The organism is Bacillota bacterium (assembly GCA_013178305.1).
GTDB lineage: Bacteria > Bacillota > Sulfobacillia > JABLXB01 > JABLXB01 > JABLXB01.
Window position 1 is genome coordinate 57,672 of the sequence record JABLXB010000002.1, and the last position, 57,671, is coordinate 115,342.

Below are 57,671 nucleotides of genomic sequence, written 5' to 3' on the forward strand. Positions count from 1 at the left end.
AAGGGCCCGGCATCTGTTGACATAAGAGGACCGAAAAAGCTCCTGGTCAGCCTACTGCCATTGTGCGATAGCGCGGATGGTATTACGCTTAACGGCATGAAATACTCGCTAAAGGGCGAGTCACTGCGGCCAGGAGAGACCAGGGGAATAAGCAATGAGACAATGGATTCCGAAGCCCGAGTCGAAGTGGGAAAAGGTACATTGCTCGTTATGGTTTCAGGATCGACCGGTTGAGGGATGCCTGAAGCAGCCCTAATAGCCCGGAGGCCATCACGGGCACAATACCTTGTAGTCAGCGTTATGTGGTGCTAATCGGAGGCAAAGCCTGCGATAGAACGCCTGGCCAAATCGCTTACAAGGAGTGACCCAATATGACCAAGAGTCTGTACTTCGGAAACCTCAGCTGGGATGTCGGTGAGGCTGAACTGAGCAACGCCGTGTCTCAATATGGTCGGGTTATATCTGCTCGCATAGCTACCGACCGCGATACAGGCCGGTCCCGCGGTTTCGGCTTCGTCGAGGTCGAAGACCAGGATGCCCAGAAGGTCATCGATGCTATGAACGGTGTGGAGTGGTACGGCAGGCAGTTGACAGTCAACGAAGCCAGGGAGCGTCAGGACAGGGGTGGATACAGGGACGGCCGTTCGAACCAGGGCCGGGGCTACGGCAGGTACTAACCGGCATCGCAATGCGGGGACTGCGAGTCAATTTCGCAGTCCCGCAGGTGCGAATTCACAAGCGCCCGTTTCGAGTCAGTCGTCGACGGCCCGCTCGGCCTCCAGTCCGTGACCGCCTGAGATGAAGGTACCGATCTCCTTACCGGCGATGATCTGGTTCAGCGTGTCTTTCTGCGTACCATCCGCTATGACGGTCGGAATCCCATGTTCCAGAGCCAGGTTCGCGGCCCACAGCTTCGTGACCATGCCGCCGGTCCCGTTCTGACCGCCACTGGCCATCTCCAGGACCGCCGGAGTAATGCTCGTGAGCATCGTCACGGGTTCCGCCCCGGGCTGTATCTTCGGGTCGTTCGTACAGAGGCCGGCCGTATCCGTCAAAAGGACCAGGAGGTCCGCGGACATGAGGACTGCCACTCTGGCGGAAAGGGCGTCGTTATCGCCGAGCCTGATTTCATCGACCGCGACAGTGTCGTTCTCGTTTATCACAGGAACCACACCCCTCTCGAGGAGCGTGGAGAGCGTGTTGTGGCAAAGCGTAGAGCGCCTGGGGTGAGAGAAGTCCTCTCCCGTCAGCAAGATCTGAGCCACCGTAACCCCGTGCCTTTCAAACAGAGACTGGTACGCCGCCATCAGAACGCCCTGCCCGACGGCGGCAAGCGCTTGCTTCTCCGTGATCGAGCCGCGCAGTTCGGCCCCGAGTTTGCCGCGACCCGCGACAATGGCCCCGGACGACACCACGATGACCTCGCGACCACCGGCCTTGAGCTCGGCGATCTGGCTCACCAGGTCTGCCAGGACGGATTCGTTGAGCACTCCGTCCTCACCGGCGATGACTATCGAACCCACCTTGATCACGACCCGCCTCGCCCGAGTAAGGGCGTGCCTGCCCGGCAATCCCGACATCTCGTGGGACCTGAACGTGGCCTTTACCATTGCCTCTTCCACCAGCGGCCCGAGCCCCTTCGTCTCCAGGACCTTCAACGCCGCGGCAGTGGTACCCCTTGGGGACGTCACCTGGCGGATGAGGTCGCCGAGGCTGGCGCCACTCTCTTTCAGCAACCGTCCGGCGCCTATCAGCGTCTGCCTGGCCAGCTTGCCTGAGAGTTCCTGGTCCAGACCCATTTGGGTGGCCGCGTTGGCCATTTCCTGCGCGAATTTGTAGATGTACGCAGGGCCACTTCCGGACAGCGCGGTAACGATGTCGAGGTCCGCCTCGTTAACCCAGTATACCTTGCCGGTGACCCCAAGGATGAGTTCCGCCTCGGCCCTTTGCTCCGCAGAGACCGCCTGGCCCGCGGCGAGCGCAGTGGCCCCCTCCCCCACTCTCGCAGGGGTGTTCGGCATGGCTCGTATCACCGCCACTCCAGCGCCGAGCGCTTCCTGGAGGTGTTCGAGCGTTATTCCCGCCGCCACCGAGATGACGAGGTACTCCTTCCGGAGTAGCCCACTCAGCGACTCCAGTACCTCCGTTACCTGGTCAGGCTTGACCGCCAGCACCAGGGTCGAACAACGGGAGGCGATGTCGCGCAGGTCCCGTGCGCGCACAACGCCGCACTCGTTTTCGAGAGCCGCTATTCGCGTGCGGTTCTGCTTGTTAATCACCATGATGTCCCGGCCCTTGATCTCCGACCCCGCCACCAGCGACCGGATCATGGCGGATGCCATGTTCCCCGCCCCAATGAAACCGATCATTCTCTCGCCTATCTCGCTCAATTTCAATTCCCCCTTCAAAACGAAACCCTCCGTCCTGACAAGGACGAAGGGTTGCTTCGCGGTACCACCTTAATTGGACCATATGGCCCCACTCATAGAGTTCGCTCGTCGCAAACTCCCCCTCTGATAACGGACGGGGCGCCCGGCGTGACTCATCGCCAGCGGCTCACGGGTGGGTCGGAGAAATCCTTGCGGCGGAACCTTTCACCGCCGGTTCGCTCTCTGTACGCAGGTGCTTTTCTCCCGGTCCCGATCTCGGCCTTTACCGTGATATCGGTTTCTCTCATTATGCTCGATGTTCAAAGCCGTGTCAACGTGGACAACCCGCCCCACAGGGGGCTGTTGCACGGGCTAACTCACGCAATCTCTCGCTTGCCTCCTCCACGAGGAGCCTCATGATCTCCCTCACGGACAGGATGCTTTTGATCCTGGGGGCGCTCGCTCCCGAGAACACCAGTCCATTCCGGACGTCACCCTGCTGGGCGCGATTGAGGGCATCCAGAATGCAGAACCGGTGAGAACACTGCTTCAAACACCCACGACAATCGGATGATGCCAGATCCTCACCGGCTCGTACCCTCTCCCAGAACGGGTTCCGGATGGCCCTCCCGGGAAGCCCGACCGGACTGTCCACAAGGACGATATCTTCGGGGTCGGTGCCCACGTGCATCATCTTGAACTCGTGAGGTGCGGCGCACTCATCGCTGGCGATGAACCTGGTTGCCAGCTGCACCCCGTCGGCTCCCAGGGCGAACAAGTCGGCGGCTTCACGGCCGTCGGCTATGCCTCCGGCAGCGATTACCGGGAGATCGGTGACTTCCCTGACTTCAGGCAGCACCTCTCTTATGGGCCTGTCGGTCCCCAGGTGCCCGCCGGCCTCGGCGCCCTCAACGACTATCGCGGATGCGCCAAGCCTTTGCCCCAACTTCGCTAGCCCCGCCGAGGAGACAATCGGAAGGATCGGGACGCCGCCCTCTCTCCCCCACGCGTACATGTCGCGGGAAAAGCCCGCGCCGGATACGACGAAATCCACTTTTTCCGCGATCGCGGCGCGGACCAGTTCGGCGAACTGCTTCGCAGCGAACAGCACGTTCACACCAATGATCCCCGTGCTCAAAGCACGCGCCTGCCGTACCTCGTTCCGCAGTTCATCGGGGGTCATGCCCGTCCCCGCAATCGTCCCAACGCCCCCCGCCTCGGCGACGGCCGCGGCGAGCCCGGCGGTTGATATTCGCACGGCCATGCCCCCCTGGACAAATGGGAAGCGCGCCACGCGGTCGCCTATCCTGAGTCTGGGCAATGTCACTTCGATACCCCCGCTTCGCCGGTTGTTTATACCTGGTAATATGAGTTGATCATATCCTGCCGGACGACGATTGGCAAGGTATCAACTCGCTACCGCACATGCCTGCCCCGGTGGTCGGGGGTTCTCCGCGGGGGAGGAATTGAGCAAGGAATCGCTGAACGATTACGACCTCATCGGTTTCGGCTCGGGCATTTACTTCGGCAAGTTTCACGAAAGACTCCTTGATATGGCCGGCAAGGGCCCGGACTCGACTAACCTCCAGAACGCAAGGAAGTTCGCAGAGTCGCTTGCCCATTGAAACCGGAGATGGCCGTGGCTGCAAACCCGGGCAAAATAAGCGGGAGGCGGATGATCGGACAGCGTCTCCAGTGTGAGACCCGCGTTGAAGCAGCGTACAGCGGAAATGACGGCCATCCGGTTTGCGGCCATGGGCGTCGAGCGGGATGACCCGGAGGCCCGGCGGGCCAGTTCCAGGCGCAATTTTGAGTTCTTCGGGGCACCCGTCGTCGCCTATCTTTGTATGGATCGCTCCCTCACTCCCTGGTCAATCTTCGACCTGGGGTCGTTTTGCCAGAGCATGATGCTTGCGGCCCAGGAGTACGGCGTGGGTTCCATACCCGCCGTGATGCTTGCGGCGTACCCGGACCTAGCCCTCGCAGGGCCGTAGAGGACGTAGTGCGGTTCAAGGTTTGAATGAGACAACGCGCGGCGCTGGGGGCGGAAACCGGACGAGGAACAGGCGGCCACGAGCGCGAATAAGCAGTCATTCGCGTCCCCACGAACGGAGGAGAATGGTTGCACAAGATCGCCGTAGTGACCGACAGCACCTCGGACATCAGCCCTCAGACCGCGTCGGCAAACGACATCGTGATAGTCCCGCTATCGGTAATTGTGGAAGGCAAGGCATACCTCGACGGCGTCGAAATCACGCCGTCCCAGTTCTACAGCACGCTTGCGTCCTCCAGGGACCTGCCGAAGACCTCGCAGCCCACTCCCGAGCAGTTCATGGGGGTGTACAAACCGCTACTCGAAGCCGGCCACTCCATAGTATCCGTGCACATATCGGGGGGACTGAGCAGCACAGTTGAGTCCGCCCGCTCCGCCGCGCGGATGCTCGACGCGGCTTGCATCAGGGTGATCGACTCGAAGTCAATCAGCTATGGTATCGCGTTCCTTGCCCTGGAGGCGGCGAAGGCCATCCAGCAGGGGTTGTCGCTCGAAAACATCGTCGCGCGCCTCGAGAAACTGCGCCGTGAGACCGAGGTCCTCTTCACCCTCTGTACCCTGGAGTACCTCCACAAGGGCGGACGGATCGGCAAGGTGTCGGCGCTCCTCGGGAGCCTGCTGGACATCAAGCCGGTGATACGGGTGGAGGATGGGATCTACGTTCCCCTGAGAAAGGTGCGCACTATAAAGCAGGCGCTCGAGGCATTCGTACACTACATGCAATCGAAGGTCGGCAATTCGCCGGTCTACGTCGCCGTAGGCCACGGCAAGGCCTACGAGGCTGCACTCGCGTTGAGAGAGATGGTGTCGAAGGCCGCGAATGTGGTGGGCGACATCCCCGTGTTCGAGGTGGGGCCGGTCATCGGCGCGCACACCGGGCCTGGGACCGTGGGGTTCGCGTTCAGGTCAGCCGCGACGTGAGGCACGTCATCGTGGCCCTACCCTACTTGCTTAAAGAACGCTGCAGTCTACATGAACGCTCGGGAGGACTACCGGACCTGCGACCTCGAATCTGGCCGCAGGCCGTCTACCCGGCTCTGCATCGCAATACCAGTACCAGCGTGGACAGTCCCAGCGAGAGTAGGGTGGGCGGAACGGCATAGTACATCCACCTGATCCACCCCACTTTAACCCCCCGCTGTTCCAGAGAGGTGTAGCCGACCACGTTGGCTGACGCTCCGACCGGAGTCAGGTTCCCTCCGATATCGACACCGAGGGCTATTGCCCACGTCATCAAGGCAAGCCGTGTGGCGAAGTGACCTGCCGCGAGGTCCTTCGCCACGTAGCCCATGGCGAGGGCCAGGGGGACGTTGTCTACGACCCCGCTGGCTATCCCCGAAACCCAATTGAGAGCCACGATCAGGCCTCTCGGGTGCCCCTGCGAAACGACCCCCACGGCGGAGGCGATAGACGAGACCACGCCGGTTTCCTGCAGTCCACCGATGACCATGAAAAGGGAGATAAAGAACAGCAGGTTCTCACCGTCGATCTTCCGGAACACGTCGCGGGCCTCGTCTCCACCGATCACGAGCACTATCAGCGCAGGTAAGAGGCTGGCGATTGCCGGGGAAATCCCCGCGTGGAACCTGGCGTCTATGTAGCCGTGAGTAATCAGGAGGACGATGGCCGCCGCCAGACCGGCCAACCCCAGCCCCACGAGTCGCCTGGAGCCGATGGTGTTGTCCTGCTCGAACGATTCGAACCCGGACTTGAGGTTCGCGATCTCGTCGGGGCTGAACGAACGGTACTCCTTCCAGGTCACGGCGAGGAAGTACCCCACCGTCAACACCAGGCAGCCCAGTGCGATAGCCCCGGTGTTGATGAGGAAATCGGAGAAACCATAACCCAGCAGGGTGCCCAGTATCACGTTTGGGGGATCCCCCACCAGCGTCGCCGAACCCCCTATGTTTGCGGCGCATATCTCCGCCACAGTCAGCGGCACTGGGTCAACACCCAGTATCCTGGTGAGGTCGAGCGACAGCGCGACCAGGAACAGCGTGACCGTGATGCTGTCCATGAAGGCGGACAGGAAGGCTGCCAGAATGGGGAAAACGATCATCACCAGCCGAGGGTTGTATCTGAGCCCACGGGCGACGCGCGCTGCCATGTATCCGAAGAAGCCGGAATCGGCGAGCACCCCGATCAGGATGAACATGCCCAACAGCAGTCCGATCGTATCCCAACTGACGAATTGTACCGCCCTGTCCAGGTTCATGACCCCGGTCGTCACGAGTAGTACGGCGCCGAGCAGGGCGACGATGTGCCTCGGGACGCGCTCGCTGGCAATTCCGGCGTATGTTACGAGGAAGATGACCACCGCCGAGATCGCCCTCACTTCGCGTCACTCCCTGGTTTCGCGTCATGGCCGAAGACATACGCGCCGAGTGCGGGCAGTATTATAACCAGCGCTTTAGTGCCCGGAGGCTTGCCACAGATCCCCTCCACGGCCACGGCCGCCGCCTCGGCCTGCGAGTGGCTCTCTACCAGGGACATTATGACCCGGTGCTTGGGCTTGCTCTCGAGCATCCCGGAAAACTGCCCCCTGATGAACGTCAAGCGTCCCAGGCGATACAGGGTACGCTCACCGTACCCCATTCCGTCGATGACCGTTGCTCCCCTGATCCCGAGCTTGACGAAGGCCTCCAGAATGGGATCGAGCCTCTCACCTTTGTTGAGCACGACCAGCACGAGTTCCATTGACGCACCTTCTCCCGATCAGTGGCCCCGGGGAATCCGGGGCATATGACAGATCTGATGATAGCACTGTGGGACCGGATGGCAACCCCTCGAGGCCGTCCGGGGCACACCCCATAGCCGGGGTCGTGCGGGACCCCACCGTCGTAATAAGGTCGTAATAAGGCGGGAGGGGAAATGCGCCGCCCGTCGAACCGTATTAGCCGGACCACGAAGGTCCCCGGGTTGGCGCGAACGCCAAGTGGACTTCGTGGTCTTTCTCATTTCTGTGCCAGGGGAGCTGATGTGGATGAAAACAAAGACGCGGATGATGACCTCGGTAGCCATGTTCGTGGCGCTGGGGATACTCCTGCCCATGGTGTTCCACGCCGTTGGGCTGGGCAAGGTGTTCCTGCCGATGCACATACCCGTATTTCTGTCGGGCATACTGTGCGGCCCGGTGTCCGGCCTGGTCACCGGCGTGGTGACCCCGATCCTGAGCGCCGTGCTCACCGGCATGCCCGCCCTGGCGCCTCCGGTCGCCCAGGCGATGGTGTTTGAGCTCGGACTGTACGGGCTTCTCTCGGGCGTCTTCGCTCACCGCCTGAACCTCTCAGCGCTGGTGTCGCTCGTGCTGACAATGGCGGCCGGCAGGGTCGTCTACGGCCTCCTTGCGGCGTTCGCGTTACCGGTTCTCGGGTTCAAGCCGGTCCCGGTGTCATATCCCATAACCGCGGCTCTGTTGGCGAGCATGCCGGGCGTCATACTGCAGATCGTGGTCGTACCGGTTGTTGTCACTCTCGCGCGGAGGGCGGTCTCGAAACGAGCGGGAGGTAACGGAGAGAAATAGGCAAGGCACAAGGTATCGCGCGAACAGGGTGGAACTGTCACTCCAACAGGCGATTGCGCAGGAGGGAGAGCATGCACGTCATCGTGATCGGCGGCGGAGGGGCCGGGCTGCTGGCGGCGGTGAGCGCCCGCGAGGCCGGAGCCGGTGTCACACTCGTCTCAAAGGCCCCTGTCGGATTGGCCAACTGTACAGCGCACTCCGGCGGTGGCTTTACGTTTGGCTCCGGAGATGTTGGCGTGGAACAGCACCGCACCGTCACGCTGAAAGCCGGGAAGGGCATAAGCGACGAACGCCTGGTGTCGATCATGACCGGCGAGGCGGCATCGCGGGTTATGGGTCTCAAGCGTTATGGGGTCGCCCTCCGCCTTGGACCAAGGGGCGCGTTCGCCGGCGAGGGTCTGGGCGACCTCATCAGGGGTCAGGGTATCACCAGGCCGCTTATCGAGTACGCCAGGCGCGCCGGCGTCAGGATCCTCGACAGGACGATGGCGACGGACCTTGTACTCTACGATGGCTGCGTGGGTGCGGTAGAACTCCTCGACCTGTCGTCGGGAAAACTGGACGTGGTTCCATGCTCCGCGGTCGTCGTCGCAACCGGCGGGGGTGGGCGAATATACTCGCGAACGGACAACCCCGTCCGCACCACCGGCGACGGGTACTGGCTCCTGGCAAAGGCCGGAGCGACATTCCGCGATATGGAGTTCGTGCAGTTCTACCCGCTGGGGCTGGACGAACCCGGTTTCCCCGTCTGGATGGTGGACCTCGGCCTCATGGATTACTGCCGCCTCACGAACGCGATGGGCGAGCAATTTCTCGAGAAGCGCTTCAGAGAATGGGGGATTTCCTCGGGCCACCAGGCCAACCTCATCGCCCGGGACTCATGCACAATTGAGGTCGCACGACAGGTGCAGGAGACTGGCAAGGTGTTGCTATACCTTAACGAGATCGACCGCTCGAAGCTGACCTCGGCCTGGGACAGGTCCTCTCTGGAGGGGACTCTCCGGATGTACCCGAAGGGTAGGACCCCGGCGAGCGGCCCGATCGGCGTCTCTCCGATACAACACTACTTCTGCGGCGGCGTGGTCACGGACGAAACGTGCTACACCGGAATCCCGGGCGTATACGCCTGCGGGGAAGTTGCCGGCGGCGTAGACGGGGCGAACAGGGTCGGCGGGAACGCCCTCACCAACCTGGCGGTGTTCGGGCCCATAGCAGGCCAGGCGGCCGCGCGGTTTGCACGATCGGCGGACGCTCGCCGTGGCTCGGCAGATCCGGGTGGTCCGGGCGGCAGCAGGTCGGTCCAGGCTATCGAACAGTGGCGCGAACAGGGACGCACCGGGAAGGGCACGCCCCCGGCGCAATTGAAGAAGGAGATAAGCCGCCTCTGCGACAGTCATCTCGGTCCGATACGGACCGCCGGTGGGCTGCAGGTTGCAGTGGGCTCGCTTGACTCCCTCAGGGCTGAACTGCCGAGACTGGCAGCGAGATCCGCGGGCGAACTCGCCGGGGCTTTCGAATGCGAGGCATTACTCAGCACGGCGCAGATGGTGGCGACGTCCGCCCTGCGCCGGCAGGAGAGCAGAGGCGTGCACTACAGGAGTGACTTCCCGGCCGAAGACCCGCGCTTCGCCGCTCCACTGACGCGTTCACCTGCGGAGGGCCGAGACTAATTGGTGCCGCCACCGGGCTTCCCAGCACGCGCAGCCCCGCCGCGGTGAAGTTATCAGGGTGGATCGCAGCGATGCACGCCAGTTCGTCCCCGTCCAGGAAGCCGGGATTAGCCCGGGCGAAGAACTCAACGTGCGGGTCGCGCAGGCGGTGCGGCGGGATTTCGGCGAGGTCCTTACGCAGGGGCGCAGCCTTGGCGAATCGGACGATCCCGGTTCCCGGGTCCCTGTACAAATGGGGAGGCGACAGTCGCGGTAACCACCACAGACTGTCGCCTGTCAGGTGTTTACGTCATTTGTATCGGGGCTCAGGCGCCTTCGGTTCCTTTCCCGGTTCCGTTGACTTCAGAGAACCGGGGCTGGTACAGCGATCCCAACACCCTTACGCGCTCGCACGCTTCCTTGACGTTTTCCTCGGATACGAGCGGCTCATTCACCCGCTCGTACAGTCCTTTCTTGCCCTGCACAGGAACCCACCTGGCCGTGTTCAACCAAGACTCCCGCCTTTCATCACGTTCCTGAGGCACAGTACGTATCCTCTCAGAGCGTCGACAAAACCGTCATCCTTGAATAGCGCTTCGTCGGGGACTATCTTGTCGTCCAGATTCAGGACTCCCTTGACCTGATCGCCGACTTTTATCGGAATGCTGAGAACGGCCTCGATCTCCCGCGTCATCTCGTACTGCTGCTTTGTGATCCCCCACGGCCACCGTCCGTCGTTTGCCTTACACGTTTCTTCCCACGTATCTTTATATGTCGCCCCGATGTCGCCCACCACTGTTCTACCACTATCGAAGGCATGTCCGCAACAACCTTGCCCCGGGGCATATTCTATATCTCTGTCGGGTTCGTCGTCCATTCGATAAGAGGCGACGATCCGGAGTTTGCCGCGCTTGAGCGTCATGACACTGGCCCGCAGCGTCCCCTTACCTACCCTATGCTGAATCTCCTCCGCGTGCGCCACGCAGGCCCTCAGGACGTCCCTGGCCTCGCCCGACGCGATGGTCCTCCTCGCTTTCGCGTCCTTCACGAGGTCCAGCAGCTCACCGGCCACAATCAGGGCGAATGCGGCGATCCCGATTCCCGCTCCCACCCAGTCCACGGGTCGCTTGAGGTACGGTCTCACCGCGAGGGCCAGGGTAACGACAGCCTTCAGCATACGGACGACAGACGAGAACGCCTCTACGCCCGGCATCAGCATCTGCCCCTTCCTGGTTCAACCCGCCGCTTGTCCCACCCCCCTTCCAAATAGTTCTACTTCCATTACCTGCCTCCTGCTTTGAGGGTTCCTACCTCGTGGCGCGGTAATCAGAAAGGGAATCCAAGCGAACAACCGGCTTCGCAGTAGACGACATCTTCGCAGCATCTCGCCAGGCTGGGACGCAGCTCGTGGAGAAGGGGTCGGCCGGAATCACAAGACGTGCGTTGAAAGTGGCGTGGGGTCTTGCCCCACGTCACCTCGTTTTCAGGCTAGGCATGTTTAGTGGGGACTTAGCCTCATTGCCAGGCTCTCGCGCAGGCGCCTCCACTGATCGACGAGACGCGACCAGATTCCGTTTGCCAGGGGGCGCGGTGGCCTGGGCTTAGGGTAGATCGTGAGGCTACCGTTGACAGCGTCCACGTCGGCGGGGACGGCGGACGGATGGGGTTTCACACAATAGAAGACGGTCTCGCCCGGCTCCAGGAGCTGCGCCACACCCCGCAGGATGGGGTCTCCCCCACTGCAGTTCTCGTCTGGGGCGGGGAGTTCCGTGGAGAGGATCTGAATCGGTTCCGGGCCCTTGTTGGTCAAGACGATCTCCACAGCCGTGCCCGGGTCTTCAAATGCAAGGCCCGGCAGCGGGAGGCGGGCTGAACCGTTACGCCCCGAGCCGTCGCCATTGCCAGATCTGCTCTGCACAACGGTCACTATCGTGGTCAAGCAGGGTAGCGCCAACCACATCAGTTGTCCCAGCGTTACGGTGCTCAGGGAAACGTCCATATAACCTCACCACCGCGATCGGCGAGTATCGCCAAAAGGCGCTGTGCGTGGAATTCTTTGACATGATTCCCGCATTTCCTCTTTGCTCCGCCTTTATCGTCTGGCTTCTGCGGCGTGCCCAGGCACGTGATACGTTCCACCATTATGTATTCGTGCGCCGTCGCTTATCTGTGTCGGTCCATCGCAGCATCCGTTGATCCCGCACCCGGCTGGTATTATTATTAGCATATGCAATAGTTAGAAGGTGAAATAAATGTTCGATCCGCGGGATTGCGCCCGGCAGATCATGGAGGTCGTGCCGGCTGCAATGCGGTCGATACGAGCCGAAATGCGCCGGCAGTGCGAGAATCAGCTTTCGGTCCCCCAGTTCCGGACCATGGCTTACCTCCACCGTCAACCGGGAGCCTCGCTCGCCGCCGTGGCGGAGCACATCGGCGTCACGCCCCCTGCAATGTCGAGGATGGTGGATAGGCTGGTAGAGCGCGGGCTGGTCGCCCGGCAGAGCCACCCCGACAGCCGGCGCCAGCTGACGCTGGCGCTCACTCCGCACGGCGCGGCAATGTTCGAGGCCGCCCGCGCCCGAACCCACGACAGGATCGCAGGGATGCTCGGGACGCTGGCAGCCGAAGATCTGGCGTCGATCGAGAGCGCTCTGACACTGCTCGCGCGGGTCTTCGTCAAAGGGGGCTCCTGAATGGACATAGTGGAGGTCGTATCACTTACGCGGAAATACGGTTCGTTCACCGCGGTTAAGGGTCTATCCTTTCAAGTGCGCGAACGGGAAGTGTTCGGGCTGGTGGGCCCCAACGGCGCCGGCAAAACGACCACGATCAGGATGTTGACCACACTTCTGCCGCCATCCGGAGGACGGGCCACGCTCGCAGGCTACGATGTGGTGCGGCAGGCCAGCCAGGTGCGACGTGTGATCGGTTACGTCCCGCAGGTCATATCCGCAGACGGATCCCTCACTGGGTACGAGAACTTGCTGGTCTTCGCGAAGCTCTACGACGTCCCGGGCGCCGATAGAATGCAGCGCGTCGAGGCCGCTCTGGACTTTATGGGGCTGTCCGAAGCCGCCGGTACGCTCGTGCGACACTACTCAGGAGGCATGATCAGGCGACTGGAGATCGCACAGTCGATGATGCACCGGCCGAAGGTTCTGTTCATGGACGAGCCCACGGTGGGCCTTGACCCGGTCGCCCGCAAGGCGGTGTGGGACCACATACGGAAACTCCGGCAGGAATATGGCACCACCATCTTCGCAACAACGCACTACATGGAGGAGGCTGACAACATCTGCGACAGGGTGGCGATCATGCACCACGGTCAGGTAGCGGCGCTGGGCTCGCCTGCCGAACTGAAGTCCGGCATTGGCATACCGGACGCCACGCTCGACGACGTGTTCACGCACTATACTGGCGATACCCTTGAATCGGGAGGAAACTATCGTGAAACGCTCCGAGTTCGAAGGACAGCTCGGCGCCTCGGCTGATGCTCCGGTCGATCCAGCCAGGCGGGACCTGCTGTCAGCCCTGGCTGGCTTCGCCGCCAAGACTCTAGCCATAACGGAGGTAGAACTACGGAAGCTGCTGCACGATCCCTGGGAACTGCTTACCCGTGCCGTACAGCCGGCTCTCTGGCTGCTCGTATTCGGGCAGGTGTTCAACCGGACGCGCGCCATACCGACGGGCTCCCTCAGCTACCTGGAGTTCATGGCCCCCGGGATCCTGGCGCAGAGCGTCCTGTTCGTTGCCATTTTCTACGGGATAATCGTGATCTGGGAGCGTGACCTCGGAATCCTGCACAAGTTCCTCGTGAGTCCCACTCCGCGAGGAGCGCTCGTGCTGGGCAAAGCCCTTTCAGCAGGCGTCAGGGGGGTGTCCCAGGCGGTTATCATCTACACCCTGGCTCTGCTTCTGGGGGTGAAGTTGAACAAGAACGCGTTCGCGCTACTCGGCATGATTATCATGGTGATCCTGGGGTCAGCTTGCTTCTCCACCTTCTCGCTAATCATCGCGTGCCTGGTGAAGACGAGAGAACGCTTCATGGGCATTGGCCAGGTGCTCACAATGCCGCTGTTTTTCGCCAGCAACGCGATATACCCAATTTCGATGATGCCCGGCTGGCTTCAGGTGATTTCTCACGCCAACCCGCTGACCTACGAAGTAGACGCACTGCGGATCCTCATGCTGTCGCCGGGTGCGGGCACGTTTGGCCTGGCCCTGGATTTCGCTGTGGTCACAGCGGTTGCCACCGCGCTCATCGCGATAGCGGCGCGCATCTATCCCACTGTAATCATCTAGAACCCGGGAGGAGCGGGGTCCTCGTGAGCAGGTTCCGCTTGACTCCTCCTTCCAGATGATGTACAATCAGGTTTTGTGAGGATGGGCGAGCGAACTATGTGACACCAAGTCGCCTGTCGAGACTGATCGATACCGTACCGAAGTAACCGTATCGAGGACTATGAGGAGGATACATTGAGGTTTTCTGATTTCGCACTGGACGCGCGGCTGCAGCGGGCCGTTACCGTGGCTGGCTACACCGCACCCACCCCGATCCAGGAGGCGGCCATACCGCTGGGCCTGGAAGGACATGATTTGATCGGCACGGCTCAAACCGGAACCGGCAAGACCGCGGCGTTCGTCTTGCCGGTCCTTCAGTTGTTGCTGACCCGTCCGGTCACCGCCAGGCGCACCCGTGCCCTGGTCGTGACCCCTACTCGCGAACTTGCCGAGCAGATCCACGCCAGCATCCGGATGCTTGCGAGACACACCGGCCTGCGTTCTGCCGTCGTCTACGGCGGCGTCGGCATGCGGCCCCAGGAACAGGCTTTGAGGCAGGGGATTGAGGTGATCGTCGCCTGCCCGGGCCGGCTTCTCGACCACATGGACCGTGGCAACGCGGACCTGAGCGGGGTCGAGGCTCTCGTACTGGACGAGGCCGACAGAATGCTCGACATGGGCTTCCTGCCTTCCGTGAAGCGGATCGTTGCCAAATTGCCGCGAGAACGCCAGACGATGCTGTTTTCGGCAACCTTCGCACCGGAGCTCGAAGAGCTCGCCGCGAAGACCCTTCGAAGCCCCGTGAGGGTAGACATGGGGACAGCCACACCGGCGAAGACGGTGTCACACGCCCTGTACCCGGTGCCACAACACCTGAAGACAGCCCTGCTGCTGAAGCTCCTGGGTGAGACGGATGCCGGCTCCGTGCTGATATTCGCGCGCACGAAGCACAGGGCGGATCGTGTGGCAAGGCAGGTTCGACAGGCAGGCTACACCGCGGCGATCATCCACTCGAACAGGTCGCAGAACCAGCGGCAACAGGCCCTGGACGGTTTCCGTCAAGGGAAGTTCCCGTTGCTCGTTGCCACTGACATTGCGGCACGTGGCCTGGATGTGGTGAGGATCTCCCGCGTTATCAACTACGACATCCCGGACACCGCCGACACGTACATCCACCGCATCGGCCGCACGGGGCGCGCCGAGCGTAATGGCGATGCGCTTACACTGGTCTCGACCGAAGACTCTGCCGTGGTGCGCGACATCGAACGCACCCTGGGGAGACCGATCGAGAAGAAGACCGTAGCCGGTTTCGACTACAGCGCGCCCGTCCCACCGCACGGTGGGCGCAGCCAACCGCCGCAGGCAAGACGCCGGACGAGGCCGTGGAATCGCACAACGGCATGATCGACGTCCGATGTACCCCTGTCTGAGCCAGGCGCGAGCGTACCGGACGGGCACCTCCAATGGGGGTCGGGTCGCAGTATTCGCTGCAATCGTAGCATGGACTGACAGGCACGGCATCGCCCTGCAGACGTGATACGGGGTGTGCATTCCGGCGCAAGTTCCCGTGCAAGCTCCGAGCTCCGGGGCGTTTATCGCTGGCGCAGGAGTGGGACTTCTATCCGGTGATGTGGATGAGCCAGAAAACATGGTCGTCCTCAGACCCCAGGTCCCACGGGACGTGGTAGCGGTCGGCGGTATGGCTGTTGACCACCACCCTTCCGTCGGCATCCCTGCCAGTGACTACGCACACGTGCTTGACTGCGCCGAGCTCTTCGTAGGCTATTATATCGCCGGGTTGAAGCCGCGAGAGGAGCGGCGCGACGGCCGAGTATTTGCCCCGTTTCACCAGTGTGGCGCGGCCGTTATACAACATGTGGCCGACGAACCCGCCCGAGCGTATCCACGCGTCGGTGCCTTCGCCGGCCTCGTAGAACCAGCCGCCGTCCATGGGGAGCCCACCGGCCTCCCGGTCCGCCAACACCTGTGAGGCAAAGTTCGCACAATCGCCCCCGAGGTTGGTGAAATCACGATACCTGGGGTTGTACCTGCCCGTGCTCGTACCCGTTTTCACGCCACAGTACCGGTCCGCGTACTCGACTGCGGCGGTTCTGTTGTACGAGGAACCGCTTGCGGCAACCGGCACCTCATCCGGGTCCGGCGCCGTCGCCGGTTCGATTTCGGCAGGTACTCGCGGTCTTGAGCTGCTCCCTAACGGGTCCCAAAACCAGTCCTTGCGGATCAGCCAGCGCCCGTCCATCCGGACCAGCTCCATCCAATGGACGGTCCGCACACCCATATGGTTGAGAGCCTGACTCTGGCGGCGCCTGTAGGTAAGTACCACATTGTGGCAGATGGATGCCCACGCTTGTTCCCCGCCGGCACCGGCGTCGATGGTCTTGAGCGAGGAATCCACCGACACAACCTCTATTAATCGTTTGGAGAGCCATTCCCGGAAATACCTGACCCTGCCGACTTCGTGTTCGAATGCCCACGTCCCCGAGACTGTTGTGGTATCGTACACGCCTTCCAGGTCCCGGGCGTCACCCGACAAGAGACACCTCAGGCGAATGCCCGCGATCTCGTGCAAGACGGGCTCCAATCCAGGGTGGGGAACGCTGAAAATGGCGGGGGTGTCATGGAAACTGGCGCACAGAGCCACAGCAAGCGTAAGCCCGAACAGGAACCACGCCAGCCTCCGCAACCGCTCCGCCCCCATCAGAACCCATCTGATAGAGATGTCTATTCAGGGCGCGACGGTGAGAAAACCGCACGAGATTTATCCCCGCGGCAGTCCACCTGAACCACCCGATGGGGGCGTCGTAGAAGTACCGGGCGTCTGCCCTCAGCAACGCTGCCAGTTCGAGTAAGCCCGGCGGGGTAGGCCTCGTGCATTTTGCGTTCGAGGTCGGACCTGCAGTCGTGGATCGGGCACAGGTGCTCGCCCTAGAACACCCACTCGAGCTCGACGTCGCCGAGACCCAATCCGCGACTACGACCCAATCAGGCGCCGGGTTGTTGCCGAAGGGCCGGCCCAGCACGAGTTGTTGCGCGGCCGACACCCATGACACCAGCGCCACCAGCACTACGATGACCCACAGCCACCACTGGCGGGGCACCTGCACTTCACGAAAGTCCACCGGCATCTCCGGTATCACCCCCGCCCCAGTTTACACCAATTAGCCTGCCACCGCACAGGGTGAGGTGCTGGGGTCCGGGCTGCGGAATGCCCGCGGCAACATCAGGACCGGGCGACTACTGGCGCCCGGTCTTCTCACTGATGTCCGTCTTGATGTCTTTGTACATTCCGTGCTGGTGAACGCTCTCCAGTTGCGCCTTCTGCGACCTCGCCTCCCTGTTGACAGGCTTGCCCTTGGGCCTGTGCTGGTCTTCCGGCAGGTCATTCGGCCGGATAATCCCGTCGTCCACCCTACCTGTCACGGGGAGACCTCTCTCGCGCGGAACAGATATTGGTGGAAGACATATTCCGCAATCGCGACGAGCACTCCGAACAACACGAGCGACAGGAAGTTGGTCCGGAATGCTGGCAGGAACAGATCGACCAGGTACGCCACCACCGCCGCCAGCACCCCGTCGCCCACGGACGCCACGAGGTTGCCGTACCTGGGCAGGACCATCAGGTCACCGAGAACGTAGTTGACAATAGTCCCCACCACGGCCAGCAGAACGATCTGGTCCAGCGGGTTGAACCCGACCCAGGAGAACGCGATCCAGGCGGCCACGAGCGTCAGCAGGAATCTTACGATGAGGGCCGTCACAGTCCGGCTGAGCTGCACGCGGCATCCCCCCTTTCCTTATACTGTTCGCTAGTCTTTGTACGGGAGATCCGCGATATTCACCGGGCGCGGCGGCGCGCGGCGCGGGTTACAGGCGGTGATCGTACCAGTCAATCATTGACAGTGCCATGGACAGGTTCTCGCGGGGATATCCAACCGGTCGCTCGAAGGAGTTTGCCGGATGCTGCGTGAATCTGGAAAGCGGGAAGGGGTATCCATGCGAAACGGAAAGCATCTGGTCGCCATACTGGTGCGCCACCGGCGGGAGCTCGTTGGCATGATCGCCAGCGGGCTTGAGGACTCGAACCTCACAACCCCCGGCTACAAGAGTTTCCTGGCCAGCAGTAAAGGTAGGCGCAGGCTCAGAAAATATATCGACCTCGTCACCGACGCGTTGCGCGGGAGCCTCGAACCTTTCTGGGACGACCAGAAGGTGATGGGAAAGGCACGGGCGGCCCAGGGCATCGGGCTGGAGGAAGTACACGAGGTCGCGGAGCACGCGAGGATGGCGATATGGGACGTGGTCCTCCGCCGGTATGACGACAGGGGCTCGATCCCCACCGGTGTGATGAAGGAACTTCGTTTCCTCGAATGGCTGCTGGACAGGTCGCGGGCGATTCTCGCCAGGAGCTACATCGAGGCGCGGGAGAACGAGATTATCAAGCAAAGCTCGTACCTCCAGGAAGCATACAGGATGACCCTTTCGGCCTTCTCGTCGATCGAGGTCGCCCCGCTGCTGAAAAGGATAACCCAGACCGTGAGGGACACGTTCCACGCTGTCGACTGCGGCGTCATCTTGACGAAGGGCGCCACCGAACTGTCGGCCGGCGGGAATGCGAGGTTCAAGCCGCTCAGCCACCGCGTCCAGGTCCGGCTGTTGAAGGCGCCCCTGAGCGAGGCCGGCTACGGCAGGGCTCGTGTAATCAGCGCCCAAGCAGGAGCGAGGAAAGCCGAGTCGTGGCTTCTGGTGCCGGTCCGGGCCTACGGAGAAACCCTCGGCCTGCTATACGTAGTGAACCCATCCACCAAGATGGGGATGGATGAGGAGAACTTGCTGAGGGCGTTCGCCTCGGCTCTCGCGGGCGCGGTAGCCAGCGTGAGGCTGTACTCTGAACTCACAGAGAAGCAGAACGTGCTGTCGGCGCTCGCGCGGAACGTGATCCAGGTCCAGGAGGACGAGCGCAAGGTACTCGCCGCCGAATTGCACGATGGGGCAACGCAGGCGCTTGTGGCCGCACTGTATCACCTCGAGGCGTGTAACAATCTCCTGATGCAATCGAAGTCCGGTGAGGCCTCGGGGGAACTGCAGAGGGCGAGGCACCTCGTGACCGGCAGCCTCGAAGAAATGAGGACGATGGTACAGAACCTGAGGCCGCCGGTGATCGACGATCTCGGCCTTCCCGCGGGGATCAGGGCCCTGGCCAAGTCCTTGTTCGATGGGACGGAAACGAAGGTCCGGTTCACTGCTTTCTGCCAGGAGGACCTGCGACTTCCCCCTCACGTCGAGCTCACGCTATACAGGGTCACACAGGAGGCGCTCAACAACGTCAAGCGTCACGCCGTGGCCAGGAACGTGGGTATAGAGCTCCGGGTGGAACCTGGACAGGTCCGCCTCAGCATCCACGACGATGGTGTGGGCTTTGACGCGGGGGAAAGTCCCGGGAGACTGGCGCACTCAAACAGGTTTGGTATGATAGGTATGTCTGAAAGGATCAGGAGGCTCGGCGGGGAGTTCAACATAGCGAGCAGGGTTGGCGCAGGCACCTCGATTTCAGTCGCAGTTCCGCTCATAGATTCGAAGCCGGGGTGAGTACATTGGCGATAAGGGTCGTAATAGTCGATGACCAGGTCATCGTCCGCGAAGGGCTGAGGGCGATGCTCCGGCTCGAGCCAGATATCGAAATAGTGGGGGAGGCTTACGACGGGCCGTCGGCGGTCGAAACGTCCAGGCTGCACAAGCCCGAGGTGGTCCTGTTGGACGTCAAGATGCCGCAGAGCCGCGGGAGCGACTACATAGGCCCGATAAGGGAGGTATCTCCCTCAACGCGGGTGGTCATGCTGACCGCCTACGACGACGAAGAATACGTGCAGCAGGCAATACGCATGGGTGCCGACGGCTACGCCCTGAAGAACCTGTCGGCGGCCGAACTGGTTGACGCGATACGAAGTGTCCACGCGGGGTCCGGTTACATCGACCCCGCGGTCGCGCGCGCGGTTATGGACACGGTGAGTTTCAACACCAACGTTTCGTCCCTGACTGCCCGCGAACAGGAGGTCCTGGCCCTCATCGCCGAGGGCTTAACCAACGTCCAGATCGCGGAGAGACTGTACCTGAGCATCAACACCGTGAAATTCCACGTGGCGCAGATCCTGCGCAAGCTCGGGGTACAGCGGCGAACCGAAGCGGCGGTCGCCGCGCTCAAGCAAGGCTACATCCCAAACAAGACTCAGCCGGATTGACCTGACGGCCGGCGGCATCGGTTGTCCGCACCTCGTGACCGGCCGCGACGAGCATCTCACCCACCCTTACGCACGCGCGGACCGCCACCTCGTCCGCGAGGGAAGCACCCTCCCGGGAGCCATCGAGTATTATCAATCCCAACCTCCCACGCTTAAGGCAACGGTTGGACCACTCGGAACATCTCGGCGTACTCGAGCCCCGACGACTCTCCCGCGGCGTAGTTCTGGTCGACCGCGCCTCGGCCCCCGGTCCGCCCGAACTGGGTGCGGTGAGCGTGTATCGCCGCGAGCTTTCTGTCAACAAGCTGTGTTATATCCACCACCGCGTTTGGCTCAGCGGAACTGAAGAGATAGGCTGTCGCCGGTTTTTCGCGCTTCTCGTGAAGGATGCTCAACACGGCGTGACCCACGGCCTGGTGGTCGGGGTGCACGTACGGGCGCGACGGGGACTCGGCGTCGAACGTCAGCACGATGTCGGGTTTCACCTCGTCCCACACGGCTGCAATGCGTCCCTTCAAGTCGTCCGCGCGGGATACGCCCCTGTCGGGGATCTCAAGGAAAACCGTCCTGGTGTATCCCATGATCCTCGCGGCTTCCTGTTGTTCGCGCCTCCTGATCGCCGCCAGTTCACCCGAGCTCGGCGCGCCCCTGCCGCGTTCGCCGTCGGTTGCCACGATTACGGTGACTTTCGAGCCGGCCGCCACCGTCCTCGCCAGCGTCCCGCCGCAGTACCACTCGGCATCGTCGGGGTGGGCTACCACCGCCAGTACCGACAGTCCGCCGTGTGTGACAGGCTCGCCGAGAGCCCTGGCCAGAGCGGGGTCTTTCGGGGCTGGTCGCCTGCCGGTGAACATGGGCCAGGCAAACCACAGCGCGTAGAGGCACCCGCTCGCGACAGTAACGCTCAGCACGATGGCCAGCGCCCTCCATGCCTGGCGGCCACCCGCCTTGCCCAACCCTCTTATCACCCCGGTGGCAAACCACAGCGACCCCGCCAGGGCCACGCACACGACAGCGACGGCCCCCCATACCATGACCCTCCAGGACACCGGTCGACCCCCTCGGAGCGGTGCATGTTTGCTCCTCACATGATACCATAGGCGTGGCGACAAGACCTTGGGAAAGGGCTGGGGCGGAATGGGTGGTAAACCCCGTGTTGAGGATGTCGTTGCCAGGATCGAGTCCCTTGCGAGGCCGGAGGCGGTCGAGGGCATGGCCCGCTTCGGCACAGCCGGTCGTAAGGTGTACGGGGTTCCCATACCCGACCTGCGTGAGATGGCCCGCGGTCTGAAGCGGGATCACGAGCTTGCCCGGGATCTTTGGGCAGTAGACTCCCGCGAGACGCGCATCCTCGCGGGGATGATCGACGACCCAAAGATGGTTTCTCCAGAGCAGATGGACCAGTGGGTGATGGAGTTCGATAGCGAAGCCGTGCAGTCAAAGCTCCGCGGCAGCCGGTGCGCGGCCAGGCGCCGGACTGAGGCCGAGACGATGGCTTCCGGTTACGCTCTCGCATTCGCGTCGGCTGCTTTCATCGGCCTCAACACGGTGGCGAACAAGGTCATCCTGAGCTCGGGCGTCAGCGACATGGTCGCCGGCGCCTGGACGTACCTGTTTGCCACTTGCCTGTTTATCCCGCTTGCCGCCCGCGCCACTACGCGAGGCGCGCTCGGGTCGCTCCTCAAGAGCGCCGACCGGAGAACGACGCTGCTACTTGCCGCATGGCTCCTCGCGGGTGGCGCCGGCGGACCGATGCTGTACTTCCTCGGCCTCAGCAGGACCAGCGCCATCCACGGCTCGCTGCTCAATAACCTCGAAGCGGCATTCACAGCGCTTCTGGCATTCGGGATGTTTCACGAGGGCATCGGCCCGCGGGGAATCGCGGGGAGCGTCATCGTGCTGGCGGGTTCGGCGTGGCTCTCCTGGCCGGCGGGCGCTGCGGCCGCGGGTGCCGGGGCCGGCGGAGCCACGGTCCTGGGTGACGCCCTGATATCCCTGGGGTTCTTCTGCTGGGCCTTGGAGTGTAACCTGCTGCGCGTAATCGGCCCGCGATTGCCGGTCGTAACCATGCTCGCAGCCAAGACCACGACGGCCATGCTCGTAATGGGCGCCCTCGCCCTGTCTCAAAACGGGTCGCTGGCGATCCCGCGGGGCGTGGTTCCCGTCACCGTGGCGAGTGGCCTCGTCTTCCTCGCACTATCGATACTGTTCGGCTACTCGGCCATCCGCCGGATAGGCGCGGGCCTCACGGGGTTGATCATCACGACCTCCGTCATATTCGGCGTGCTCGGATCGGTCGTATTTCTCGGGGAATCGTTGCACCTGTCGATGCTCGCACCGGGCGCCGCGATAATCCTGGGGCTGGCCGCGCTGGCGACCGACCCGGCGACGGGCGCTAGCCTGCCTCCTCGAACGACCCCTCGCGACGATACTGAGCGATCTTGTTCCTGAGGTTTCTCTCGCTGATGCCGAGGCTCCGCGCCGTGGCGCGCCTGTTCCCGCCGTGCCGTTTCAGTGACTCGATTATGGCTGCGCGCTCGATGTCCGCCAGTCGCTCGTGACGCGTTGTAGCCCTAACGCTGTCGCGCACTTCCGCGTCACCGGACAGCCACTCCGGGAGGTCCGGGGCCGTAATGGTCTGTCCGTCGGCGAGAGCGACCGCCCGCTCGATGATGTTCTCGAGCTCCCGCACGTTGCCAGGGAAACCATAGCGTTCGAGGATCTTGAGCGCCCCACCGTCAATCCCGGTGATCGCTTTGCTAAACCGGTCCCCGTACCGCTTGATAAAGTGCGCTACCAGGAGCGGTATGTCCTCCGCCCTCTCCCTCAGCGCCGGGACGCGTATGTTGATCACATTCAACCTGTAGAACAGGTCCTGCCGGAACCTGCCGGTCTCTACCTCGCGCGACAACTCCTTGTTCGTCGCGGCGATGATGCGGACATCCACCCGCCTCGGCTGCGTGGACCCCAGTGGCGCGAATTCCCTGTTCTGTATCACCCTCAGCAGTTTGGACTGGAGGCCCATGTCCATCTCCCCGATCTCGTCGAGGAATACGGTCCCCCCGTCCGCCATCTCGAAAGACCCCGGTTTTCTCGCGTACGCGCCGGTGAACGCCCCCTTTTCGTGGCCGAACAGCTCGCTCTCGAGGAGGGCGGCGGGTATTGCAGCGCAGTTCACAACCTCGAACCTGGAGCGCGCCCTCCGGCCGCCGAAGTGTAACGCCCGCGCGACGAGTTCCTTCCCCGTCCCGCTCTCGCCGGTGATGAGCACGTTTGCGTCGATATCCCTCACTTTGGTGATCAGACCAAACACCTTCTGCATCGCCTTACTGCTGCCGACAATTCCCGAGGCGTACCTGTCGCTGAGCTCCCCCTCGAGGTACTTTATCCGGCGCTTCATGGCCGCGAACTCCCGGGCCTGTCTGAGCAGGTGCCGCACCTCTTCCATGTCGAGCGGCTTTGTGACGTAATAGTAGGCGCCCGCCCTCATGCATTCCACCGACGAGCGGATGCTACCATAGGCGGTCATGACGATCACCGCGGTGTCCGGGAAATGCGACTTGACTTCGACCAGCACGTCGTAGCCATTTGCCTTGCCCAGTTTGAGGTCGAGCAGGACCAGCCCCACATCGTCCGACTCCATGACGTTAATGGCGCCCGGCTGATCAGAAGCCGTCCTGACGTCGTATTCGTCCTCCAGGGCGAACCTCAAGGACGAGCAAATCGCCTCTTCGTCGTCGATTATCAGCAACACCGGCTGCATATCCGTGCTCCTCTCCGGCGGATACTCACGCAAGTCTCAATCGGACGGTGACCGTCGTGCCGGCGCCCTCAGCGCTCCTGAGCTCGATATCGCCGCCGTTTTCTTTCGTAAGCTCGTACGCTATCCATAACCCGAGGCCGCTGCCCTTCTCCTTCGTTGTGAAGAACGGGTCGAAGACCCTGCCCAGATCCTTCTCGGAAATTCCAGGGCCGTTATCCTCAACCGCTATTACCCCGCGGTTATCGACCGCCGCCCCCGAGACGGCCACACGGCCTCCTCCCTCAGTGGCCTCCACCGCGTTCAACATCAGGTTGATCATTATCTGTTTGAGCTGCCCCTTGTCGGCCCTCACCCGCAGAGTGGGCTGGACGTCCACGCTCACCAACACGCCGGCGCCGTCCGTGCGGGACTTGAACAGCACGAGGATGTCGTCGATGATCTGCCTGACCTCAACGTCCTCCTCAACCGGTCGCCTGGGACGCGAGTACTCGAGAAGGTCCGAGATGATGCGGTTCAACCTGTCGATCTCCGCCGGAACGTGTCTCGTAACCTCGGCCCGGTAGGACTCGTTATCATACTTGGCCGGGAGCATCTCCAGAAACGCCTTGATCGCGGTGAGCGGGTTCCGGATCTCGTGGGCGATCCCCGAAACGAGTTCCCCCAGCGCTTCCATCTTGTCTCGCCGCGCCAGCGTCGCTTGCAGCTGTTTGTTCTCAGTTATGTCGTCGAAGGAAACCAGGGCCCCACCGTGGTTCCCGCCGGCCGCGTACAGTGGCCCGGCGTTGTATCCCAGCACCACTTCCGAGCCGTTTCGTTTCAGCCGGGTCTCCAGGTTCCGGTAGGTCGAGCCCAGGCTCAGGACATCGGCGATCAGGTCCCCGTCGAACATGTGCCGCAAGTAGGTGTCCGTCCACGGCTTCCCCTGGATCTCCGCGCGTTCAACACCCATGAGTTCGAGGGCACGGTTGTTTGTCGCAAGGACCCGGCCATCCTCGGAAATCGCCGCAATGCCCGCGAACGAACTGTTGAGGATCCGGTCCTTCAACGCATCGCTGCGAGCCAGTGCCGCAGTGCGCACGGCCACTTCCTTCCGTAACGTCCTGTTCCACCGGACAACGGCAAGACCTATTACGAGCGCCACCGCGAGCACGCCCTGTAATATCGCAAGAGTACGCTTGAGGCCTGCCGCGGGCGGCTGGATCTCCTCCCCGAACCACTTGGCGTAGATCTTCTCGTACGTGCCCTTCTTCTTGATAGTATCCAGCCCCGCATTGAGCAGGGAGGCCAGTTCGCGGTTGCCTTCTTTGACCGCCACGCAGTAGTCCGCGGGATCGATCGGATTACCGGCGATCTTGAGCTCGGCGGTGCGGCGCCTGCGCTGGGCTACGTACTGGCCGGCGAACCTGTTTCCCACAAAAGCGTCGACAGCCCCCGAAAGGAGAGCGTCCATGGCGGATTCCTGGTTCTCAAACACCACGGTCTCCACCCCGTGGATCTTCTTCACGATCTCGTGCCCGTAATCACCCTCCTGCACCGCCACTTTCAGTCCTGCGAGGCTCTCCAACCCCGAAACCGAGAGGTTGTCAGATTTGACGAATATCCCCTGAGCGCTTCTGAAATAGGGAACACTGAAATCCAGTACCTGATCCCTCTCGCGGCTGTACTTCATCCCCTGAATAGCGTCGACGAAACCCAATTCGAGGGCGTCACGGGCCGAGGCCCACGGCATAGGCACGAGCTCGAGGTCGAGTCCGAGTTCCAGCGCGATGGCCCTCATGATGTCGACGTTGAATCCCTTGTACTCACCGCTTGCCGAGACGAACTCGAACGGCGGGAAGTTGTTGTCCCCGGCCATCCTGACGACACGTGTCCTCGTTTCGACCAGCCGGACCCCCACGACTCCGCCCGTCCCTGTCCCGGGCCCTCCCGGTGAATCGTACTGACCGGGCGCGGCGGCGACAAAGGCTACCGCGTTCAGCCAGAACGTAGCCAGCAGCGCCCCAGCCGGAAGCAGCCGGGAAACGCGTCGCCAGGCAACGGGTCTGGCGTTGGATACCGGCATTGTCCTCACCCCGTGGCATCGACCTTCGATAGAGCGGGGCGGTTCACCTGCCGGGATCCGGCAAAACTTGCCGCCTGTCGTGGTGCGAGCGGCAGGTTTTGCCGCTTGGCCGAATCCTCCGTGAAGACATGGCCTGCTCAGTGCCGATTTCCCCGGGCGTCAGGGGCTGGCATGGAGGTTGCAAGGGTTGTGACCCAGCAAGCCTGGCCGGCCGATAAGCCAGCCGGCACAAGAGCTCGATAAAAGGGGGTTAGCGCTCATGTCAAGGAGGCTCCGACAGGCGGCGTCCGTGCTGGTGGTCGTCGCGGTAGTCCTCTCGTTCTCCGCTTGCTCGGGTCAACAACCTGCGCCAGAGCCCAAGAAGGAGGTGCAACCCGCGCAGCCGGTCCCGCAGCAGCCCCAGCAAGGGGGTAAGAAGTTCATCACGATCGTGACGGGTTCCACCGGCGGAACCTACTACCCTGTTGGGACCATACTCGCCAACCTGTGGAACGAGAAGCTCGGCTCTACCGGGGTTGCTGCGTCCGCGCAGTCATCCGGAGGCACAGTTGAGAACCTCAACATGATCAAGGGCGGCGAAGCCCAGCTCGCCATCGCGATGACGAACCTGTCGCTCTTCAATTTCCAGGGCGCGGAACGATTCCAGGGCAAGGCCAACCCGAAGCTTCGCTTCCTCACAGCGCTCTGGCCCGATGTCACGCAGTTCGTAGTTACCCAGGCATCCGGCATTAACTCGATCAAGGACATCAAGGGCAAGAGGTTCTGCGTCGGCGCGGCTGGAAGCGGCACCGAATACAGCACCAGGATGATCCTGAAGGTGATCGGCGGCCTGACGTTCGACGACATCAGGAAGGAGCACCTCGGCTACTTCGAGTCCTCCCAGGCCATGCAGAACGGCCAGATGGACGGCATGAACGCCGAAGGCGGCGTCCCCACGTCGGCCGTCTCGGAGATATTCGCGTCGGCTACAAGGGTGAAACTCCTGGAGTTTTCCGACGATGACTACAAGAAGCTGTCGAAGGAAGTCCCGTTCTACGTACAGCATGTGATTCCAGCCAACACGTACAAGGGCCAGGACAGGGACGTCAAGACGCTCGGCGTGAAATGCGCCATTGTGGGCAACTCCGACCTCCCCGAGGACCTGGTCTACAACCTGGTCAAGACCATGTATGAGAACCTCGCCTCGACCAAGACCGCTCACAAAGCGCTCGAGTACCTAACGCTGGAGAAGGCGGTCCAGGGGTTACCCCCTGTCCCCCTGCACAAGGGCGCTCTGAAGTACTTCAAGGAGAAGGGGCTCAAGGTCCCGGACGACCTGGTCCCGCCCGAAGCCAAGTAGGCCGCCGGACAGGTTCTTGACGGGGCGCGCGCCAACGCCACGCGCCCCGTTCTCCTCGTGGAGGGGGGTTAACATGAAAACCGGGTGGTTCAGCAGGTTCCAGATGAAGATGGCCGAACCGGCCGTGCAGCGAACTCTCGAAGGCTGGCAACTGAGGTTCGTCGTCGTGCTCGCCGTGGTGGCGTCACTGATCCACATATGGATGAACAGCTTCTCACTGATGATCGCGATAAAGCGGAACGCCATTCACCTGGCATTGATGCTCTCGCTGACCTTTCTGCTCTACCCCGGCGGCAAACGCTCGAGCCTGAAGGGGTTTTCCGCCCTGGACGCGGTGCTTGCCGTCCTGTCTGCCGCGGTCGGCCTGTACCTCTACTTCGTCTACGACTCGGTCGTTGAGAGGGCCCTCGTACTCGATCCCTTCGACTATGTGGTGGCGCTCATCGCGGTCCTGCTCGTCCTCGAGGGCGCGAGGCGGGCGATCGGCGGTATTCTACCCGTGCTGGCAATCGTGTTCCTGCTTTATGCGAAGTACGGCTACCTTCTCAGCGGGCCGTTCGCGCACCGCGGTTTCACCTGGGCACGTATACTCAACCGGATGTATTACACAGACGAGGGCCTGTTCGGCGTGACCCTGATGGTCTCGTCCTCATACGTGTTCATGTTCATCGTGTTCGGGGCGTTCCTCAGCAAGACCGGGACCGCCAAGTTCTTCAACGACTTTGCGCTGTCATTCGCGGGGCGGCTGAGGGGCGGGCCGGCGCAGGTAGCGGTGTTCGCCAGCGCGATAATGGGCACTATCAGCGGGAGCGCGCAAGCCAACGTGGTCACCACGGGGACATTCACGATACCGTTGATGAAGAGCATCGGCTACAAGCCGTACTTCGCCGGCGCCGTCGAGGCGGTCGCCTCCACCGGGGGAATTCTCATGCCGCCGATTATGGGTGCTGCGGCATTCATGATGGCGAGTTTCCTCGGCATACCGTACCTGCGCGTAATGATGGCGGGCTTCATCCCCGCGTTGTTCTACTATTTCGCCGTGTTCCTCATGGTCGACCGGGAGGCTGCCAAATTGGGCCTCAAAGGCCTGCCGCGCGAGCGACTCCCCGAGCTGCGGAAGGTCCTGGCGGAAGGCTGGCACCTGATGCTACCGATCGTCGTCATCGTGGTGCTACTCGTCCGTGGGCTGACGCCGCTCTACGCGGCGTTCTTCGGCCTCATCGCGACTATCGTGGGGAGCTACCTGAAACCCCAGACGAGACTAACACTGCCGAAGCTGATCGAGGCCCTGGACGAGGGGGCGCGCGCCGCGATTGGGGTCGGGACGTCATGCGCGGTAGTCGGTTTCATTGTGGGTGTAGTGGCAATGACAGGGCTCGGGCAGGTCATCGCCCTGAACATCATGCAGCTGGCGATGGGCAGGCTGTGGCTTGCGCTCGTCCTGGTCATGCTGGCATCCATGTGCCTTGGTATGGGTCTCCCGGCGGAGGCGTGCTATATCATAACAGCCAGCGTGGCCGCACCTGCGCTGGTCAGGATGGGAGTACTGCCGCTCGCGGCGCACTTCTTCGTCTTCTACTACGGGACGCTGTCGTGCGTCATCCCACCAGTAGCTCTCACCTCATATACAGCCGCGGGGATCGCGAAGGCCAACCCCACTCAGGTGGCGCTTACCGGCCTAAAGCTGGCGATGGCTGGGCTGATAATCCCGTACCTGTTCGTTTACCAGCCGATCTTGCTGATGGAGTCCGTCGACATCGGCCACCTCGCGTGGGCCGTGGTTTCCGGTACGCTTGGGGTGTTCTGCCTGGCCATAGCCGCGCAGCGATACTTCCACGAACCGGTGACCAGGCTCGAGCAGATGGCCATGTTCGGCGCAGCGATATGCCTGATCGACCCGGGCCTGGTGACCGACGCCATCGGCGCGGTGCTTCTCGTGATCGGCTTCGGCGCGCATTTAATAAGGACGAGAAGGCGCAAGGCGGCGGCATTGCGCTGTGGTACCTGCAGGTAGAACAGTTCTCCAACAGTCAAGTACTGGACCTGGCCATACGCTGATAAGCTCTCGCGGACGCGCACCATCTCCCCGTCCACCGTGTATAGTGCATTGGTACTGGAACGGGGATGGTGAACTCCGTGTGCGGCATCGCGGGCTGTGTCAATTGGGAACGAGACATCTCTCTACAGGCTGATACTATCAGAAGCATGGGCTCGGCGCTCGCGTGCCGGGGGCCGGACGATGAGGGGCTCTGGCTTTCACAGCGCTGCGGATTCGCGCACCGGCGGCTCGTGGTCGTCGATCCGGCGGGCGGAGCCCAGCCCATGTTGCGTCACCGCCCCACCGGCGGCGCGTGCGTCATCGTCTACAATGGCGAACTGTACAACACCCCGGATATCCGCGACGACCTCCGCGCGAAAGGCTGGACGTTCCAGGGGCATTCCGATACCGAGGTGCTGCTCAAGGCCTACATAGAGTGGGGCCCGCCGTGCGTCGAACGGTTCAACGGTATTTTCGCCTTCGCAATCTGGGACGAGGCATCGCAGAGCCTGTTCATGGCCAGGGACCGCCTCGGAGTCAAGCCCCTGTTCTACGCCCAGCGCGGAAGCGCTTTCATCTTCGGCTCGGAACCTAAGGCGCTGCTGAGGAACCCCCTGGTTCAGCCCGAAGTGGATGCCGAAGGGTTGGCCGAGGTCTTCGTCATGGGCCCATCAAGGACCCCCGGACACGGGGTCTATCGTGGGGTATCCGAGCTGAAGCCCGGGCACGCGTTGCGGCACGATGCGACCGGTACCCGGGTGACGCAGTACTGGCGCCTCGAATGCAGGCCGCACGAGCACGACTTCGACACGTCCGTCGCTACCATCCGGGGGCTCCTCGAGGATACAGTGGAGCGGCAGCTCGTGTCCGACGTCCCTGTCTGCACCCTACTCTCCGGCGGCATTGATTCCAGCGCAGTAACGGCATTTGCGGCGATGTCGTTCAGACACGCGGGTCTAGATGCGCTCCACACCTACTCCGTGGATTACGTCGATAACGACAGGCATTTCCGCTCGGACGCATTCCAGCCCGACGCGGACGGGCCGTGGGCGAGGCTGGTCTCGGAGCAGTTCGGCACCCGGCACCACGTGGTCATGGTGGACACCGGTGAGCTTGCGAAGTGCCTTACCAGGGCTGTCCACGCGCGCGACCTGCCTGGCTACGCCGACATCGACACCTCCCTGTACCTCCTCTGCCGCGAAGTGAAAAAGGGAGCTACAGTCGCGCTGTCCGGCGAGTGCGCGGACGAGATATTCGGCGGTTACCCGTGGTTCCGCCGCGAGGACGACCTGCGGGCCGGGACATTCCCCTGGATGAGAAAACTCCAGCAGCGGACGAGACTGTACTCCCCCGCGCTTCTCGATTATGTTCGGCCCGAAGCGTACCTCGAGCGGCGCTATCGTGAGGCGCTGGACGAGGTCCCCCGCCTGCCGGGCGAGGACCCCCACGCCGCACGGATGAGGGAAGTCCTGTACCTGACCCTGACCAGGTTCATGGCTGCCCTGCTGGACCGCAAGGACAGGATGAGCATGGCGGTCGGCCTCGAAGTCCGCGTGCCGTATTGCGATCACAGGCTCGTGGAATACGTCTGGAACATCCCCTGGGCGATGAAAGACTGTGACCAGCGGGGTAAGGGAATCCTCAGGCGCGCGCTCGTGGGGGTGCTGCCCCAGGACGTGCTCGCCAGGAGGAAAAGCCCCTACCCGAAGACCCACGACCCGTCTTACCTCGCCAGGGTTCGCTCGCGGGTACTCGATATCCTCGACGACCCGGCGTCCCCCCTCCTCCCCCTCGTTGACGCGGAGGCCGTCCGGCATTTTGCGAACTCAGACGCCGGGACGTTCAACCTCCCGTGGTACGGCCAGCTCATGACCGGACCGCAGCTCCTGGCATACCTGATACAGGTGGATACCTGGTTGAGGGACTACCGCGTCATGATAAGGTAGCCTGCGCCCGCCTGCGCCGCCCACTCCGAGGCCACCTGCGCCGCTTGCGCCACCCGCGCCGGAACTCCCGCAGCCACGGATACCCAGGAGGGAATCCGGGGACACGACGGTGAACCTAGAGAAGAGGCTCATACTTATTCCGTGGGGTGAGTTCCGGTGGCAATGGCCGCGAAGATCAACGAGTACATAACCTTCGACCCCCTGTCCATGCCCGAATACAGGGACAGGGCGTTCGGCGGGGGTTCCCTCGGCGGCAAGGCGAGGGGGCTGATATTCGCCCAGGAAGTCCTGAAGAAGCACAAGGACGAGATACTGGCGAGGGTCGACATCCCCGAAAGCTTCTTCGTCGGGACCGCCGTCTTCGATCAGTTCATGCGGATGAACGACCTCTGGGACGCGTATCCGAGCCGCCTGCCGTTCGAGGAGATGGAGCGGATGTTCCTGCAATCCCACCTGCCACCTGAATTCGAAGCCCATCTGGTAGGAATTCTGGAGAGGATCCGCTACCCACTGGCGATCAGGTCATCGTCGCTCATCGAGGACAACATCAAGTATTCGTGCGCGGGCAAGTACCTTACCACGTTCATCCCGAACTCCGGCACCGAAAAGCGGCGGTTCAGCCAGCTGAAGACTGCCATCAAACAGGTGTACGCCAGCACTTACGGTCCGAACGCCGTGGCGTACAAGAAAAAGCACGGGCTGAGCGGCGATAAGATGGCGATCATCATCCAGCGCCTCGTCGGGAAGGAGAGGGGCGGCCACTTCTACCCCGAGATCGCCGGCGTCGGGTATTCGAAGATGTACAGGCGCTGGACGGAACGGATCCGCAAGGAGGACGGCGTGGTGCGCATCGTGTTCGGCCTGGGCACGCGCTGCACGGGCCGCGGCTACGCCCGCACGATATCGCTGACGAACCCGCTGCTACGCGCGGAGGGGCACAACCCCTACGAGATCGCGAAATACTCCCAGGAAACGTACGACGCGCTCGAGATGGTGCGGTGCGGATTCAAATCCTACAACATCAACGAGCGGCCCGAGACCATCACGTACCACCCGGGGATCGGGAAGTACATCCAGGTCTACTCCCAGCGCACCAACGAGCTGAGGGCGATGGATGTCACCGGCTCGCTCGGCCCGGGCGAGAGGATGGTGTTCTCGTTTGAGAATGTCGACAGGTACTATCCTCAAATGTTCAAGCGCATGAAGAGGCTGTTCGAGGTGCTCGAGGGAGAGATGGGGATGCCCGTCGATATCGAGTTTGCTTACGAGCCGGAGGAGGACATGTTGAGTCTTGTCCAGGCCAGGCCTCTTTCGAGCCTGGAGGAATACAGCCGCGTGACCATCCCGGCATCGGTGCGCGAGGATGACGTGATCCTCAAGGGCGACAGGATGCTTGTCAACGGCAAATTGGAGGGGGTCACCCGGCTCGCGTGCGTCGACCCCGACGAATACCAGTCAGCTCAGGACAAATACGCGGTGGCCAGGGCGGTGGGGTACGTCAACGACTCCCTGAGGGGCGAGCGCTACATCCTCGTCGGCCCCGGACGCTGGGGTTCGACTAACCCGCAGCTCGGGGTGCCCGTACGATACAGCGAGATAGCAGGCGCCGGCCTGCTCGTCGAGCTCGGCGTCAAGAAGGGCGGCTTCGTGCCCGAACTGTCGTATGGGACTCACTTCTTCGCCGACCTGGAGAGCGACGGCGTACTCTACCTGCCGGTGTTCGACTCGATCGACACCAACATCTTCAACAGCGAGTGGTTCCGGAGCGCCCCGTACGAGGAGACCGATCACCCCGCCGTGCGCGTGTACAGGGGGAAGTTCTCAGCGTTCCTCGACGGCGAGGCCAACGTGGGAGTGATAGTCAAGGAGGCCTGAACCGCCCTTACGGAGAACTTCTTGACGCCGCCACAGGCGAAGGACTCGTACGGAGGCAGGACCGGTGAAGGTACTCGCAGTATTCGGCAGCCCGCGTAAGAACGGGAACACGGCGAGGCTCGTTGAGCGCTGTCTCGACGTTTCACGCTGAGCCATCACGGCGCCATCGCGCCGTTCGCGCGGCCGAGTCTCCGCGCCGGTGGGCGCCTGGTATCAGCCCAGCCTACCCGTAACGTAGTCGTTGGTCCTGGGGTCCTTCGGGTTGGTGAACAGCAGCCTGCTCGGCCCCGACTCCACGAGCTCCCCGTTCAGCATGAACACCGTTTCGTTGGATGCGCGCGCCGCCTGCTGCATGTTGTGGGTCACGATGATTATCGTGTAGTCCTTGGCCATCTGCGCCAGCAGGTCTTCTATCCTCAACGTCGTGAACGGATCCAGCGCCGAACAAGGCTCGTCCAGGAGCACTATCTCGGGCCTCGTCGCAATCGCACGCGCGATGCAAAGCTGCTGCTGTTGTCCCACGGAGAGGTCCAGCGCCGGCCTGCGCAGCCCGTCCTTCAGATCGTCCCAGAGGTTGACCTCCGAGAGAGCCCTGCGGACGATGTCCTCCAACTCAGCCCGGGATGTAATGCCGTGCACGCGCGGCGCCACGGCCACGTTGTCGAACACCGTCAGCGGGAACACGGTGGGGCGCTGGAACACCATTCCCACCCGCCTGCGCAGGTCCATCACGTCGCAGTCGGCAGCGTAGATGTCGCGGTCATCGACGAGTACCTTGCCCTCCACGCGAGCACCGGGCACCCGGTCGTTCATCCTGTTGATGCACCTCAGCAGGCTGGACTTCCCGCAACCCGACGGGCCGATAATGGCGGTGACAGACTTCTCGCGAAAGCCTACCGTCACGCCCTCGAGGGCGAGGTGCTTACCATAGTACAGCCTGAGATTTTCGACCTTCGCCTTGAACTGTGTCTCCATCAGCCCAACCTACCGCTGACGAAATCCTCCGTCAGCCTGTTCTTGGGATTGGTGAACACCTCTTTCGCGGGGGCTACTTCGAGAAGCTCCCCCTCGAAGAGGAAACCCACGCGCGAACCCACGCGCGCCGCCTGGTGAGGGTTGTGGGTCGCAAGGATCAGGGTGTACTTGCCGGTGAGTTCCCTGAGCAGGTCCTCGATCTTCAATGTGGATATGGGGTCGAGCCCCGACGTCGGCTCGTCGAGGAGTATTATCTCCGGGTCGAGGGCGAGCAGCCTGGCCAGGGCGAGGCGCTGCTGCTGACCGCCCGAAAGCCTCTCGGCGCGGTCGTCGAGCCTGTCCTTCACCTCATCCCACAGCGTCGACGCTACCAGCGCGCGCTCGACCTTCTCCCCTATGGTCGCGCGGGACGTCACACCGGCCCGCCTCGGGCCGAACGCCACGTTCTCGAAGATGCTCATGGGTAGAACCGTCGGTACCGCGAAGACCATTCCCACCCGCCGCCTGAGCAGCGTCACGTCGATCGAGGAAGCATATACGTCTTCCCCGTCGATCCTCACGGCGCCTGACGGTTTCCCGGCCTTGACCAGGTCGTTCAGGCGGTTGAGGCAACGCAGGAGCGTGGTCTTCCCCGCGCCGGTCGGGCCCATCATCGTGAACAACTCGTTCTCCACGATCTCGAGGTTGATGGACTTCAGCGCCTGGATCTTCCCGTACGAATATCTGAAGCCCTCGAACGCGATCTTGGCGCTCACGCCACCAACCCTCCCCTCAAGACCTGTTGGAGAACCTGGCCATGATGAGGTTCGCAGCAACCTCGATGACCAGAACGATGAAGAGCAACACGGCGGCCGTCCCGTACGCGTTTGAGAGAGAGATCCCTTCCCTCGCCAGGACATAGAAATGCACCGGGAGGGTTCGCACCGGGTCCATGATCCCCCTCGGCAGCCTGAGAGATGACCCGGCGGTGAAAATCACGGCGGCGGTCTCCCCCACCGCGCGGCCGAGTGCCAGCATAACCCCTGTTATGATACCAGGCAGGGCGCTCGGCAGCAACACGTGCACGACAGTCTGCCACCTGCTCGCGCCCAGCGACAGGCTTACCTCCTTGTACTCCCGGGGGACCGACCGTAGCGACTCCTCGGATGTGCGGATGATGGTGGGCAGCACCATCGTCGCCAGCGTGAGCCCGCCCGACAGCACCGACCAGCCGAACCGCAGGAACACCACGAAGAATAGGAAGCCGAACAGGCCGAATATGATCGACGGGATCCCCGCGAGGCTCTCCGCGCCGAACCGGATCACCTTGGAGGCACGCCCTTCCTCCGTGTACTCCGTGAGGTATATAGCGCTGGCAATGCCCAGCGGCGCGCTTATGGCCAGCGCCACAATGGTGAGCGCGAGAGTCCCGACAATACTGGGGAGTATGCCGCCCGCGCGCCCCATCCGCTGGGGCGCCTGGGTGAGAAACTCCAGCGTCACGACCGATGCGCCCTTCACAAATATGAAAACTATGATGAAAGCCAGCGCAACGAGCGCGATCCCTGTGGCCGTGGCGACCAGGCCGTAGGCGAACCTGTCCACTGCCTTCGGTATCTCCACCCTGCTCCTCTTTTCCCTGCGGGCAAGGCTCATGCGGACTTAACCCTCCGAACCCTTTTTGCCCCCGTACGCGGCGCCGCGCGAGATCACCATCCGCGTGAGGAGGTTCAGGCACGCGATCATGACAAACAGCACGACCGCGGTGGCGAACAGCGCGTCGCGGTGACGCCCCGCAGCGTACCCCATTTCCAGGGCGATGTTGCTCGTGAGAGTCCTCACCGGCGAGAGCACGGAACCTGGCATCGCGGGGGCGTTCCCCGCCACCATCAGGACCGCCATCGTTTCGCCGAGCGACCTGCCGATACCGAGGATGATGCCGGCGATTATGCCTGACGACGCCGCGGGCAGCAGGACCATGCGTATCGACTGCCAGCGCGTGGACCCCAAGGCGGCCATGCTATCGCGGTAAGCCACTGGAACTGCGCGGAGCGACTCGAACGAGACGCTCGCAATGGTAGGAATTATCATTATGGCCAGCACTATGGCCGCCGCAAGCGCTGAGAACCCCGGCGTCCCGGTCGCCTGCCTGATCGCAGGCACGAGGGTAGTAAGCCCGATGAACCCATAGACAACCGAGGGGATCGCCGCCAGCAGCTCGACGAGGGCCTTGAGAAACACGCCCATGCGCCCCGGCGCCATCTCGGAGAGGAATACGGCACATGCGACGGCTATGGGTACCCCGATAACGAGCGCGCCGACCGTGACCACCACAGACCCCGCGATCATGGGAAGGATGCCGAACGTCGTGCGGCTCGGCGACCACACAGTCCCGAGGACGAAGCCGAGCGGCCCCGTCCTGAACAGCTCCGGGACTCCCTCCCTGAAGATAAACCCGGTTATCAGCGCAAGCGCCGACACCGCCGTCAGGGCGCATGCGAAGAGTACTCGTTCGATTAACCACTCCCGTTTCGTCACTGTCGCTCTCCTGTTTTCTCGCGTATCAGGCCGTTTTCTTCGAGCACGGCCTGACCGTGGTCTGACAGCACGAAATCGATGAACTCCTTCACAATCCCCGCGGGCTTGCCCCGGGTCGCGAATATGAACGGCCGGACGATCTTGTACTCGCCGCTCCTTGCAGTGTCGTGTGTCGGGGGTACCCCGTCGAGGGCCACCGCCCTGACCCTGTCGTCCACCAGGCCAAGCGAAACGTAGCCGATGGCGTTCGGGTCCGACGCGACGGTCTCGAGGATGGCGCCGTTCGAGTCCTGCACGACCGCGGAACTCATGACCATGCCATCGCCGATGACGGTTTCATCGAATGAGCCGCGCGTTCCGGAACCGTCCTCCCTCGTGATGACGTGGATGGGCCGGTCCGGTCCGCCGGCAAACCGCCAGTTGCGGATCTCTCCCGTGAATATCCCCCTCAGCTGGGCGGTGGTGACTCCGCTTACGGGGTTCGACGCATGCACGACCACCGCGATCGCATCCGTCGCGATGGTCACAGGGATAACGTCGGCCTCCTCCGCCTTGAGGCGGCGCGACAGCATCCCGATCTGAGCGGCCCCGCTCTTCGCAGCCCTGTAGCCGGTGCTGGAGCCGCCGCCCTGGACATTGACGCTGACCCCGTGGTGATTGGTCATGAACTCCTCGGCCAGGATCTCAGCGAAGGGTTGGACCGACGTTGAACCCGCAAGGGTTAGAGTGGTCCTGGAACCTGAGGGTGAGCATCCGCTCAGGACAAGCGAAGCGGCGACCAGTAACAGTCCTATGTTACACGCTGCAGTAAGAGCATCACGCTGAAAGGCCATAACAATTTGTTATTCGACCACCGCGCCCCTGACACCTGCTTGAGCGAAAGGTAAATCGCCCGCCGTGAATCAGGCGGGCGATCCGGACGGTCAGTCAAACCGGTACTTGAACCGGCGTAGCGGAGGTGAGTCGCACGGCTTGCGGCGGATGGTTTCTGTCATCTGAGCGCGCGAGTCACCTTTTTCCTGTAAACGAGCGAGGTATATGTCGTGCCATCGATCCTCTCGTACCGGATCCCGGCCAGCTGGTAGTTCTGTTTCCGGCGGAATTCGAGGGAAGCGAAGTTCGGACTCGGTGCAATCACCGTTTCCGCGAGCATGTTCTCGACACCGTGCAATCTCAAATCGTTGAGCAGGCGTTCGTACAGGAGGCTGCCGATCCCCTGCCCGGTCATGCCCGCCATCACGGCGGTCTTCTCGACCACGACGAACCTCTCGATATCGGCGGCGTCGAACTCGGGGTGCCAGTGGATCTGCGACAGCCAGCTGGGGTTATGCTGCAGCCAGCGTTCTCTGTCGTACGCCATGAGGAACCCGCACACACGCCTGCCCTCAGCCACGTAGAAGAAATCGGTATCGGCCATCCCTGCGGCGATGTCCTCGAGAAATCCCAATGGATCCGCCGCGTAGTTGGTGATGAGGAACCCGAGCTTCGGGTCTTTGACGGAGTTTCCGACGCTGCATGCGACCCGCACGATGTCGTGAATATCGGCGCGCGTCGCCTTGCGGACTCTTACGGGCTGCCCGGCCGATCTTGGGACGGAGCGGGCAGTTGTTTCAGCAGATAGATTGCCGAGCATAGGACTACCTCCTCTTTCAACGCTTACGAGGTTAGCTGACGGGTTCGGGTCGAAAGAGTTAACCCTACTCGCGCCGTGGCGCGAGACTCACCCCAAAAACCTGGGTTCCCCGTTCCTCATCCGAGGATTAAGCGTTGTGTGATCTCTCTTCTCAACAAACCCCGTTGTCGGCTACGCATCACCGTCCTTTGAACGTGCGCGCGCAGGACCCTGTCGCGCCGCGCGTGTTGGACTAGTAATGATATTTTACCACACAAATGGCTCGTCTGGAAACCATGACGCAGCCCTCGAGAGATGTGTTCCCTGAGGTGGTCGTGCTGGAATTCAATTGGAAACCCGCGGCGCGGGCAATTCCCAGTTGGCTTTGAGGTACTCGTGGACCCGCCGGGACAAGGCGGATATGACGTCGCAGGCAGCGTCCACGGATGGGACGTCTTTAGACATAACGGCGAGGACGTAATTGATCTCACCATCCCAGACGATCCCCACGTCGTTCACGGACCCGGGCCACGTTCCGATCTTGTTGGCCACCTTGACCTGGGGCGGCAGGCCGGCGGCTATCCTGTCCTTGTGCTCCGTCTCGATGAAGTACCCGAGGAGTTCATCGCCGAGTTCTCCCCCGTCCTGCGAGAAGCGCCAGAGTCGTTCCGCAAACAGCCCGAGGTCGGCGGGGCTGGACACATTGGATTCGACGGGGAGCACGGCCGCCCCGGATCGCGTCTGGTATTCGAGGAACCTGTCCTTCCCAAGGCGACGGACAAGCATGTTGCCGGCCACGTTGTCGCTTTTCACAACGGCCAGTTCGGCCAGCTTCCGCAGGCTGAATTGAGAACCGTACCTGTATCCCACGATTATCCCCGTCCCGAGCTCGCGGTCTTCGCGGGTGTACTCTACCTTCTCTTCGAGGTCTATCTCGCCGGAGGCGGCCATCTCGTAGAGCATCAGCACGAGCGGCATCTTGTAGCAGCTCGCGGCGAAGAACGCCTCCGAGGAGCGGATATCCACGACCTGACTGGTCCCCAGCAGCTTGAAGTACACTCCGTACGTCCCCTTTGCAGAGCCGATGGCGTCCAGGATCTCCGACTTGAGGCGCGCGGTATCGATCTCCGGGAGCGCAGGCTGCGGCTCCCGCGGCGCGGCCGCAGGCGTGTGTCCGTACACCTTTACGAACACCACCAGCAGCACCGCGATGGCCCCAAGACAAATCGCGAGCCTGGCGTGGCGGGATGCCTCTCTCGTCACTTGTTGACCCCGCCTGCCTTGATGGCGCAGTTCACGCCGGCCACCCGGTGAGCCACGGCGGCCCGCACTCCGGCCGCGGTTGAGTTCGGTATAGGTCAGGTGGTATCTTGTGCCGGAGTCCATGGTCGCGGCGCTTGCACCTCCCGATACTTGTTTCAATGTCCACACAGCGTTTTCCTACCCGTATTCCCCACGGAAGGTGGCCGCGCCCAAGTCCTCGAATAGCCGGATCGGTATCCGGCGCCGGGGCATCGTTGCGTGGCGGGTGGCAATGATGAAGATCGCGGGTGCATGCAAAGGGCGCGCAAGGAGATGGTAGGAATGGAGTCTCTCAACGTGATCGCCATACAGGTCGGTTGCGGCCCCGACAGGCGCGACAACCTGGCGCGAGCCCTCTCACTTCTGCGGCGCGCGCTCCAGCATTACCGGCGCGTGGATGCGGTCGTCCTCCCCGAACTCTTCTACGTGATGCCTGAGGACCTTGCGGACAATGACGCTGCGGCCGAACTCGCGGCCGGCCTGTCGAAGGCTGCCTCCGAGAACGGCGTGTGGATCGTGGGTGGAACCGTGCCGCAACGGGTCGCGGGGGGAAAGACCAGGAACTACTGCATGGTGTTCGATCCGCACGGTTCAAACGTCGCAGGCTACTGCAAGACCCACCTGTTCGACGCCCTCGACTATGCCGAATCGGAGACGACCGAGCCGGGGGAAGGGCTGATCACCTTCGACATCGGCGAGGTCAAGGCCGGAGTCATCGTCTGCTACGAGCTGCGATTCCCCGAGATCATAAGGACGCTCACGCTGAAGGGAATCAGGGTGCTGTTCGTGCCTTCGGCGTTCATGTCCCCCCGCCACGATCACTGGGACACCCTGATACGCTCGGCGGCGCTGCAAAACCAGATCTACGTCGTAGCGGCCAACCAGCTGGGAAGGTACGGCAAGCATGTCTTCTTCGGCCGAAGCATGGTTGCGGATCCCTGGGGCATCGTGGTGGCGCAGGCGTCCGATCACGAGACGTTCGTGGGGGCTGCGCTGGATTTCGACTACCAGGACTCGGTACGCTCGCGGCTTCCGGTGTTCAAGCACCGCCGCCCCGACCTGTATTCAGTATAGGTTGGGTGCGTCCTCACGCCAGGGGTTAGCGTGCGAGCGAGCCGATCAGCGCTTTGACCGCTATTCCAGTGCCAAGCGCGATGAGGGCGCTCGTGAGGGTACCTATGAGGTAGTACTCCGCGAAGTTCTGCTTCTCCATCTCCCTGAGCCTGGAGAGGGACTTGGCAGCAATCACAAACCCTATTGAGGATATTGAATTGGCCAGTACCAGAGTCAGTAGGATTGCCCGTTCCAGCACCCCGATGTAGGCACCCGACCGGACTGTGACATCCCCCGCGCTATCCGTCAAGGGCTTGTTCAGTACACCGGATGCATCCAGCACCTTCCGCACGAGAATGGCCCCTCCGAACACCGCCAATACGTAAGCAGTCGCCATTAACAGGACGGTGTCAGCCTTGTGTGAGAGGAAGACCTGAACGCCTCGGGGGACGGCCATAGACCAGATCTTTTGATAGGCGCTCACGATCCCCGGGTTGACAGGCGGGTCAAGGAGGTTTGCGGGTATCGTTATCGTCGCAATGTGTAGTGCCTGGTCACAGGCGAGTGATACAACAACACCACCCACCCCAACGTGCCGTGCCGTCAGGCCCACGCGTACGAGAAAGTCAACAGTCACGTGTAACGCCGCCACAATTAATGAGTATATCAAGCCAGGCAGCGCGTAGGCGTGAGTGGCGACGAACGTACACACCAGGACGTGAATCCCGTGCCTGATGTAAGCGTACTGACTGCGGCCATCTTTGCCACGGGCTATCTCGTCAGACTGCAACACGAAGTCGGCTACGCTGTGAGCAAGGTATCCCAGCAATGCCAACGTCATTTGGGCACCTCACATTTCACCCTCCACAGGGCGAAATGGTCGTTTTCGCCCATAGGAGGGCAAACGCACGCAAGCTGCTCGCCGAGGGCCCTGAGCGCGACTTCCGCCTGCTTGATCGTCTCCCATCTGGCCGCTCTACATCGTTTCGCTATGCTTGTCAGACCGACGCCCAGGAGTTCGGCGGCCTTCTTGTATGTGCCCTCAGTATCGTAGGCTTGTACGGCTTCCCATTGGCCGTCGGTCCATCTTCCCTGTATGGCGTCAACAAGGGACCACATCGCACTGGCTATTAGATCAAACGTCTCGTTGCCCGACTTGACAGCCGTGCCCGAACCGCGGGAATTCAGGCAAGTCTCCAGGGCCTCCCTCGCCAAGATGAACGGCGGGCCGCTGAGGTCCCAAGGGCTCGAGGCAGATGGAACGTCGTCTAGCAGCCCGATACCGAGCCCTACACGTATCTTGGCTGGTCTCAGAACATACCTTAACCGCCTGACAAGGCCAGGATTCTGTAGCCATCCCTCTGTCACAGCCTGGATCTCGTCCCCTCGAGAAAGCTCGAAAGGCGTGAGAAGACTTGAGCTTCTCATGCCAGACACCTTCCGCTTCCACGTATCCATCTGCCCTGTGAGGTTCCGCGACCCTATTACGTCTGCGGTGATGACAGTGACTCTCCGCATGGCAGTCTCCCTTTTGCCCTCCTACGGGCGAAACCGTCAAGTTCACCCTTGGATGGGCTAATTGGGGATTCTGCGGTAGCCGCCGTATTCCCTTTCCGCTGGATGCCCTTTCCTCTGACCTTCCGCGCTGTCCCCACATATTGTGTCACTGCAACAAGGGGGATGAGGAGGCTTAACAGTCATGTTTGTGAACCGTCAACCAGGCGGCCGGGCGCGGGGCCGTGCGGCGTCAACCCACGGTCTCCGTCCGCTGTTCGCCACCGCCCTGCTGCTGGTCATCCTCGCGGTGTCACTGGTCCTGCCGGGGTGCGTCCGGGCGCCCGAGCCGCCCAGGGAAGCGCCCAAACCTGCTCAACCGGCGCAGCCACAGCCGCAGAGGCCCAAATGGTGGGGCGGCGTGGAACCGCTATCGCCCGCCGTGAAAGTGAGAGCCGGCCTCAAGGGCGTCCCGTCGGACGGCGGTGTGCTCATCGCCAAGGACCGCGGATACTTCCAGGACATGGGCCTGGACGTCGAGATCCTCAACTTCAACTCCGGGCAGGAGATCATCAACCCCATGGCCGCGGGTCACCTCGACGTCGGCCTCGCCGTTACGGACGCCGCCCTGTTCAACGCGATCCTTCGAGGGCTGCCGATCAAGATCGTCGCCGACAAGGGAACTAACATCCCGAAACGCCCCTATTACCACCTCGTGGTCAGAAAAGACCTGCAGGACAAGATCAAGGACTACAAGGACCTCAATGGCAGGAAGCTGGCTGTCGTCGGCACGGGGTCCCTGGACGAGATCTGCCTCGACAGGGTGCTGAAGAAGGGCGGCATGAGCACGAAGGGCAACGACATCGATCTGGTCGTCATAAAGGCTTTCCCCGACATGCTTGCCGCCATGGCCAACAAGTCCATAGACGGCGCAATGCTCATCGAGCCGTTCATAGTGAACGGCGTGGAGAAGGACATCTGCGTCCGGTGGAAAGACCCCTCGGAGTACGAGCCCGACGCGCAGATCGCCATCGTGATATACGGCCCCAGCATGACGTCGAAGCCGGAGGTGGCGAAGCGGTTCATGATGGCGTACCTGAAGGCTCTCCGCGACTATAACGACGCCTTCATCAAGAACAAGGGCGTTGACGCAATGATAGACACGTTGTGCAGGGTGTCGCTCACGAAGGACCCCGCGCTCTATCGCAAGATGAACCCCGCCGGGTTGAATCCCAACGGCTACGTGAAGGTCTCGGGGATCGACGCCGACCTCGCCTGGTACAAGGACCGCGGGCTGCTCAAGGGTGAGATCAAGGCCGCCGACGTGGTCGACCACCAGTACGTCGAGTTCGCGCTCAAGGCCATGGGCAAATACGAGTGAACCGGGCGCAGGCGTGAGGAGGGGGTAATGTTGAGGCAGCGGGGCAGTCCGGTGTATCCGGTACTCTCGAGATTCTCCCCCCTCCTTCTCCTGGCCGCTTGGGAGGCCGCGTCGAGGGCGGGCCTCCTCGACCAGCGCTTCTTCTCCGCGCCGTCCAGGATAGCGGCCTCGTTCGGCGAACTCCTGGCGTCGGGCGAGCTGGTGCTCAATTGCGCGGTCAGCCTCTGGCGGATCGCTGCGGGGTTCCTCCTCGGCGCAGTGCCCGGCGTCGCGGTCGGGTTGACAATGGGCCTGTTCCCCGTGGTCAGGGCGTTCCTCGAGCCATCCATGGCGGCCGTCTTCCCTATTCCGAAACTCGCCATACTACCACTCATCCTGCTCATATTCGGCATCGGCGAAGCCTCAAAGATCGTGATCATCGCCATCGGCGTGTTCTTCCTCGTGATGTTCAACAGCATGGCGGGCGTGGTGAACATCGACCGCATCTACCTCGACGTGGCGCGGAATCACGGGGCCGGCAGGAAGGACTTTTACTTCACGGTCGCGCTCCCGGGCGCCCTGCCGATGGTGTTCACCGGGTTCAAACTGGGAATGGGCACCGCTCTCCTCCTGATAGTCGCGGCCGAGTTCGTGGGCGCGCGATCCGGGGTGGGCTTCATGATCTGGGAGTCGTGGGACATGTTCGACATAGAGCGGATGTTCGCGGGGCTGATCACCGTGTCCGGCATTGGATACGTCACGTCCGCCTGCCTGGACCGGCTTGAAAGGTTGGTCATCCCGTGGAAAGCATGATCCTCGTCGACCGCGTGACCAAGGTGTTCGAGTCGAGGGCCGGCGCCAGGAGGGTCCTGGCCCTCGACGGCATCTCCCTTGCGGTGCCGCCGGGCCAGTTCCTGTGCGTGGTGGGGCCGTCGGGGTGCGGCAAGAGCACCCTTCTCAGGATCCTCGCGGGCCTGGAACACCAGTCCTCGGGAACTGTGCGTGTATTCGCCGGGGGCAACGGCCGGACGGCCAACACGATGGTGTTCCAGGAACAGTCGGTCTTCCCGTGGATGACCGTGCTGGACAACGTCGCATACGGTCTGATGACACGCGGCGTCCCGAAGGCCCAGAGGGAGCGGGCCGCACGTGAATTCATAGCGAGGATGGGGCTCTCACGGTTCGCCGGCGCTTACCCGCACCAGCTCTCGGGTGGCATGAAGCAGCGGGTGAGCGTGGCCCGCGCGTTCGTCACCGACCCTGAGATACTCCTCATGGACGAACCATTCGGGCTGCTGGACGAGCAGAACCGCCTGCTCCTGCAGGAAGAACTACTCCGGATATGGGAGGGAACCAGCAAGACCGTGGTGTTCGTGACCCACAGCGTGGATGAGGCGATCTCCCTGGGAGACCGGCTGGTGGTGATGACCGCCCAGCCGGGGAAGATAAAGGCCGACCTCGACGTGGACCTGCCGCGCCCGCGCGAGCTCGCAGCGCTGAGGGGTAGCCGGAGGTTCGCCGAGCTGTTCGCGTACGTGTGGGGGCTGCTGAAAGAGGAGGTCACGCGCGGCGATGGAGCAGCGGGGCCGCCCCCTGCTGGAGCGGCCCGTTCCAGCACTAGTCTAGAACCGTCACCTTCGTGACGACGTCCCCGGCGAGGCGAACCACCACACTGGCGCCCTGCTTGAGATCACGCGGTGTCAGTGACTTCGACCCTTCCTTTATGATAACGTTGGGTATCATGGAGTACGTCGTCGTCCCTGCTGATGTCTTGAGACGGAGCCTGTAGTAGCCGTCGTCGAGGACAACCGAGGCCACCTGACCGAGGACGTCGGACGTCGTTCTCTGTTTGATGGTCACCTTGCGAACCTTCGAACTCGAGACTCTCAGCGAAACCTGGTCACCCACAACGACGTCCTCGATCTCGAGGGGCAGCCCTTCAAACTCGACGCTTACGGTTGTGTATAGTTCGAGAGTCTTGCTGGATCCATTCGAAGTCTTGATCGTGATCTTGCGCGTCGAGGTGTCGAGGCTGAGGCGGGTGACCTCGCCGGTGTAGTCGCTCGATGACACGCTGCCGGCCTCTATCCGGACGGCCTCCCAATCCTGCATCCCTATCTCGACCTCGTCGTCTTCCCGCAGGGAATTGAGGCTCACGGATTCGCCATTACGTTTGATGCTGGCGTTCTCGCTGACGATGATCGCTTTCGTTGAGCCGTCACCGGTCTCAACTATCAGGCTGTACCTGTCCGACCGGACCGACAGGATCGTCCCCGTGATGACCTCATCCTCCGAGATAGCTTCTGCCAGGATGCCGAACGTGACCTTGACTACCTCCCCCGAAACGATCTCGAGGGTTACCCTGTCACCAGCGCGAATGTCCTCAACCCACGATTCCCTGCCCGAGGTGAGTCGCACCCTGCAATCGTCGGCGATCCTGTACGTGCGGGTCCGTCCGTCATTGTCGCGCATGGTGATCTCGCGGTAATTCTTGAGCTGGATCGATTTCACCGTGCCTGCGACCAGTTGAGAGGCATTGGAGTCATCATCAACATCTTCACCAACATCTTCATCTTCGTCCTCGTCTACGTCCTCGCGGTCGTCATTCTCTTCAGTATAGTCATCGATTTCCGTCGAGCCGGGCCAGCCGGCGATGTCGCCCGTACTCGCGTCAATGACGCTGGCCTCGTCGTCGCCCGATTTCAGTACCACGACCCTGTATCCCGAGCGCAAATTACCGAGTGCAGCATATTTGTCGTCAACGAGGATCAGCGCGAGAGGCGACACGTTAAGCGTGGTACTGCCACTGAACACCTCGTCCTCGTCGGCGTCCTTCCGGTTCCCGGACCACCACTCGCGGTCGTAGAGCCTGATGGACATCTTCTGCTTGTCGGTGTCGACCGAGGATATGACGCCCCTCAGTTCGGACGACGCCCTTGGCGCCATCCACTCGTCGCACCTGTCGAGAATCACGGCCAGTTCACCCCTGGTCACGGAGTAGTTCGGCCTGAAATTGTTGTCCGACCCGGTCATGATGCCCTTGTCCCGCATCACCGCGACATAGCCGACCTTGTTCGCGGGTATCAGGTACTCGTCGCGGTAGCCGAGCGTAGCCGACATCTTCGCCAGCGCCGCTGACTCCAGGCCCATCGCTCGCGTGAATACCTCAGCGGTCCACAACCTCGTCGCCAGCTTGTCGGGCTGGAACCTGTCGGATGAGGATCGGAGGATACCGTGGTTCAGCGCCGCCGACAGGTACCCGGCCGCCCACGAGTAGCTCGACCTGATGAACGCCTCGTCGGCGAACGGCAACGAGCTGCCCGACCGGGACTCAGCCTCGTCATCCGCGTCGATGAGCTTCACGGCAGCCGCGATGAGGTCGACGCGGGATACCGAGGCGTTCGGTTTGTACCGGCCGTCGGAGTACCCCGATATGAGACCCTTCGCCTTCATCTTGGCCATGTAACCGACCGCCCACGGGGCTTCGTCCTCGTCCAGGAACATCTTCTTGAGCCATCCCGGCCCCCACACGTCCCTCGAAGCCCCCGCCCGGCCGGAGGGTACGAGCGCGCCGGCGGCCAGCACGCCTACCAGCGCCACGGCTGCGAGAATACGAGTTCTCACGGACAACCCTCCTGTCGAAACGCTTGAACTCGGCGTTCTGCGAAACGCGCCCACGCCGACATTCTTCGCCCGGCCAGAACATTCTCCTCTTCCCCGGCTATCGCCTGGCGCTACATCCAGCCTCTGACAGTGATAGGGACGTTGCCCGTGGCGAATTGTTCCGAAAAACGTCGAGGACAGGCGGTCGAAAACACCGCCTGTCCTCGGGCTTCGTTTCATGGCCCCAATCCCTGGACTCAGCCGATGAAATACTGGGTCCAGTAGTGGCCGTATGTCCCTCCTGTCACGTGGCCCACGCCTATCGTCGTGAAGTTGGGGTTCAGGATGTTTGCCTTGTGACCCGCGCTGTTCATCCACGCGTTCATGACTTCCTGCGGCGTCTTCTGGCCCGCGGCGATGTTCTCACCGGCGGTCCTGTATGAGATGCCGAAGTTCTTTATCATCTGGAACGGCGAGCCGTACGTGGGGGACTGGTGCGAGAAGTAGTTCTTGTCCCTCATGTCGGCCGCCTTGAACCGCGCGACCCTGGAGAGTTCCGCGCTCGCCTGGAGAGGCCTCAGCCCCGCCTTCGCGCGCTCGGTGTTGACGAGATTGACTATCTCCCACTCCCAGCCGCTCATCTGCATCGACCCGACTCCGGTAGACGGAGCGGGCGACGGCTTGGGCGCGGGCTGCGCCGGAATCGGCTTGTAGCCGTATCCGTAGTAGTATGGGTAATACCCGTAGTACCCGTACGAGTATCCCGCGGCGTGCGCGGTGGACGCTACGGACAGAAGGGCTATCGTAAGGACGGCCGTGATGACGAGGCGCGCCATGGTTCTGGTAGTCTTTCCTGTCAAGACGATCGCTCCTTTCCCTGCGTATTGGCTGTTTTGATACAGCCCCGCTATTGTAACACGAGCGATCGCCGCTTTTCAGCCTGTAATTTGTGCCAGAACGCTGGGAGAACGGTCCCTCAACGCACAGCAACGCGCGCGGCGCGAATCCCTTCACCGGGCTTCCGGGTGGTCTGCCACTCCATCGTCCGGCTGTTCGACCGATCGGCCCCTCGCTGCTTCGCCAGGGAGGACGCCGGGCGCGGCACGTTCCTGGGGCGAGACCAGGGCGGCGGCCCCCGCCACGGCGCCGGCGATATGAAGGCCTGCCGCCAGCGTATCCCCGGTCTCGTCGAAATCGGGGTTGTATCCGGTTAGCGCCGCGCCCACCAACCTGAACCTCGAGGCGACGTGACGGCACGCCTCCGCCACGGTCTCGGCCGGGAGCCCCCAACCCGCCCTGGTGAACTCGTTGGCGGCTGCCTTGCCTGCGCCCGTGACGTCGATGTCGATGTGCAGGTACACGTTGCGGACGCGGGTCGAGAGACCGTCCAGGGTTGGCACCAGCGCATCGGCTATTCCGTCGCGGGCGATCTGTTCCGCGCTCACTACGGTGACCCCCGAACCAACCAGGAACCGCTCCTCGCCTTTGTCGATTTCCCGTACCCCTGCAAGCACGACATCCTGCGCGGAGACCGGGCGAAACCCGGGCACCCTCCGTACCAGGGACCTCCAGCTCAGGCCCGTGGCGGCCGACAGGGGCATCCCGTCAAAGTATCCCGACAGGGTGGTGTCGGGTGTGTTGAAGTCGGCGTGCGCGTCGAACCAGACGATCCCGGTGTCCCCGTTACCTGCCCCGGCAAGGACCCCGAGACACGAGTTGCAGTTGCCGGCGAGTACCAGCGGGAACCCTCCCGAGGCGACGGTATCTCTCACAATTGCGGAAAGCATAGTGACAACTTCCATGGCAGTCCCGATCTCGTGCCTGAACGTCACGTCCGAATCCCAGCGCCGGAGGCGCGCCTCCCGGCCGCTCTCCACGACGGCCCCCGCCACGACGCCCTCTACGCCCGCTTCGATGAACCGCGCGGGACCGGCACCTACGCCTACGCTCTTGCGACCTAGATGATACGGGACCTCGATAATCACGATCGGTCCGGTGGAATCCATTTCGCTTTCCCCCTCGCGTACGGGTCACGCAATAAACAACTCAATCTTAGGAGGCGGCACCGGGGTCTGTCAACAACGCAACGGCCTCCAGAGTTAAGCGCAGGGTTAACCATTATTTTAAGGACACTCAACATGACCTCAGCTCGCCTCCAATAGAATGAAGCTGGTACAATCGTACCAGGACTTCCACAATATTAACGAAATGGAGGAAATTCGATGAACAGGCAAGGCAGGGCTATCTGTCTCGCGCTCAGCGTGTGCATCCTCGTAACCCTGTCCAGCGGCTTCAGCCTGGCCGCAGCCGGCGCCGTCAAGAACGTAATCGTGCTCGTCCCGGACGGGTGCGGGTCCACCCACACGACGCTCGCGCGGTGGTACAAGGGAAGCCCCCTGGCGCTCGATGAGGTCCTCACAGGCGGCGTCAAGACCTATGCGGCCGAATCGCTGATCACGGACTCGGCCCCTGCGGCCACAGCGTTCGCCACCGGCTACAAGTCCAACTCCAAGTTTGTCTCCGTCCTGCCAGAGAAGGTCACCATCCCGGGCCTGGCGCAGCAGGGTGACCCATTCAAGCCTGTTGCGACCGTACTCGAGGGCGCGAAGCTCGCAGGCAAGGCGACGGGCATCGTGGCCACGTCCAACATCCAGCACGCGACCCCGGCGGCGTTTTCGTCCCACAACTTCAACCGGAACGACTACAACGACATCGCGGAACAGCAGGTTTACCAGGGAATGGACGTCGTGCTCGGCGGCGGCAAGAAGTACCTCCTGCCGAAAAGCGCGGGCGGCGCCCGCACCGACAACGAGGATTTGGTCCAGGTACTCCGCAGCATGGGCTACGATATCGTTGAGAACACCGGCGCATTGATGAACTCCTCGGCGTCCAGGATCTGGGGCATGTTCGCCGGCGACGCCATGGCATATGACATGGACAGGGATCCCGCGAAGGAGCCCAGCCTGGCGCAGATGACGCAGAAGGCAATCGAGGTTCTCTCCAAAGATCCCGACGGGTTCTTCCTCTTCGTCGAGGGCAGCGAGGTAGACTGGGCGTCGCACGCCAACGACCCGGTGGGAGTGATCGGTGACGTGCTGGCGTTTGACGCGGCCGTCATGGTCGCGCTGGACTTCGCGAAGAAAGACGGCCAGACGCTGGTCGTGGCCTTCACCGACCACGGCAACGGCGGCATGAGCATAGGCTCGAAGCAGAGTGATCACAACTACGACAGGCTCCCCTATTCGGCAGTCCTCGACCTCCTGAAGAAGGCCAAGATCTCGGGCCAGGGTCTCGAGGCGAGGCTCAGCGCCGACAGGAGCAACATCATTGAGGCGGTTGCGCAGTACTACGGCATTACCGACCTGAAGCCCGAGGAGATCGAGGCCATCAGGACGGCGAAACCCGGCAGCATGAACTACGCGGTCGGGCCCATCATCAGCGGTCGCTGCAACGTCGGGTGGACCACGACCGGCCACAGCGGAGAGGACGTTTTCCTGTACTCATATGGACCGTCGAAGATAACCGGGCTCGTTGAAAACGCGGAAATAGCTGCGAAGGTCGCGGAGGCGATGGGGTTCTCGCTCAACGACCTTAACTCGAAGATGTTCGTGAAGGCCCGCCCCGCGTTCGAGGCACTCGGCGCGAAGGTGGACTGGAACAATATCGACGCCGCTAACCCTGTACTGGTGGTGGAGAAGGGTAACGTGAAGGCCGAGCTCCCCGTCAGCAAGAATGTCATAACGATCAACGGAGGAATACGGTACATGAAGGGTCTGACCGTGTTCAGCAGGGGCACGACGTTCGTACCCCGGGAAGCCCTGGACCTCTTCGCCGCCGTGGCGAAGTAGCAGCGGCATTGGCAGCGGCGTCACGAGTAGCAGCGCCACGCGCCCGGTGCGCCAACAGCGCGACCGGTGGCACAGGAGCCCGGGCAATGCCCGGGCTCCATCATGTCGCACGGAGGCAGTCACTCCCGCAGTCTCACATTGCGGACCCGGCTGGCAACCATCCGGCCGCCCTCACCGGTGGCCGTATACCTGCCAGAAAGTGACCTCTTCCACCGCCTTCTTGGGCGGCGGTTCGGGCCAACGGAGGGCTTTGCCCACCATGACCATGGCCATGATCTGCATATCCCCGGGAACGCCGACCAACTTCACGAGATCCTCCAGGCGGCTCTGCAGCTGTCCGTCGACCCAGCAGGCGCCGTGACCCATTGCGGTCGCAGCCAGGAGTATCGTCTGTATCGCGGCCCCCGCGTCTTTCGCGGCATAAAGCCAGTTCTTCGGCATCAGCACGGTGATTATGGCGCTCGCCCCATCGAAGTAACCCTGTTCGTTGGTGGGGTATTCCTTCCTCGCCCTGGGGAGGAGTGAGAGGATCTGCGATACGATGCCTCTATCCGTGGTGATCACGAAATGCCACTTCTGGGCATTGGTCGCCGCCGGCGCGAGCCTGGCGCATTCAACCATCCTCAAAAGATCGGCGTCGGGTACCGGCTCCCCCGTGAAGTTCCTGATGCTCCTGCGTTTCGCAATTGCCTCGAAGACGTCCACTGCGGCTCAACCTCCTGTGACGGTCGTGTGGGCGCGGTCGCCCGCCTCGCGTTGACCTCCCGGTGACCTGGATGTAGAATGTCGTTGTTGTCCAGGGAGGTAATACGATTTGAACATACCGTTGATAGGACTCCCCGCGTCCGGAAAGAGCTCGCTCTTCGCGCTCCTCGCCCGGTCGCGGTCCGGTAACGGAAAAAGTAACGGCACGGGTGTGGCAAGAGTTCCAGACCCCAGGGTGGATTTCCTCTCGGGCATGTACAGCCCCGGGAAGACCACACACGCCCAGGTGTGCCTTCAGGATAACCCCGGCTACTCGGCCGCCGCCGCTGCATCGCTTGCCCGGAAGGCCGATGCCGTCGTGTTGATGGTGGGCGCTTTCGCTGCCGCCGCGGGCGACGGCCAGGTAGTGCGCGAATTCGATTCGCTGCTGTCCGACCTGGTGATCGCGGACCTGGCGCAGGTTGAATCAACCCTCGAGCGAATGCGCAACCCCAGAGGAGGCCCCCACCGGGACAACGAAATCGCGGCGCTTGCCCAGGTGCAGGGCGTCCTCGAGTCAGGCCTGCCGGCATCCCTCGCAAACCTGAGTCCTGAGGACCGGACACTCCTCGGCGGGTACGGCCTGGCCACCTGGAGGCCCATCGTCGTGGCCGTCAACCTCTCGGAAGAGCAGCTCGGACAGGCCGGCTACCCGGGGAAGGCCGAACTCGCCCGCCGCTGCCGGGAGTCAGGGGGGCAGATGGTGGAATTCGGCTGCCTCGTTGAGAATGAGATCGCCTCTCTCCCGCCGGAGGATCAGCAGTCGTTCCTCTCGGAGTACGGACTCCAGGAACCCGGAATACACCGTCTGGCCAGGGCCGTGTACGAGAGTATGGGTCTCGTCTCGTTCTTCACCGTCGGGGAGGACGAGGTCCGCGCCTGGCCGTTGAGGCGGGGATCGAATGCCCGTCAGGCCGCCGGGAAGATACACAGCGACATCGAGCGGGGCTTCATACGGGCCGAGATCTTCTCCTTCGACGACCTCGTCCGGCTGGGTTCGGCGCGCGCCGTGAAGGAATCCGGGAGGTTGCGCCTGGAATCCAGGGATTATATCATCCAGGACGGAGACATCTGTTCCTTCAGGTTCAACGTGTGAATCCGGTCCGGGGAGGACGGGCTGTCGTTGAACAGGTTCCTGTCCGCTCTTGCGGGTATCTGCTCGAAGCACCTGCTCGACACGAAAGTGCTGGTAGTGCCGTCCAGACAGGCCGGCATACAGGCGGGTGAGGCGCTGGCGCGCGGGGGGACACCGTGGGTGAACCTCCGCACGATGACTCCGGAGGACCTGGCCCTCGAGGTGATCGCGGGCATCCTCAAGGAGACCGGCCGCCGGCAGGCCACAGACACGATGTGCCGCAGTCTCATGCTCAAGATCATTCTCGAGTTGTCCTCATCCGGCCGCCTCGCGGGTTTTGAGCGCCTGAAGGCCGGCCCCGCGGTGGCGGAAATGGTGTTCCGCTCCATACGCGACCTTTCCATGGCGGAAGTGGACCCGGCCATCGCGGACACCCCCGTGCGTGACGCCGCGTGGCTTTATTCCCTGGGACTGGAGTCGAGGCGCTGGGTCGACTATCCATCGCTACTGAGGTGGGCAGCGGACTCCTGCTCAACCGCCGGCTCCGTTGGCGCACCCCGCGCCGTGTTCATGGTGCCGTCCTCCGCCGCGTTCAAACCGCTCGAGTGGAGGCTGATCAGAGCGGTCTCTGGCGACCGCTGCCTGGCCATCCCGTCGGACGAAGTGCACGGGCTGGCCGTCCCGCCCTCGAGGAGGCACAGGCCGTGGCCCGCGGAATCCCGGGCAGGATCGCCGTCCGCCGCCGGATCCTCGCCATTCTCCTGGCTCTACGCCCCGGATCAGGCACCCGCCCCGGGAGGGTCGCCCGGCGAGTGCGTTCGCCTGCACCTTTTCTCGGCCACGGGGGGCGCGAACGAGGTGCGAGAGGTTTTCCGCCGCATCGTTTCCGCCGGCATACCAGCCGATTCCGTTGAGATCGTGTACACGTCGGGCGATGTCTACGTCCCGCTGATCTACTCCCTCGGAAAGCAGTACGGCCTCCCCGTGACCTTCGCGGGTGGAGTCCCCGTTTCACTCACGGGCCCCGGCCGCGCCTTGTTGGGGTTTATAGACTGGCTGTCATCCGATTTCTCGGCGGCTGCCTTCCGCCGCATGATCGTATCGGGGGATCTGGTACTGCCGCCCTCCGCAGGCGGCGGCGCTCCAGGCGCAGCCCGCCTGTCGCGGGTACTCGTGGAGGCAGCCGTTGGATGGGGGCGCGAGAGGTACACGACCGGTCTGGTGTCGCTGGCCGAGCGCTACGATCTCGACGGAAGCGGCGCCGCGCGCCGGGATGCGGAGGCCGCGAGATACCTGGCCGCGGTCACCGGGGCGCTGATCGACGCGGTCCCCGACTTGACGGGGGCGGTCGACGTGGCATCCATCGCCGGGGCGTGCAAGGTGTTCGTGGAATCCTTCTCTCGCGGGGCGAGCGAGGAGGACCGCGAGTCCCAGCTCACGCTGGTTCGCGAGATGGAGGAGCGCGCTAGCGTCACCGGGATCGTCCTTCCGGCAAGAGATGCCCTGCGATACGTCCGGGATTGGCTGCTGGAGCTCACCACAGCCCCTTCCACGCCGGAGGCGGGGCGGGTCCACGCCTCGCACTACGGCACGGGTGGCGTCAGCGGTCGCCCGAACACCTACGTCGTGGGACTTGACGCGGGGAGTTTCCCCGGGGCCGGAGCACAGGACCCGGTACTGCTCGACGAACTGAGAACAGTGCTCAGCCCGCAATTGTCGCTTTCGGCCGAAAGCCCGGCTGAGAACACATATTCAATGGCGTCCTTGCTCGCGGGCATCCGCGGAAACCTCACCCTCAGCTATTCCTGCTATGACGTGGTCGACGGCCGCGCGTGCGCCCCCGCGGCGGTGGTCCTCCAGGCCCACCGGCTGAAGACCCGGAGGCATGACGACTACACGGCGCTTACCGCGGCGGTCCAGCCGCCAGCCGGCTTCGAGGCGGCGGCCGCGCAGGTCGCGCTGAATGACGCCGAATGGTGGCTGCAATCCCTGACCGTCGACGAGTCGTTCCGGCGCTGCACCCCACGGGTGGCCGCGGCGTACCCGGGAATACGTCGTGGGCTTGAAGCGGAGGAGGCGCGGAACGGAGACAGCGTAACGGAATACGAGGGGTGGATCGACCACCCGTACGACCTGGGTACCGCCGGGGGGACGCGGCCGGCGGCCTCCGCGACCAGCATCGAGGACCTCGCGCGCTGCCCGCTCGCGTTCTTCTTCAAGTACGTCTTGAGGGTCAGGTCGCCCGAGGAGTTGCTCTACTCCCCAAACCGCTGGCTCGACCCCTCCTCCAGGGGCGAGCTGCTACACCGGGCGTTCCGCGAAGTGCTTGAAGGGATCGTCCTCCGCGGCGAGCGCGTGGACAGGTCTAAGCACCATACCGAAGCCGTCGAGGTAGCGAAGCGCCTGGCTGAAGAGTACCTCGCCAGGATACCCGCACCCAGCCGGGCCGTATTCGAGCAGGAGCGCCGCGAGATAGTGTCCGCGATGGACGTGTTGCTCAGGATGGAAGAGGAGTCGAGCGACGAGAGCAGCCCCGCCCACTTCGAGCTCGAGTTTGGCTCCGGCCGCGCGGATGTGACCCCGCCCTGTTCCGCGGACCCCGTGGAGATCACGATCGAGGACGGGCGCGCCATGGCGGTGCGTGGCCGCGTGGACCGGGTCGACCGCCTGGTATCCGCGGCCCCCGGAGAGGAGTACGCGGTGTGGGACTATAAGACCGGCGGCTCGAGGAGGTACGGCGACAACGCCCCATTCGGTGGGGGCCGGCGGCTGCAGCACGCGGTGTACGCTGTCGCAGTCGAAAAGATGCTCCGGGCGTCCGGCCGGCCGCGGGCTCGGGTCGTGCGATCCGGATACCTCTTCCCCACCGAGCGAGGCGAGGGCCGGCGCCTGGCATACGATGCCGGCAACCCGGCGAAGCTCCAGGGATTACTCCGCGCCATCGCCGACCTGCTGGCGGCCGGCGCTTTCACCCCAACTGATGACAGGGATACTTGCGACCATTGCGATTACGCCCCCGTGTGTGACGGCACGGGGGCTCCCGAAGTGGTCAAGCGGAAGATGGCAACCTCGCCCATCCTGGATCCGCTGCGGAGGCTCAGGAGCTATGACTAGGACGCCGCTACCCGACGAGGCCGCACGCCTCGCCGTAGCGACCGACCTCGACAGCACGATGCTCGTGGAAGCGGGCGCGGGCTCGGGAAAGACGGCGAGCCTCGTGAAGCGAATGGTCGCCCTGGTCGTGGAAGGGCGCTGCCCCGTCGAACGGATGGCGGCCGTGACGTTCACGCGGAAGGCGGCCTCCGAGCTACGCGAGCGTTTCCAGATCGAGCTCGAATCGGCCGCTCGCGCCGCCCGTACGGGCGAGACCGGCGCGGCGGGGCCGCGACAGCATCGCCTCGAACTGGCCTTATCCGATCTGGACCGCTGTTTCACAGGCACGATCCACTCGTTCTGCGCCCGCCTTCTGCGCGAGAGGCCGGTCGAAGCAGGCGTCGACCCCGATTTCGACGAGATCGAGGGCGCCGTCGAGACCCACCTGCGCAACACCTCGTGGGAAGAGCACCTGGATGGACTGCGTTTCGAAAAGGGAGAACCCATCCTGGAACTCGAGCGCCTCGGGGTCACCCTGGACGACCTCAGGCAGGTCTACGAGAGGATCACGCTGTTCCCAGACGTCGAGATCGTGCGCCGGCCGGCTCCGGCGCCCGATACGGCGGGCGTCAGGGCCCGGACGGAGGAGTTCCTGCGCTGGGCCCGGGAGAGACTGCCATGGATCGCGCCACCAAACGGTTGGGATGACGCCCAGGCTACGGTCAGGAGGTGCCTGCGCGTGGCCAGGGCGACCGACATCTCGCAGCCGCGCAACCTGTTCAACCTCCTCGGCATGCTCGACCGCAACGTCCGGGTTACCCAGAACAGGTGGCCGTCCAGGGCGGACGCGATCGAATTCGGCGAGCACCTCGAGCGGTTCCGCGAGGAGGTGGCCGCTCCGGCGCTCAAGGCGTGGCGCGAACACCGCCATTATCCCCTGATAGGGCTGGTACTCCCGGCGGCCGAGCGGTTCGCCGAAAAGAGGAGGGCGACGGCGCAGCTCAATTTCCAGGACCTATTGATGATCGCGTCAGCGATGCTTAGGGAGCACCCACATGTGCGATCATATTTCCAGAACCGCATCACGCACCTCCTCGTGGACGAGTTCCAGGACACCGACCCAATCCAGGCGGAGATAATGTTCTACCTCACGGGGACGGACGTCGAACAAAAGGATTGGATGAAGCTCGTCCCGCGCCCCGGGTCGCTGTTCGTGGTGGGAGACCCCAAGCAGTCCATCTACAGGTTCAGGCGGGCCGACATCGACACCTACAACACCGTGAAAGACCTGCTCTCCGCCTCCGGGGGGCGCATCGTGCGCTTGACCTCCAATTTCCGGTCCGTGCGGTCTATCGCCGGTTGGGTGAACAGCGTGTTCGGGGGCATGCTACCCCCTGCCCCCACACAGCAACAGGCCCAATTCGCCCCAATGGATCCGGTGCGTGAACCGCGCCCCGGGACGGTCTCCGGCGTGCGCAGGATGACCGTGCCCGCCGTCTACCGGCACAACTCGCTCGACATCGCCTCAATCGACGCGGAGCAGATCGCGGGCTGGCTCCGCCACGCGTTTGATGCGACCTCGCTCTCGCCCGGGGACGTGCTCATCCTGACCATGAGGCGAAGGCACCTCGGCGTCTACGCAAGGGCGCTCGAGAAATACGGCATCCCGTTCGGGACAGCCGGTGGCAACGCATTCGCGGACTCAAAGGACGTCAGGGAGTTCCTCAAAGTGCTCAGGTGCATCGCCGAGCCCGATAACCCGGTCCTGCTCGTCGCCGCGCTACGTGGCGCCTACTTCGGCGTGAGCGACAGGCAGCTGTATGAATTCAGCGAAGCGGGC

General features: G+C 62.8%; 53 protein-coding genes (2 of these 53 cut by a window edge). 27 read left to right on the plus strand and 26 right to left on the minus strand.

Annotated features, from left to right (window positions below):
• Window positions 1–234 carry the end of a thiamine diphosphokinase gene (locus HPY55_05640; protein NPV70112.1) on the plus strand. 336 nt of this gene lie to the left of the window's left edge, so the window shows 234 of its 570 coding nt (coding positions 337–570); its start codon lies off the left edge, out of view; it ends in the stop codon at window positions 232–234.
• A 137-nt stretch (window positions 235–371) separates the two neighbouring features.
• Window positions 372–677 (plus strand): RNA-binding protein, encoded by a 306-nt coding sequence (locus HPY55_05645; protein ID NPV70113.1) that lies wholly within the window; start codon window positions 372–374, stop codon window positions 675–677.
• 75 nt (window positions 678–752) lie between these two features.
• Here HPY55_05645 and proB read toward each other — a convergent pair whose 3' ends face one another.
• Together proB and HPY55_05655 are read right to left on the minus strand one after the other, a co-directional pair.
• Window positions 753–2,390: a glutamate 5-kinase gene (gene proB / locus HPY55_05650; GenBank protein NPV70114.1), complete on the minus strand. Its 1,638-nt coding sequence runs from the start codon at window positions 2,388–2,390 to the stop codon at window positions 753–755.
• 310 nt (window positions 2,391–2,700) lie between these two features.
• Complete coding sequence (locus HPY55_05655) at window positions 2,701–3,696, minus strand: nitronate monooxygenase (GenBank protein NPV70115.1); 996 nt, start codon at window positions 3,694–3,696, stop codon at window positions 2,701–2,703.
• Between the two features lie 139 nt (window positions 3,697–3,835).
• Here HPY55_05655 and HPY55_05660 point away from each other — a divergent pair, with 139 nt between their 5' ends.
• The 3 genes from HPY55_05660 to HPY55_05670 all read left to right on the plus strand — a co-directional run bounded on the left by HPY55_05660 (window position 3,836) and on the right by HPY55_05670 (window position 5,343).
• Window positions 3,836–3,994, plus strand: coding sequence for a hypothetical protein (locus HPY55_05660; protein ID NPV70116.1), 159 nt, complete (start codon window positions 3,836–3,838; stop codon window positions 3,992–3,994).
• An 84-nt stretch (window positions 3,995–4,078) separates the two neighbouring features.
• Entirely contained in the window at window positions 4,079–4,363 is a 285-nt protein-coding gene (locus HPY55_05665) for a hypothetical protein (GenBank protein ID NPV70117.1), read from the plus strand.
• A gap of 128 nt (window positions 4,364–4,491) precedes the next feature.
• The gene (locus HPY55_05670) at window positions 4,492–5,343 is read left to right on the plus strand and encodes a DegV family protein (protein NPV70118.1); all 852 of its coding nucleotides are present in this window, start codon (window positions 4,492–4,494) and stop codon (window positions 5,341–5,343) included.
• 106 nt (window positions 5,344–5,449) lie between these two features.
• Here the strand turns inward: HPY55_05670 and HPY55_05675 are convergent, their stop codons facing one another.
• Both HPY55_05675 and HPY55_05680 read right to left on the minus strand, forming a co-directional pair.
• Window positions 5,450–6,757 (minus strand): hypothetical protein, encoded by a 1,308-nt coding sequence (locus tag HPY55_05675; GenBank protein ID NPV70119.1) that lies wholly within the window; start codon window positions 6,755–6,757, stop codon window positions 5,450–5,452.
• A complete protein-coding gene (locus tag HPY55_05680) occupies window positions 6,754–7,119 on the minus strand; it encodes a hypothetical protein (protein ID NPV70120.1) in 366 nt (121 codons plus the stop codon). The genes HPY55_05675 and HPY55_05680 overlap by 4 nt, the downstream gene beginning before the upstream one ends.
• 286 nt (window positions 7,120–7,405) lie before the next feature.
• On the opposite strand from HPY55_05680, the gene HPY55_05685 reads away from it, so the two are divergent.
• The 3 genes from HPY55_05685 (at window position 7,406) to HPY55_05695 (ending at window position 9,871) form a co-directional block, all read left to right on the plus strand.
• Window positions 7,406–7,945 carry an ECF transporter S component gene (locus HPY55_05685; protein NPV70121.1) on the plus strand — a complete coding sequence of 180 codons (540 nt, stop codon included), beginning with the start codon at window positions 7,406–7,408 and terminating at the stop codon, window positions 7,943–7,945.
• Window positions 7,946–8,016: 71 nt separating this feature from the next.
• Window positions 8,017–9,615 carry an FAD-binding protein gene (locus HPY55_05690; protein ID NPV70122.1) on the plus strand — a complete coding sequence of 533 codons (1,599 nt, stop codon included), beginning with the start codon at window positions 8,017–8,019 and terminating at the stop codon, window positions 9,613–9,615.
• 58 nt (window positions 9,616–9,673) lie between these two features.
• Window positions 9,674–9,871 carry a hypothetical protein gene (locus HPY55_05695; GenBank protein ID NPV70123.1) on the plus strand — a complete coding sequence of 66 codons (198 nt, stop codon included), beginning with the start codon at window positions 9,674–9,676 and terminating at the stop codon, window positions 9,869–9,871.
• A gap of 49 nt (window positions 9,872–9,920) precedes the next feature.
• Here HPY55_05695 and HPY55_05700 read toward each other — a convergent pair whose 3' ends face one another.
• The 3 genes from HPY55_05700 to HPY55_05710 all read right to left on the minus strand — a co-directional run bounded on the left by HPY55_05700 (window position 9,921) and on the right by HPY55_05710 (window position 11,593).
• Window positions 9,921–10,103 carry a hypothetical protein gene (locus tag HPY55_05700; protein ID NPV70124.1) on the minus strand — a complete coding sequence of 61 codons (183 nt, stop codon included), beginning with the start codon at window positions 10,101–10,103 and terminating at the stop codon, window positions 9,921–9,923.
• A complete protein-coding gene (locus HPY55_05705) occupies window positions 10,100–10,807 on the minus strand; it encodes a GAF domain-containing protein (GenBank protein ID NPV70125.1) in 708 nt (235 codons plus the stop codon). The genes HPY55_05700 and HPY55_05705 overlap by 4 nt, the downstream gene beginning before the upstream one ends.
• A 285-nt stretch (window positions 10,808–11,092) precedes the next feature.
• Complete coding sequence (locus HPY55_05710) at window positions 11,093–11,593, minus strand: hypothetical protein (protein ID NPV70126.1); 501 nt, start codon at window positions 11,591–11,593, stop codon at window positions 11,093–11,095.
• Between the two features lie 253 nt (window positions 11,594–11,846).
• On the opposite strand from HPY55_05710, the gene HPY55_05715 reads away from it, so the two are divergent.
• The 4 genes from HPY55_05715 (at window position 11,847) to HPY55_05730 (ending at window position 15,279) form a co-directional block, all read left to right on the plus strand.
• Complete coding sequence (locus HPY55_05715; GenBank protein ID NPV70127.1) at window positions 11,847–12,287, plus strand: MarR family transcriptional regulator; 441 nt, start codon at window positions 11,847–11,849, stop codon at window positions 12,285–12,287.
• Complete coding sequence (locus HPY55_05720) at window positions 12,288–13,085, plus strand: ATP-binding cassette domain-containing protein (protein ID NPV70128.1); 798 nt, start codon at window positions 12,288–12,290, stop codon at window positions 13,083–13,085. It begins immediately after the preceding gene.
• 40 nt (window positions 13,086–13,125) lie between these two features.
• A complete protein-coding gene (locus tag HPY55_05725; protein NPV70129.1) occupies window positions 13,126–13,896 on the plus strand; it encodes an ABC transporter permease in 771 nt (256 codons plus the stop codon).
• Between the two features lie 174 nt (window positions 13,897–14,070).
• Window positions 14,071–15,279 carry a DEAD/DEAH box helicase gene (locus HPY55_05730; GenBank protein NPV70130.1) on the plus strand — a complete coding sequence of 403 codons (1,209 nt, stop codon included), beginning with the start codon at window positions 14,071–14,073 and terminating at the stop codon, window positions 15,277–15,279.
• Window positions 15,280–15,493: 214 nt separating this feature from the next.
• On the opposite strand, the gene HPY55_05735 is transcribed toward HPY55_05730, so the two are convergent.
• The 3 genes from HPY55_05735 to HPY55_05745 all read right to left on the minus strand — a co-directional run bounded on the left by HPY55_05735 (window position 15,494) and on the right by HPY55_05745 (window position 17,672).
• Complete coding sequence (locus HPY55_05735; GenBank protein NPV70131.1) at window positions 15,494–16,579, minus strand: amidase domain-containing protein; 1,086 nt, start codon at window positions 16,577–16,579, stop codon at window positions 15,494–15,496.
• A gap of 551 nt (window positions 16,580–17,130) precedes the next feature.
• A complete protein-coding gene (locus HPY55_05740) occupies window positions 17,131–17,316 on the minus strand; it encodes a hypothetical protein (protein ID NPV70132.1) in 186 nt (61 codons plus the stop codon).
• A complete protein-coding gene (locus HPY55_05745; protein NPV70133.1) occupies window positions 17,313–17,672 on the minus strand; it encodes a DUF2512 family protein in 360 nt (119 codons plus the stop codon). Before HPY55_05745 ends, HPY55_05740 begins: the two co-directional genes overlap by 4 nt.
• A 181-nt stretch (window positions 17,673–17,853) precedes the next feature.
• Here HPY55_05745 and HPY55_05750 point away from each other — a divergent pair, with 181 nt between their 5' ends.
• Window positions 17,854–19,482, plus strand: a complete 1,629-nt coding sequence (locus HPY55_05750) for a GAF domain-containing sensor histidine kinase (GenBank protein NPV70134.1) — start codon at window positions 17,854–17,856, stop codon at window positions 19,480–19,482.
• A gap of 5 nt (window positions 19,483–19,487) precedes the next feature.
• Entirely contained in the window at window positions 19,488–20,132 is a 645-nt protein-coding gene (locus tag HPY55_05755) for a response regulator transcription factor (GenBank protein ID NPV70135.1), read from the plus strand.
• Between the two features lie 152 nt (window positions 20,133–20,284).
• Here the strand turns inward: HPY55_05755 and HPY55_05760 are convergent, their stop codons facing one another.
• Window positions 20,285–21,181: a PIG-L family deacetylase gene (locus tag HPY55_05760; protein ID NPV70136.1), complete on the minus strand. Its 897-nt coding sequence runs from the start codon at window positions 21,179–21,181 to the stop codon at window positions 20,285–20,287.
• A 67-nt stretch (window positions 21,182–21,248) separates the two neighbouring features.
• On the opposite strand from HPY55_05760, the gene HPY55_05765 reads away from it, so the two are divergent.
• A complete protein-coding gene (locus tag HPY55_05765; GenBank protein NPV70137.1) occupies window positions 21,249–22,583 on the plus strand; it encodes an EamA family transporter in 1,335 nt (444 codons plus the stop codon).
• On the opposite strand, the gene HPY55_05770 is transcribed toward HPY55_05765, so the two are convergent.
• Both HPY55_05770 and HPY55_05775 read right to left on the minus strand, forming a co-directional pair.
• Window positions 22,528–23,895, minus strand: a complete 1,368-nt coding sequence (locus HPY55_05770; protein ID NPV70138.1) for a sigma-54-dependent Fis family transcriptional regulator — start codon at window positions 23,893–23,895, stop codon at window positions 22,528–22,530. The genes HPY55_05765 and HPY55_05770 overlap by 56 nt on opposite strands.
• A gap of 25 nt (window positions 23,896–23,920) precedes the next feature.
• Window positions 23,921–25,957, minus strand: coding sequence for a transporter substrate-binding domain-containing protein (locus tag HPY55_05775; protein NPV70139.1), 2,037 nt, complete (start codon window positions 25,955–25,957; stop codon window positions 23,921–23,923).
• Between the two features lie 259 nt (window positions 25,958–26,216).
• Here HPY55_05775 and HPY55_05780 point away from each other — a divergent pair, with 259 nt between their 5' ends.
• The 4 genes from HPY55_05780 to HPY55_05795 all read left to right on the plus strand — a co-directional run bounded on the left by HPY55_05780 (window position 26,217) and on the right by HPY55_05795 (window position 33,155).
• Window positions 26,217–27,296 (plus strand): TAXI family TRAP transporter solute-binding subunit, encoded by a 1,080-nt coding sequence (locus HPY55_05780; GenBank protein NPV70140.1) that lies wholly within the window; start codon window positions 26,217–26,219, stop codon window positions 27,294–27,296.
• A 73-nt stretch (window positions 27,297–27,369) separates the two neighbouring features.
• Entirely contained in the window at window positions 27,370–29,310 is a 1,941-nt protein-coding gene (locus HPY55_05785; protein ID NPV70141.1) for a TRAP transporter permease, read from the plus strand.
• 122 nt (window positions 29,311–29,432) lie between these two features.
• Window positions 29,433–31,280 carry an asparagine synthase (glutamine-hydrolyzing) gene (gene asnB / locus HPY55_05790; GenBank protein ID NPV70142.1) on the plus strand — a complete coding sequence of 616 codons (1,848 nt, stop codon included), beginning with the start codon at window positions 29,433–29,435 and terminating at the stop codon, window positions 31,278–31,280.
• 207 nt (window positions 31,281–31,487) lie between these two features.
• A complete protein-coding gene (locus tag HPY55_05795; protein ID NPV70143.1) occupies window positions 31,488–33,155 on the plus strand; it encodes a phosphoenolpyruvate synthase in 1,668 nt (555 codons plus the stop codon).
• A gap of 213 nt (window positions 33,156–33,368) precedes the next feature.
• Here the strand turns inward: HPY55_05795 and pstB are convergent, their stop codons facing one another.
• The 7 genes from pstB to HPY55_05830 form a co-directional block, all read right to left on the minus strand.
• Window positions 33,369–34,130, minus strand: a complete 762-nt coding sequence (pstB, locus tag HPY55_05800) for a phosphate ABC transporter ATP-binding protein (protein ID NPV70144.1) — start codon at window positions 34,128–34,130, stop codon at window positions 33,369–33,371.
• Complete coding sequence (locus tag HPY55_05805) at window positions 34,130–34,885, minus strand: phosphate ABC transporter ATP-binding protein (protein ID NPV70145.1); 756 nt, start codon at window positions 34,883–34,885, stop codon at window positions 34,130–34,132. The genes pstB and HPY55_05805 overlap by 1 nt, the downstream gene beginning before the upstream one ends.
• Window positions 34,886–34,901: 16 nt before the next feature.
• Complete coding sequence (gene pstA / locus HPY55_05810) at window positions 34,902–35,765, minus strand: phosphate ABC transporter permease PstA (protein ID NPV70146.1); 864 nt, start codon at window positions 35,763–35,765, stop codon at window positions 34,902–34,904.
• A 6-nt stretch (window positions 35,766–35,771) separates the two neighbouring features.
• Complete coding sequence (pstC, locus tag HPY55_05815) at window positions 35,772–36,647, minus strand: phosphate ABC transporter permease subunit PstC (GenBank protein NPV70147.1); 876 nt, start codon at window positions 36,645–36,647, stop codon at window positions 35,772–35,774.
• Window positions 36,644–37,480, minus strand: coding sequence for a phosphate ABC transporter substrate-binding protein (locus tag HPY55_05820; GenBank protein ID NPV70148.1), 837 nt, complete (start codon window positions 37,478–37,480; stop codon window positions 36,644–36,646). Before HPY55_05820 ends, pstC begins: the two co-directional genes overlap by 4 nt.
• Window positions 37,481–37,638: 158 nt before the next feature.
• On the minus strand, window positions 37,639–38,280 hold the full coding sequence (locus HPY55_05825; GenBank protein NPV70149.1) for a GNAT family N-acetyltransferase: 642 nt from the start codon (window positions 38,278–38,280) through the stop codon (window positions 37,639–37,641).
• A gap of 324 nt (window positions 38,281–38,604) precedes the next feature.
• A complete protein-coding gene (locus HPY55_05830) occupies window positions 38,605–39,522 on the minus strand; it encodes a serine hydrolase (GenBank protein ID NPV70150.1) in 918 nt (305 codons plus the stop codon).
• Window positions 39,523–39,843: 321 nt separating this feature from the next.
• Between HPY55_05830 and HPY55_05835 the strand changes: the two genes are divergently transcribed.
• Window positions 39,844–40,635 carry a carbon-nitrogen family hydrolase gene (locus HPY55_05835; protein NPV70151.1) on the plus strand — a complete coding sequence of 264 codons (792 nt, stop codon included), beginning with the start codon at window positions 39,844–39,846 and terminating at the stop codon, window positions 40,633–40,635.
• Window positions 40,636–40,660: 25 nt separating this feature from the next.
• On the opposite strand, the gene HPY55_05840 is transcribed toward HPY55_05835, so the two are convergent.
• Both HPY55_05840 and HPY55_05845 read right to left on the minus strand, forming a co-directional pair.
• Window positions 40,661–41,455: a DUF3307 domain-containing protein gene (locus tag HPY55_05840; GenBank protein NPV70152.1), complete on the minus strand. Its 795-nt coding sequence runs from the start codon at window positions 41,453–41,455 to the stop codon at window positions 40,661–40,663.
• A complete protein-coding gene (locus HPY55_05845; protein NPV70153.1) occupies window positions 41,452–42,132 on the minus strand; it encodes a hypothetical protein in 681 nt (226 codons plus the stop codon). The genes HPY55_05840 and HPY55_05845 overlap by 4 nt, the downstream gene beginning before the upstream one ends.
• Before the next feature lie 250 nt (window positions 42,133–42,382).
• Here HPY55_05845 and HPY55_05850 point away from each other — a divergent pair, with 250 nt between their 5' ends.
• The 3 genes from HPY55_05850 to HPY55_05860 are packed head-to-tail and all read left to right on the plus strand — an operon-like array spanning window position 42,383 to window position 45,111.
• Complete coding sequence (locus tag HPY55_05850) at window positions 42,383–43,489, plus strand: ABC transporter substrate-binding protein (GenBank protein NPV70154.1); 1,107 nt, start codon at window positions 42,383–42,385, stop codon at window positions 43,487–43,489.
• Window positions 43,490–43,516: 27 nt separating this feature from the next.
• On the plus strand, window positions 43,517–44,281 hold the full coding sequence (locus HPY55_05855; protein ID NPV70155.1) for an ABC transporter permease: 765 nt from the start codon (window positions 43,517–43,519) through the stop codon (window positions 44,279–44,281).
• Entirely contained in the window at window positions 44,278–45,111 is an 834-nt protein-coding gene (locus HPY55_05860) for an ABC transporter ATP-binding protein (protein NPV70156.1), read from the plus strand. The genes HPY55_05855 and HPY55_05860 overlap by 4 nt, the downstream gene beginning before the upstream one ends.
• Here the strand turns inward: HPY55_05860 and HPY55_05865 are convergent.
• The 3 genes from HPY55_05865 to HPY55_05875 all read right to left on the minus strand — a co-directional run bounded on the left by HPY55_05865 (window position 45,086) and on the right by HPY55_05875 (window position 49,077).
• Window positions 45,086–47,092, minus strand: a complete 2,007-nt coding sequence (locus tag HPY55_05865) for an S-layer homology domain-containing protein (protein ID NPV70157.1) — start codon at window positions 47,090–47,092, stop codon at window positions 45,086–45,088. The two genes, HPY55_05860 and HPY55_05865, sit on opposite strands and share 26 nt — an antisense overlap.
• Before the next feature lie 236 nt (window positions 47,093–47,328).
• On the minus strand, window positions 47,329–47,907 hold the full coding sequence (locus HPY55_05870; GenBank protein ID NPV70158.1) for a hypothetical protein: 579 nt from the start codon (window positions 47,905–47,907) through the stop codon (window positions 47,329–47,331).
• A 174-nt stretch (window positions 47,908–48,081) separates the two neighbouring features.
• The gene (locus HPY55_05875; GenBank protein ID NPV70159.1) at window positions 48,082–49,077 is read right to left on the minus strand and encodes a hypothetical protein; all 996 of its coding nucleotides are present in this window, start codon (window positions 49,075–49,077) and stop codon (window positions 48,082–48,084) included.
• Window positions 49,078–49,293: 216 nt separating this feature from the next.
• Here HPY55_05875 and HPY55_05880 point away from each other — a divergent pair, with 216 nt between their 5' ends.
• Window positions 49,294–50,919: an alkaline phosphatase gene (locus HPY55_05880; GenBank protein ID NPV70160.1), complete on the plus strand. Its 1,626-nt coding sequence runs from the start codon at window positions 49,294–49,296 to the stop codon at window positions 50,917–50,919.
• Between the two features lie 171 nt (window positions 50,920–51,090).
• Here the strand turns inward: HPY55_05880 and HPY55_05885 are convergent, their stop codons facing one another.
• On the minus strand, window positions 51,091–51,624 hold the full coding sequence (locus HPY55_05885) for a hypothetical protein (GenBank protein NPV70161.1): 534 nt from the start codon (window positions 51,622–51,624) through the stop codon (window positions 51,091–51,093).
• 109 nt (window positions 51,625–51,733) lie between these two features.
• Here HPY55_05885 and ychF point away from each other — a divergent pair, with 109 nt between their 5' ends.
• The 3 genes in view from ychF to HPY55_05900 are tightly spaced (at most 27 nt apart) and all read left to right on the plus strand, a layout consistent with a single transcriptional unit that may run on beyond the window.
• Complete coding sequence (gene ychF, locus HPY55_05890; protein ID NPV70162.1) at window positions 51,734–52,759, plus strand: redox-regulated ATPase YchF; 1,026 nt, start codon at window positions 51,734–51,736, stop codon at window positions 52,757–52,759.
• A gap of 27 nt (window positions 52,760–52,786) precedes the next feature.
• Complete coding sequence (locus tag HPY55_05895) at window positions 52,787–55,852, plus strand: PD-(D/E)XK nuclease family protein (GenBank protein ID NPV70163.1); 3,066 nt, start codon at window positions 52,787–52,789, stop codon at window positions 55,850–55,852.
• Window positions 55,845–57,671, plus strand: the 5' portion of a protein-coding gene (locus tag HPY55_05900) for a UvrD-helicase domain-containing protein (protein NPV70164.1). Its footprint extends 1,491 nt past the window's final position; the window shows 1,827 of its 3,318 coding nt (coding positions 1–1,827); the start codon lies at window positions 55,845–55,847; its stop codon lies beyond the right edge, outside the window. Before HPY55_05895 ends, HPY55_05900 begins: the two co-directional genes overlap by 8 nt.

Bases quoted from the DNA above. Each gene is read 5' to 3' on its own strand.
- HPY55_05825 (NPV70149.1), bottom strand. From the start codon at position 38,280: ATGCTCGGCAATCTATCTGCTGAAACAACTGCCCGCTCCGTCCCAAGA.
- HPY55_05795 (NPV70143.1), top strand. From the start codon at position 31,488: ATGCCCGAATACAGGGACAGGGCGTTCGGCGGGGGTTCCCTCGGCGGC.
- HPY55_05785 (NPV70141.1), top strand. From the start codon at position 27,370: ATGAAAACCGGGTGGTTCAGCAGGTTCCAGATGAAGATGGCCGAACCG.
- HPY55_05645 (NPV70113.1), top strand. From the start codon at position 372: ATGACCAAGAGTCTGTACTTCGGAAACCTCAGCTGGGATGTCGGTGAG.
- HPY55_05845 (NPV70153.1), bottom strand. From the start codon at position 42,132: ATGCGGAGAGTCACTGTCATCACCGCAGACGTAATAGGGTCGCGGAAC.
- HPY55_05860 (NPV70156.1), top strand. From the start codon at position 44,278: ATGATCCTCGTCGACCGCGTGACCAAGGTGTTCGAGTCGAGGGCCGGC.
- HPY55_05685 (NPV70121.1), top strand. From the start codon at position 7,406: ATGAAAACAAAGACGCGGATGATGACCTCGGTAGCCATGTTCGTGGCG.
- HPY55_05775 (NPV70139.1), bottom strand. From the start codon at position 25,957: ATGCCGGTATCCAACGCCAGACCCGTTGCCTGGCGACGCGTTTCCCGG.
- HPY55_05750 (NPV70134.1), top strand. From the start codon at position 17,854: ATGCTGCGTGAATCTGGAAAGCGGGAAGGGGTATCCATGCGAAACGGA.
- HPY55_05835 (NPV70151.1), top strand. From the start codon at position 39,844: ATGGAGTCTCTCAACGTGATCGCCATACAGGTCGGTTGCGGCCCCGAC.
- HPY55_05855 (NPV70155.1), top strand. From the start codon at position 43,517: ATGTTGAGGCAGCGGGGCAGTCCGGTGTATCCGGTACTCTCGAGATTC.
- HPY55_05690 (NPV70122.1), top strand. From the start codon at position 8,017: ATGCACGTCATCGTGATCGGCGGCGGAGGGGCCGGGCTGCTGGCGGCG.
- HPY55_05840 (NPV70152.1), bottom strand. From the start codon at position 41,455: ATGACGTTGGCATTGCTGGGATACCTTGCTCACAGCGTAGCCGACTTC.
- HPY55_05770 (NPV70138.1), bottom strand. From the start codon at position 23,895: ATGCAGCCGGTGTTGCTGATAATCGACGACGAAGAGGCGATTTGCTCG.
- HPY55_05780 (NPV70140.1), top strand. From the start codon at position 26,217: ATGTCAAGGAGGCTCCGACAGGCGGCGTCCGTGCTGGTGGTCGTCGCG.
- HPY55_05875 (NPV70159.1), bottom strand. From the start codon at position 49,077: ATGGATTCCACCGGACCGATCGTGATTATCGAGGTCCCGTATCATCTA.
- HPY55_05880 (NPV70160.1), top strand. From the start codon at position 49,294: ATGAACAGGCAAGGCAGGGCTATCTGTCTCGCGCTCAGCGTGTGCATC.
- HPY55_05715 (NPV70127.1), top strand. From the start codon at position 11,847: ATGTTCGATCCGCGGGATTGCGCCCGGCAGATCATGGAGGTCGTGCCG.
- pstA (NPV70146.1), bottom strand. From the start codon at position 35,765: ATGAGCCTTGCCCGCAGGGAAAAGAGGAGCAGGGTGGAGATACCGAAG.
- HPY55_05705 (NPV70125.1), bottom strand. From the start codon at position 10,807: ATGCCGGGCGTAGAGGCGTTCTCGTCTGTCGTCCGTATGCTGAAGGCT.
- HPY55_05720 (NPV70128.1), top strand. From the start codon at position 12,288: ATGGACATAGTGGAGGTCGTATCACTTACGCGGAAATACGGTTCGTTC.
- HPY55_05870 (NPV70158.1), bottom strand. From the start codon at position 47,907: ATGGCGCGCCTCGTCATCACGGCCGTCCTTACGATAGCCCTTCTGTCC.
- HPY55_05820 (NPV70148.1), bottom strand. From the start codon at position 37,480: ATGGCCTTTCAGCGTGATGCTCTTACTGCAGCGTGTAACATAGGACTG.
- HPY55_05680 (NPV70120.1), bottom strand. From the start codon at position 7,119: ATGGAACTCGTGCTGGTCGTGCTCAACAAAGGTGAGAGGCTCGATCCC.
- pstB (NPV70144.1), bottom strand. From the start codon at position 34,130: ATGGAGACACAGTTCAAGGCGAAGGTCGAAAATCTCAGGCTGTACTAT.
- HPY55_05710 (NPV70126.1), bottom strand. From the start codon at position 11,593: ATGGACGTTTCCCTGAGCACCGTAACGCTGGGACAACTGATGTGGTTG.